At 33.7% G+C, this 57,671-nt stretch carries 60 protein-coding genes (2 of these 60 cut by a window edge); 28 read left to right on the top strand and 32 right to left on the bottom strand.

Features of this window, described 5'->3' with window-relative positions; all coding sequences use genetic code 11:
- The 4 genes from K0R77_RS00575 to K0R77_RS00560 form a co-directional block, all read right to left on the bottom strand.
- A protein-coding gene (locus K0R77_RS00575; protein WP_300346181.1) for a helix-turn-helix transcriptional regulator crosses the window boundary here: on the bottom strand, window positions 1-172 show its 5' portion. 389 nt of this gene lie to the left of the window's left edge; the window shows 172 of its 561 coding nt (coding positions 1-172); its start codon is at window positions 170-172; its stop codon lies off the left edge, out of view.
- Window positions 169-564 carry a hotdog domain-containing protein gene (locus tag K0R77_RS00570; RefSeq protein ID WP_300346180.1) on the bottom strand — a complete coding sequence of 132 codons (396 nt, stop codon included), beginning with the start codon at window positions 562-564 and terminating at the stop codon, window positions 169-171. The genes K0R77_RS00575 and K0R77_RS00570 overlap by 4 nt, the downstream gene beginning before the upstream one ends.
- A 95-nt stretch (window positions 565-659) precedes the next feature.
- Window positions 660-878: a DUF6157 family protein gene (locus K0R77_RS00565; RefSeq protein WP_300348255.1), complete on the bottom strand. Its 219-nt coding sequence runs from the start codon at window positions 876-878 to the stop codon at window positions 660-662.
- A 35-nt stretch (window positions 879-913) separates the two neighbouring features.
- A complete protein-coding gene (locus K0R77_RS00560) occupies window positions 914-1,063 on the bottom strand; it encodes a DUF6157 family protein (protein WP_300346179.1) in 150 nt (49 codons plus the stop codon).
- Window positions 1,064-1,328: 265 nt separating this feature from the next.
- Between K0R77_RS00560 and K0R77_RS00555 the strand changes: the two genes are divergently transcribed.
- On the top strand, window positions 1,329-1,709 hold the full coding sequence (locus tag K0R77_RS00555) for an RNA-binding protein (protein WP_264748445.1): 381 nt from the start codon (window positions 1,329-1,331) through the stop codon (window positions 1,707-1,709).
- Window positions 1,710-1,820: 111 nt separating this feature from the next.
- Here K0R77_RS00555 and K0R77_RS00550 read toward each other — a convergent pair whose 3' ends face one another.
- Together K0R77_RS00550 and K0R77_RS00545 are read right to left on the bottom strand one after the other, a co-directional pair.
- Window positions 1,821-2,285 carry a BlaI/MecI/CopY family transcriptional regulator gene (locus K0R77_RS00550; protein ID WP_300346175.1) on the bottom strand — a complete coding sequence of 155 codons (465 nt, stop codon included), beginning with the start codon at window positions 2,283-2,285 and terminating at the stop codon, window positions 1,821-1,823.
- A gap of 45 nt (window positions 2,286-2,330) precedes the next feature.
- Window positions 2,331-2,978, bottom strand: a complete 648-nt coding sequence (locus K0R77_RS00545; RefSeq protein WP_300346174.1) for a phosphatase PAP2 family protein — start codon at window positions 2,976-2,978, stop codon at window positions 2,331-2,333.
- A 126-nt stretch (window positions 2,979-3,104) separates the two neighbouring features.
- On the opposite strand from K0R77_RS00545, the gene pdhA reads away from it, so the two are divergent.
- The 3 genes from pdhA to K0R77_RS00530 all read left to right on the top strand — a co-directional run bounded on the left by pdhA (window position 3,105) and on the right by K0R77_RS00530 (window position 6,714).
- On the top strand, window positions 3,105-4,106 hold the full coding sequence (gene pdhA / locus K0R77_RS00540) for a pyruvate dehydrogenase (acetyl-transferring) E1 component subunit alpha (RefSeq protein WP_300346173.1): 1,002 nt from the start codon (window positions 3,105-3,107) through the stop codon (window positions 4,104-4,106).
- An 81-nt stretch (window positions 4,107-4,187) separates the two neighbouring features.
- A complete protein-coding gene (locus tag K0R77_RS00535; RefSeq protein ID WP_300346172.1) occupies window positions 4,188-5,804 on the top strand; it encodes a pyruvate dehydrogenase complex dihydrolipoamide acetyltransferase in 1,617 nt (538 codons plus the stop codon).
- A 232-nt stretch (window positions 5,805-6,036) separates the two neighbouring features.
- On the top strand, window positions 6,037-6,714 hold the full coding sequence (locus K0R77_RS00530; RefSeq protein ID WP_300346171.1) for a GLPGLI family protein: 678 nt from the start codon (window positions 6,037-6,039) through the stop codon (window positions 6,712-6,714).
- A 55-nt stretch (window positions 6,715-6,769) separates the two neighbouring features.
- Here K0R77_RS00530 and fsa read toward each other — a convergent pair whose 3' ends face one another.
- A complete protein-coding gene (gene fsa / locus K0R77_RS00525) occupies window positions 6,770-7,423 on the bottom strand; it encodes a fructose-6-phosphate aldolase (protein WP_300346170.1) in 654 nt (217 codons plus the stop codon).
- 129 nt (window positions 7,424-7,552) lie between these two features.
- Here fsa and K0R77_RS00520 point away from each other — a divergent pair, with 129 nt between their 5' ends.
- Complete coding sequence (locus tag K0R77_RS00520; RefSeq protein ID WP_300346169.1) at window positions 7,553-8,041, top strand: YdeI/OmpD-associated family protein; 489 nt, start codon at window positions 7,553-7,555, stop codon at window positions 8,039-8,041.
- A gap of 65 nt (window positions 8,042-8,106) precedes the next feature.
- Here the strand turns inward: K0R77_RS00520 and K0R77_RS00515 are convergent, their stop codons facing one another.
- A complete protein-coding gene (locus tag K0R77_RS00515; RefSeq protein WP_300346168.1) occupies window positions 8,107-8,640 on the bottom strand; it encodes a hypothetical protein in 534 nt (177 codons plus the stop codon).
- Window positions 8,641-8,834: 194 nt separating this feature from the next.
- Between K0R77_RS00515 and pepE the strand changes: the two genes are divergently transcribed.
- From pepE to K0R77_RS00475, 8 genes are all read left to right on the top strand, one after another.
- Window positions 8,835-9,527: a dipeptidase PepE gene (pepE, locus tag K0R77_RS00510; protein ID WP_300346167.1), complete on the top strand. Its 693-nt coding sequence runs from the start codon at window positions 8,835-8,837 to the stop codon at window positions 9,525-9,527.
- Window positions 9,528-9,568: 41 nt separating this feature from the next.
- On the top strand, window positions 9,569-10,942 hold the full coding sequence (gene dacB, locus K0R77_RS00505; RefSeq protein ID WP_300346166.1) for a D-alanyl-D-alanine carboxypeptidase/D-alanyl-D-alanine-endopeptidase: 1,374 nt from the start codon (window positions 9,569-9,571) through the stop codon (window positions 10,940-10,942).
- 7 nt (window positions 10,943-10,949) lie between these two features.
- On the top strand, window positions 10,950-12,107 hold the full coding sequence (locus K0R77_RS00500; RefSeq protein ID WP_300346164.1) for a HAMP domain-containing sensor histidine kinase: 1,158 nt from the start codon (window positions 10,950-10,952) through the stop codon (window positions 12,105-12,107).
- A 75-nt stretch (window positions 12,108-12,182) separates the two neighbouring features.
- A complete protein-coding gene (locus K0R77_RS00495) occupies window positions 12,183-12,851 on the top strand; it encodes an ABC transporter ATP-binding protein (RefSeq protein ID WP_300346162.1) in 669 nt (222 codons plus the stop codon).
- A 14-nt stretch (window positions 12,852-12,865) separates the two neighbouring features.
- A complete protein-coding gene (locus K0R77_RS00490) occupies window positions 12,866-13,441 on the top strand; it encodes a murein L,D-transpeptidase catalytic domain-containing protein (protein WP_300346160.1) in 576 nt (191 codons plus the stop codon).
- Between the two features lie 39 nt (window positions 13,442-13,480).
- Complete coding sequence (gene radC, locus K0R77_RS00485) at window positions 13,481-14,158, top strand: DNA repair protein RadC (RefSeq protein WP_300346158.1); 678 nt, start codon at window positions 13,481-13,483, stop codon at window positions 14,156-14,158.
- Window positions 14,155-15,072, top strand: a complete 918-nt coding sequence (locus K0R77_RS00480) for a hypothetical protein (protein ID WP_300346156.1) — start codon at window positions 14,155-14,157, stop codon at window positions 15,070-15,072. The genes radC and K0R77_RS00480 overlap by 4 nt, the downstream gene beginning before the upstream one ends.
- Window positions 15,073-15,141: 69 nt before the next feature.
- Window positions 15,142-16,074: a phytanoyl-CoA dioxygenase family protein gene (locus tag K0R77_RS00475; RefSeq protein ID WP_300346154.1), complete on the top strand. Its 933-nt coding sequence runs from the start codon at window positions 15,142-15,144 to the stop codon at window positions 16,072-16,074.
- 10 nt (window positions 16,075-16,084) lie between these two features.
- Here the strand turns inward: K0R77_RS00475 and K0R77_RS00470 are convergent, their stop codons facing one another.
- The gene (locus K0R77_RS00470; RefSeq protein WP_300346152.1) at window positions 16,085-16,867 is read right to left on the bottom strand and encodes an FkbM family methyltransferase; all 783 of its coding nucleotides are present in this window, start codon (window positions 16,865-16,867) and stop codon (window positions 16,085-16,087) included.
- Window positions 16,868-17,037: 170 nt separating this feature from the next.
- On the opposite strand from K0R77_RS00470, the gene K0R77_RS00465 reads away from it, so the two are divergent.
- The 3 genes from K0R77_RS00465 (at window position 17,038) to K0R77_RS00455 (ending at window position 21,289) form a co-directional block, all read left to right on the top strand.
- Complete coding sequence (locus K0R77_RS00465; RefSeq protein ID WP_300346151.1) at window positions 17,038-17,550, top strand: hypothetical protein; 513 nt, start codon at window positions 17,038-17,040, stop codon at window positions 17,548-17,550.
- Window positions 17,551-17,573: 23 nt separating this feature from the next.
- A complete protein-coding gene (locus K0R77_RS00460) occupies window positions 17,574-18,185 on the top strand; it encodes an inorganic pyrophosphatase (protein WP_129533703.1) in 612 nt (203 codons plus the stop codon).
- A 368-nt stretch (window positions 18,186-18,553) separates the two neighbouring features.
- A complete protein-coding gene (locus K0R77_RS00455) occupies window positions 18,554-21,289 on the top strand; it encodes a sodium-translocating pyrophosphatase (protein WP_300346147.1) in 2,736 nt (911 codons plus the stop codon).
- Between the two features lie 88 nt (window positions 21,290-21,377).
- On the opposite strand, the gene K0R77_RS00450 is transcribed toward K0R77_RS00455, so the two are convergent.
- Window positions 21,378-22,517 carry an aminotransferase class I/II-fold pyridoxal phosphate-dependent enzyme gene (locus K0R77_RS00450; protein WP_300346145.1) on the bottom strand — a complete coding sequence of 380 codons (1,140 nt, stop codon included), beginning with the start codon at window positions 22,515-22,517 and terminating at the stop codon, window positions 21,378-21,380.
- A gap of 165 nt (window positions 22,518-22,682) precedes the next feature.
- Between K0R77_RS00450 and K0R77_RS00445 the strand changes: the two genes are divergently transcribed.
- The 5 genes from K0R77_RS00445 (at window position 22,683) to K0R77_RS00425 (ending at window position 26,428) form a co-directional block, all read left to right on the top strand.
- The gene (locus tag K0R77_RS00445) at window positions 22,683-23,738 is read left to right on the top strand and encodes a M28 family metallopeptidase (protein ID WP_300346143.1); all 1,056 of its coding nucleotides are present in this window, start codon (window positions 22,683-22,685) and stop codon (window positions 23,736-23,738) included.
- A gap of 61 nt (window positions 23,739-23,799) precedes the next feature.
- Window positions 23,800-24,243, top strand: a complete 444-nt coding sequence (locus K0R77_RS00440; protein WP_300346141.1) for a GNAT family N-acetyltransferase — start codon at window positions 23,800-23,802, stop codon at window positions 24,241-24,243.
- Window positions 24,240-24,608: a glyoxalase gene (locus tag K0R77_RS00435; protein WP_300346139.1), complete on the top strand. Its 369-nt coding sequence runs from the start codon at window positions 24,240-24,242 to the stop codon at window positions 24,606-24,608. The genes K0R77_RS00440 and K0R77_RS00435 overlap by 4 nt, the downstream gene beginning before the upstream one ends.
- Window positions 24,609-24,613: 5 nt before the next feature.
- On the top strand, window positions 24,614-25,114 hold the full coding sequence (locus tag K0R77_RS00430) for an endonuclease V (RefSeq protein WP_300346137.1): 501 nt from the start codon (window positions 24,614-24,616) through the stop codon (window positions 25,112-25,114).
- A gap of 678 nt (window positions 25,115-25,792) precedes the next feature.
- Window positions 25,793-26,428, top strand: coding sequence for an NAD(P)-dependent oxidoreductase (locus tag K0R77_RS00425; RefSeq protein WP_300346135.1), 636 nt, complete (start codon window positions 25,793-25,795; stop codon window positions 26,426-26,428).
- Between the two features lie 73 nt (window positions 26,429-26,501).
- On the opposite strand, the gene uvrA is transcribed toward K0R77_RS00425, so the two are convergent.
- Window positions 26,502-29,294 carry an excinuclease ABC subunit UvrA gene (uvrA, locus tag K0R77_RS00420; protein ID WP_300346133.1) on the bottom strand — a complete coding sequence of 931 codons (2,793 nt, stop codon included), beginning with the start codon at window positions 29,292-29,294 and terminating at the stop codon, window positions 26,502-26,504.
- A 384-nt stretch (window positions 29,295-29,678) separates the two neighbouring features.
- On the opposite strand from uvrA, the gene K0R77_RS00415 reads away from it, so the two are divergent.
- Window positions 29,679-31,490, top strand: a complete 1,812-nt coding sequence (locus tag K0R77_RS00415) for a TonB-dependent siderophore receptor (RefSeq protein WP_300346132.1) — start codon at window positions 29,679-29,681, stop codon at window positions 31,488-31,490.
- Between the two features lie 51 nt (window positions 31,491-31,541).
- Window positions 31,542-32,261: a DUF2490 domain-containing protein gene (locus tag K0R77_RS00410; protein WP_300346131.1), complete on the top strand. Its 720-nt coding sequence runs from the start codon at window positions 31,542-31,544 to the stop codon at window positions 32,259-32,261.
- Here K0R77_RS00410 and K0R77_RS00405 read toward each other — a convergent pair.
- The 10 genes from K0R77_RS00405 to K0R77_RS00360 form a co-directional block, all read right to left on the bottom strand.
- Window positions 32,258-32,704, bottom strand: a complete 447-nt coding sequence (locus tag K0R77_RS00405) for a phosphohydrolase (protein ID WP_300346129.1) — start codon at window positions 32,702-32,704, stop codon at window positions 32,258-32,260. The genes K0R77_RS00410 and K0R77_RS00405 overlap by 4 nt on opposite strands.
- Window positions 32,705-32,805: 101 nt before the next feature.
- Entirely contained in the window at window positions 32,806-33,117 is a 312-nt protein-coding gene (locus tag K0R77_RS00400) for a hypothetical protein (protein ID WP_300346128.1), read from the bottom strand.
- A gap of 516 nt (window positions 33,118-33,633) precedes the next feature.
- Entirely contained in the window at window positions 33,634-35,415 is a 1,782-nt protein-coding gene (locus K0R77_RS00395; protein WP_300346126.1) for an acyl-CoA dehydrogenase family protein, read from the bottom strand.
- 51 nt (window positions 35,416-35,466) lie between these two features.
- Window positions 35,467-35,823, bottom strand: a complete 357-nt coding sequence (locus K0R77_RS00390; protein ID WP_300346125.1) for a four helix bundle protein — start codon at window positions 35,821-35,823, stop codon at window positions 35,467-35,469.
- 36 nt (window positions 35,824-35,859) lie between these two features.
- Window positions 35,860-37,041, bottom strand: a complete 1,182-nt coding sequence (locus K0R77_RS00385; RefSeq protein ID WP_300346124.1) for an acetyl-CoA C-acyltransferase — start codon at window positions 37,039-37,041, stop codon at window positions 35,860-35,862.
- A 103-nt stretch (window positions 37,042-37,144) separates the two neighbouring features.
- Window positions 37,145-39,538, bottom strand: coding sequence for a 3-hydroxyacyl-CoA dehydrogenase/enoyl-CoA hydratase family protein (locus K0R77_RS00380; RefSeq protein ID WP_300346122.1), 2,394 nt, complete (start codon window positions 39,536-39,538; stop codon window positions 37,145-37,147).
- Between the two features lie 94 nt (window positions 39,539-39,632).
- On the bottom strand, window positions 39,633-40,082 hold the full coding sequence (locus K0R77_RS00375) for a MarR family transcriptional regulator (RefSeq protein WP_300346121.1): 450 nt from the start codon (window positions 40,080-40,082) through the stop codon (window positions 39,633-39,635).
- A 168-nt stretch (window positions 40,083-40,250) separates the two neighbouring features.
- On the bottom strand, window positions 40,251-41,174 hold the full coding sequence (locus tag K0R77_RS00370) for an ABC transporter ATP-binding protein (RefSeq protein WP_300346120.1): 924 nt from the start codon (window positions 41,172-41,174) through the stop codon (window positions 40,251-40,253).
- Between the two features lie 239 nt (window positions 41,175-41,413).
- A complete protein-coding gene (locus K0R77_RS00365) occupies window positions 41,414-42,385 on the bottom strand; it encodes an iron ABC transporter permease (RefSeq protein ID WP_300346119.1) in 972 nt (323 codons plus the stop codon).
- A gap of 21 nt (window positions 42,386-42,406) precedes the next feature.
- Window positions 42,407-42,967: a TlpA disulfide reductase family protein gene (locus K0R77_RS00360; RefSeq protein WP_300346118.1), complete on the bottom strand. Its 561-nt coding sequence runs from the start codon at window positions 42,965-42,967 to the stop codon at window positions 42,407-42,409.
- 121 nt (window positions 42,968-43,088) lie between these two features.
- On the opposite strand from K0R77_RS00360, the gene K0R77_RS00355 reads away from it, so the two are divergent.
- Window positions 43,089-44,213, top strand: a complete 1,125-nt coding sequence (locus K0R77_RS00355; RefSeq protein WP_300346117.1) for a ferredoxin--NADP reductase — start codon at window positions 43,089-43,091, stop codon at window positions 44,211-44,213.
- Entirely contained in the window at window positions 44,210-44,827 is a 618-nt protein-coding gene (locus K0R77_RS00350) for an ElyC/SanA/YdcF family protein (protein WP_300346116.1), read from the top strand. Before K0R77_RS00355 ends, K0R77_RS00350 begins: the two co-directional genes overlap by 4 nt.
- On the opposite strand, the gene K0R77_RS00345 is transcribed toward K0R77_RS00350, so the two are convergent.
- Window positions 44,824-47,421: a BamA/TamA family outer membrane protein gene (locus tag K0R77_RS00345; RefSeq protein ID WP_300346115.1), complete on the bottom strand. Its 2,598-nt coding sequence runs from the start codon at window positions 47,419-47,421 to the stop codon at window positions 44,824-44,826. The two genes, K0R77_RS00350 and K0R77_RS00345, sit on opposite strands and share 4 nt — an antisense overlap.
- Here K0R77_RS00345 and K0R77_RS00340 point away from each other — a divergent pair.
- Entirely contained in the window at window positions 47,407-48,132 is a 726-nt protein-coding gene (locus K0R77_RS00340; RefSeq protein ID WP_300346113.1) for an RNA methyltransferase, read from the top strand. The genes K0R77_RS00345 and K0R77_RS00340 overlap by 15 nt on opposite strands.
- Window positions 48,133-48,183: 51 nt before the next feature.
- On the opposite strand, the gene K0R77_RS00335 is transcribed toward K0R77_RS00340, so the two are convergent.
- The 5 genes from K0R77_RS00335 to porQ all read right to left on the bottom strand — a co-directional run bounded on the left by K0R77_RS00335 (window position 48,184) and on the right by porQ (window position 51,376).
- A complete protein-coding gene (locus K0R77_RS00335; RefSeq protein WP_300346112.1) occupies window positions 48,184-48,681 on the bottom strand; it encodes a phosphoribosyl-ATP pyrophosphatase in 498 nt (165 codons plus the stop codon).
- 2 nt (window positions 48,682-48,683) lie between these two features.
- Entirely contained in the window at window positions 48,684-48,992 is a 309-nt protein-coding gene (locus tag K0R77_RS00330; RefSeq protein WP_300346110.1) for a phage holin family protein, read from the bottom strand.
- 75 nt (window positions 48,993-49,067) lie between these two features.
- Window positions 49,068-49,418 (bottom strand): YtxH domain-containing protein, encoded by a 351-nt coding sequence (locus K0R77_RS00325; RefSeq protein ID WP_300346108.1) that lies wholly within the window; start codon window positions 49,416-49,418, stop codon window positions 49,068-49,070.
- A gap of 90 nt (window positions 49,419-49,508) precedes the next feature.
- Window positions 49,509-50,180 carry a (d)CMP kinase gene (gene cmk, locus K0R77_RS00320; protein WP_300346106.1) on the bottom strand — a complete coding sequence of 224 codons (672 nt, stop codon included), beginning with the start codon at window positions 50,178-50,180 and terminating at the stop codon, window positions 49,509-49,511.
- Window positions 50,181-50,383: 203 nt separating this feature from the next.
- Window positions 50,384-51,376, bottom strand: a complete 993-nt coding sequence (gene porQ / locus K0R77_RS00315) for a type IX secretion system protein PorQ (RefSeq protein WP_300346104.1) — start codon at window positions 51,374-51,376, stop codon at window positions 50,384-50,386.
- Between the two features lie 165 nt (window positions 51,377-51,541).
- On the opposite strand from porQ, the gene pyrH reads away from it, so the two are divergent.
- Both pyrH and frr read left to right on the top strand, forming a co-directional pair.
- Window positions 51,542-52,249: a UMP kinase gene (gene pyrH / locus K0R77_RS00310; RefSeq protein ID WP_300346102.1), complete on the top strand. Its 708-nt coding sequence runs from the start codon at window positions 51,542-51,544 to the stop codon at window positions 52,247-52,249.
- Between the two features lie 83 nt (window positions 52,250-52,332).
- Complete coding sequence (gene frr, locus K0R77_RS00305) at window positions 52,333-52,887, top strand: ribosome recycling factor (RefSeq protein WP_300346100.1); 555 nt, start codon at window positions 52,333-52,335, stop codon at window positions 52,885-52,887.
- A 58-nt stretch (window positions 52,888-52,945) separates the two neighbouring features.
- On the opposite strand, the gene K0R77_RS00300 is transcribed toward frr, so the two are convergent.
- The 5 genes from K0R77_RS00300 to K0R77_RS00280 form a co-directional block, all read right to left on the bottom strand.
- Window positions 52,946-53,590 (bottom strand): hypothetical protein, encoded by a 645-nt coding sequence (locus tag K0R77_RS00300; RefSeq protein ID WP_300346098.1) that lies wholly within the window; start codon window positions 53,588-53,590, stop codon window positions 52,946-52,948.
- Between the two features lie 63 nt (window positions 53,591-53,653).
- On the bottom strand, window positions 53,654-53,992 hold the full coding sequence (locus tag K0R77_RS00295) for a hypothetical protein (protein WP_300346096.1): 339 nt from the start codon (window positions 53,990-53,992) through the stop codon (window positions 53,654-53,656).
- Window positions 53,993-54,156: 164 nt separating this feature from the next.
- On the bottom strand, window positions 54,157-55,611 hold the full coding sequence (locus tag K0R77_RS00290; protein ID WP_300346094.1) for an LptF/LptG family permease: 1,455 nt from the start codon (window positions 55,609-55,611) through the stop codon (window positions 54,157-54,159).
- Window positions 55,612-55,678: 67 nt separating this feature from the next.
- On the bottom strand, window positions 55,679-56,326 hold the full coding sequence (locus tag K0R77_RS00285) for an outer membrane lipoprotein carrier protein LolA (RefSeq protein ID WP_300346092.1): 648 nt from the start codon (window positions 56,324-56,326) through the stop codon (window positions 55,679-55,681).
- Between the two features lie 76 nt (window positions 56,327-56,402).
- Window positions 56,403-57,671 carry the 3' portion of a DNA translocase FtsK gene (locus tag K0R77_RS00280; RefSeq protein WP_300346090.1) on the bottom strand. Its footprint extends 1,260 nt past the window's final position, so the window shows 1,269 of its 2,529 coding nt (coding positions 1,261-2,529); its start codon lies beyond the right edge, outside the window; the stop codon is at window positions 56,403-56,405.

Raw genomic sequence — 57,671 nt, 5'->3', positions numbered from 1 at the left:
CTATCTTTTCAAGCTTATTTTCGATAATAAAACGTTCGTTTTCTGAAATTTCAGACTCAGTTTCCACTTCGCCAAGATGAATGGTTTTGACTTTTACTTCGGCCTCGTCAAAAATATTTTGAACCGCAGAAATACATCGGTCACAAACCATATTTTTTATGAGAATTTTCATAGCGGATTGTTGAGTCGGTCTTTTACAAATTCAACTTTTGTTTTTCCGTGCGGTGAAGGATTTCCGTCTTCATCAAGGTTTACCATTACGATTCTTTCGACTGTTATAATCGTTTGATGGGTCATTTTGTTTCTCACGGCACATTTTAAAGTAAGGGAAGTAGAACCAAAAGCCGAAACTTCAATACCAATTTCGATAATATCACCCTGCTTTGCAGAACTTACAAAATTGATCTCCGAAATATATTTGGTTACCACTTTTTTATTTTCAAGCTGAATCACAGCGTACAAAGCAGCTTCCTCATCAATCCACTGCAAAAGTTTTCCTCCGAAAAGTGACTGATTAGGATTTAGATCTTCAGGCTTTACCCATTTTCTGGTGTGATAGTTCATGTATTTGATATTTGCAGCACAAATTTAATATTTAAAACTGAGTTTTCTGAGTGTTTGCTATGTTTTAATCAAAACAAAAGCATTTATAAACTCAATTATTTTCTTTTAGAACGCATTGCTTTTACTTTTTTTACGGAATCGTTTTGAACTAAATTCTGATATTCCTCACTCTCTATTGGAAATATTGCCACTTTACCAGCAGTATTATGATGAAATCCGAAACCGTATCTTTTTGCTAATGCTGAAGAGCGAAAGCATGGTTGACCTTTTGAGAAAAATTTCACTCTTTCATCTGATTTTTCACCCTCAGAAATATCGTTCTTTATGACATAAGATTCAAAGATAATATCTATTGGTAAGGATTTTTAATTAATTGCTCATACTGAAGATTTGCCACTGTTTTTTCTTTCTTTTCAGGCGGAGTCTGACTTACTGAAACCGGACAGTCTTCTGAGACCTCAATAAATGTATTGATATAGTTGGTTGTGTGCTGCTTCATCGGATGTTTTTTAGAGTTTAATTTGGTTAATTATTTTTCATAAATAACATGGATTTTATTTGTTTAAACTTTTGATTATTAGCTAAATTAATGATTTTTAATATTAAATTTTCTTTAATAGATGAAATAATTATAAAAAAGCTTTGATTTATTTATTTTAATTGTATCTTGCAAGCGTTTATATCAGGAATCAATATTATGTTCATTATTATGTTGTTTTTCTTTTATACCAGAATTTATATTAATTTTTTAATTTTTTTTTAAAATGAACATTTTTGTTTCAAACATCAATTACGCAACTAAAGAATATGAGTTGCACGATTTATTCGCAGAATTTGGCGATGTATCATCTGCTAAAATTGTTACAGACAGAGAAACTGGTCGTTCTAGAGGTTTCGGTTTCGTAGAAATGGGTGACGAAGAAGGAGCTCAAGCTATCGAAGCTCTTAATCAAAAAGAACTTAACGGAAAGATCCTTAACGTGTCTGAGGCTAAGCCAAGAGAAGAAAAACCAAGAAGAAGTTTTGATAATAACAGAAGCGGAGGTGGAAGTTATGGTAACAACCGTGGAGGAGGTAACTCTGGAGGTGGTTACGGAAACAATAACAACCGTGGAGGTAACGGCGGCGGCGGAAGTCGTTGGTAAAAAAAATGAAGCGGCTTTTAGCCGCTTTTTTTTATGTATCTATTTTAATTAGTATAATCCAAAGATTAGTTTTAAACTAACAACTGAAAACTAATAGCTATCAACTCACTATCAATCTTTTTTCTTCTTCTTTTTATCCTTTCCTTTTTTGTCTTTCTTCGGATTTAAAATTTCTTCTGCATATTCCAGTGTCGGAGTTTTCACTTTTACAGGTTTCATTTCAATTTTAAGATCAAAATAATCTTTCAGATCATTCTGTGAGATCAGATTTTCTTTAAATAAGAATTCTAAAATTTCTTTCCCGGAATCATTAAAGAATTGATGAGTAAGATCTCTCAACAAAAACTTTTTATACTCTTCAAAAGGAACTTGAACGCTGTATTTGAAAATTCTACCTTCTTTTTCCGTAGATAAATAACCCTTCTCAACCAATATTTTCAAATAAGTAGAAACTGTATTCTGGTGCGGTTTGGGTTCCTGATGTTTTTCCATGACATCCTTTAAATAAAAAGAATCAAGATCCCAAAAAAGTTTCATTAAATTTTCTTCTGCTGACGTAAGATGATTTATTTTCATATTTGAATTTAATTTTAATAAATAAGAATAGGTAATTTTAAAAGCTTATTTAATGGTAGTTTCCACAGGAATTACTTCAGTTGGTAGATCATTGCGCTGATACTTATTGTTGCAATAAAGATAAATAAAAGAAACTAAAAAAGCGATTCCTGCACCCGTAAAAACTTCTTTTACTGTATGCCTTTTTAAAATAACTCTGGTAATTCCTACCAAAATTGCAATCGCAAGCCATACAAAACCAATTTTCACATCAAATGCAAAAAATAAAGCTGCCACAAAAACATTGAATGCCGTATGCATCGAACTTTTTATATATAGATTACTGAATTGCAAAGCGAATAAAAGAATTAAAATAAACAACATTACAAAGTCGATAAATCCGTTTTTGATATAATTAAATGTTAAATAAGAAATTATACAGACCGCAATGAAGATATACAGGGTTTTCCGTTGAACTCTGTTTGATACATCCATATTAGTGTAGCGACCTGTTTTTACATTCCAGATAATCCAGATAATTACCGGAAGAATGGTGATTAAAAGAATTGGTAAAAAGTGAGTAGCAGCTTCTTTAAATGTATAATTCTGAATGCTGAAATACACGAAATAAATAACCAGAGAAACTAAAGGATTAAAAAAATCTGAGATAATTCTTGAAACAATTTGTAATAATGTGGTCTTCTTTTCTTCCATATTGAAGTTTGTGATGTAAATATAACATTATAACTAAAAAAACAATTGCTCTATATATAATAAAAACAAAGTTTTTTTTATATTTTTGCTCAACTATTTCATAATAAATAAGCAAGAAGCTAGCACATGAAAGAATTTTCTAAAGAGGTATACCTGAAGTGGTATGAAGATATGACAATGTGGAGAAGGTTTGAAGACAAATGCCGTTCTCTTTATTTAAAACAAAAAATCAGAGGTTTTTTACATTTGTACAACGGTCAGGAAGCTATTCCTGCAGGTTTTACTCATGCAATGGATTTAACTAAAGACAGCATGATCACTGCTTACAGATGCCACATTCATCCGATGGCAATGGGAGTAGACCCGAAAAGAATTATGGCAGAACTTTGTGGTAAAGCTACAGGTACTTCCGGAGGTATGGGTGGATCTATGCACATTTTCAGTAAAGAACACCGTTTCTATGGAGGTCACGGTATTGTAGGAGGTCAGATTCCTTTAGGTGCAGGTATTGCTTTTGCAGATAAATTCTTCGACAGAAAAGCAGTAAACATCTGTTTCTTTGGTGACGGTGCTGCAAGACAAGGTTCTCTTCACGAAACTTTCAACATGGCAATGAACTGGAAACTTCCCGTAGTATTTGTGGTTGAAAACAATCAGTATGCGATGGGAACTTCTGTAAAAAGAACTGCAAACCACGAAGATATTTACAAATTGGGTCTTGGTTACGAAATGCCTTGTCTTGCTGTAGATGCAATGGATCCTGAGAAAGTAGCTGAAGCTGCTTATGAAGCTATTGAAAGAGCAAGAAGAGGAGACGGGCCAACTTTCATCGAAGCAAGAACTTACCGTTACAGAGGACATTCTATGTCTGATGCAGAACCATATAGATCTAAGGATGAAGTTGCTATTCACAAAAAAGATGATCCAATTGAATTGATCAAGGCAAGAATCTTAGAAAACAACTGGGCAACAGAAGAAGAATTGGAAGCTACAGACAACAAATCGAGAGATTTCGTAGAAGAATGCATCGAGTTTATGGAAAATTCTCCATACCCGACTGCAGAGAAAATCTATGAGTATGTTTACGCTCAGGAAGATTACCCATTCTTAGATAAATTAGAAAATTAAAAATAATAATTAATTTGTTGTTTGAATTTGAGATGCCTGAATCTCAAATCTCGAATCTCAAATCTCAAATCAATATAGATTATGGCAGAAGTTATTACAATGCCACGTCTTTCCGACACTATGACGGAAGGTAAGGTGGCGAAATGGCATAAAAAAGTAGGAGATAAAGTAAAGGAAGGAGATATTTTAGCTGAAATTGAAACAGATAAAGCTGTTCAGGATTTTGAGTCTGAAATTGAAGGAACACTTTTATTTGTAGGCGTTGAAGAGGGTTCTGCAGCAGCAGTAGATTCTGTTTTGGCAATTATCGGTAGCGAAGGAGAAGATATTTCTGCACTAAAAGGAGGAAATGCTCCAGCGGCTGAAGGAGGTTCTGAAGAGAAAAAATCTGAAGAAGAATCTAAAACAGAAAATGAATCTACAAGTGTAGAGCAAACTTCAGCAGAAGTTCCTGCAGGAGTAGAAGTGATTACTATGCCAAGGCTTTCTGATACAATGACAGAAGGTAAAGTAGCTAAATGGCACAAAAATGTTGGAGATACAGTAAAAGAAGGTGACTTACTTGCTGAGATCGAAACAGATAAAGCAGTTCAGGATTTTGAATCTGAATTTAATGGAATTCTTTTGAAGCAAGGTGTTGAAGAAGGAAGTGCTGCACCTGTAGATTCGGTTCTTGCGATGATAGGACCTGCAGGAACAGATGTTTCGGGAGTTGGTGCTCCAAAGCAGGCATCAAAATCAGAAGATAAACCAGCCGCACAAAAATCTGAAACAAAAACTGAAGAGAAATCGGTTGCACAAACTGTAAGTGCATCATCATCAGACAGGGTGGCAATTTCACCTTTAGCTAAAAAAATGGCTCAGGAGAAAGGCGTTGATATCAACAGTCTTCAGGGCTCTGGTGAGAATGGAAGAATTGTGAAAAAAGATGTTGAAAATTATCAGCCTTCACAAAAAACTGAAGCTGCTCCATCACAAAGCAATGCTGCAGCTCAGGTTGCATTAAGCTTCGTACAGGGAGAAGACACAGAAACACCAAACTCTCAGGTAAGAAATATTATTGCAAAACGTCTTTCTGAAAGTAAATTTACTGCGCCTCATTATTATCTAATGGTTGAAATCAACATGGATAAGGCGATTGAAGCGAGAAAAGAAATTAACTCGTTGCCGGATACGAAAATTTCATTCAACGATATGGTGATTAAGGCGACAGCTGTAGCTTTAAGAAAACATCCGCAGGTGAACTCAAGCTGGGCAGGAGATAAAGTAATTCACAGAGGAAACATCAACGTTGGAGTAGCAGTTGCGATTCCTGACGGATTAGTTGTTCCGGTTCTGAAGAATACAGATCAGATGAATTACACTCAGATTTCTGCTGCTGTAAAAGATATGGCAGGAAGAGCAAAATCTAAAGGTCTTAAAGCAAACGAAATGGAAGGTTCTACATTCTCTATTTCAAACTTAGGAATGTTCGGAATCGAAACTTTTACAAGTATCATCAACCAGCCGAATGCCGCAATTCTTTCAGTAGGTGCAATTATTGAAAAGCCAATCGTAAAAGATGGGCAAATCGTTGTAGGAAACATTATGAAACTTTCATTAGCTTGTGATCACAGAGTGGTTGATGGTGCTACTGGAGCTCAGTTCTTACAAACTTTAAAAACATATTTAGAAAGTCCTTTAACTTTGTTACTGTAATTTTTCTTTCTATATCATATTGAAACCTCTCAAGATGAGAGGTTTTTTTGTTTTAAATGCTTTAGTTTAGTTTTTAAATATTCTGTCTTCTGAAATATTGCCCATAAAAAATAAAATCCCATTTTAGTGAAAAAAATATCAATGAAGAAAATCATTATCGTAATGCTTTTATTTTTATGCATAGGAGCTTACGCACAAAATCAAAGATTCAGCTATGATTACAAATTTGTAAGTGATTCTACTGCAAAAAGATAAATCTGAGGCAGAACTGATGTATCTTGATGTTTCAAAAAAAGGTTCCAAATTTTATAGCCCTGATAAAGTTCAGTATGTTGTCGAAAAATCTTATCCCGATTATAAAATTTATTTCTTTAATCGTTTAGATATGGATGAGTATAAAATATCTGATGACAGAAAATTAGATTGGAAAATTCTTTCTGACAAAGAAAAAATTGGGGAGTTTAATGCTCAGAAAGCAACCGTAAAATTTGCAGGAAGACAATGGACCGCTTGGTTTACAACTGATATTCCATTTCAGGATGGGCCTTACAAATTCAATGGTTTGCCCGGATTGATTGTGAAAATTGAAGATAAAACAAATTCTCATTCATTTATTTTGAAAGAAGTAAAAAATCTGAAACCGGATGAAGTTTGGATTAGTGAAAATGATAAAAAGAGATTTGATCCATTAATTATTCTGAATCAGGACAAATACAAAAAACAGTTTATTGATTCAAGAAACAACCCGACAAAAGGGATGAGACAGTTGATGTCAAGAGGTGGAAGCGTAACTTTCACAGTCAATGGGAAAGAGGTTGATGCAAATAAAATGCTGCATGATCAAGAAAAAAGAGCAAAGGAAAATAATCTAAAAGATAACAATATCTTAGAACTCGATTTATTGCAATAAAAAAATACCCTAAACTTTAGCTTCGGGTATTTATTATTTTAAACTTAAAAAAAAATTAAGCTAATTTCTGAGAATCTGTGATAAATTGAGCTAAACCGCTGTCTGTTAAAGGGTGTTTCAACAAACTCAAGATCGGAGGAAGTGGGGAAGTGATGACATCTGCACCAATTTTAGCACAGTCGATAATGTGCATTGAGTGACGGATAGAAGCTGCTAAAATTTCAGTTTCATACATATAGTTATCAAAAATCAATCTGATTTCCTGAATCAAATTTAATCCGTCAGTAGAAATGTCGTCTAATCTTCCTAAGAAAGGAGAAACGTAAGATGCACCGGCTTTAGCAGCTAAAAGAGCCTGTCCAACAGAGAAAATCAACGTACAGTTGGTTCTGATACCTTTATCAGAAAAATATTTCAAAGCTTTGATACCGTCTTTGATCATTGGAATTTTTACAACGATATTTGGGTGAATAGCAGCCAGTTCATCCCCTTCTTTGATCATTTCTTCGTAAGTTGTAGAAAGCACTTCTGCAGAAATATCTCCGTCTACAATCTCACAAATTGCTTTGTAATGATTTTTAATCGCTTCAGCTCCCTGAATACCTTCTTTTGCCATCAATGACGGATTAGTGGTTACACCATCCAGAATTCCAAGGTCTTTAGCTTCTTTAATTTGCTCTAAATTAGCAGTGTCAATAAAAAATTTCATTTCGTATAATAGATTTATTCCGGCAAAGATAATGAATACTTTGTAATTGAACTGTGAGTTGCAAACCTGAATTTAATTTCATAGAAAGTTTTAAATTTACTTCTTAAAGCTAGAAAAATTTTATTCCTCATGAAAAAAAGTCATTTCAAAGCACATCTCAAGATCATCGGAATCAACCCTTTTATTTTTTTACCTGAAGAAATTTTGACTGAAATATTTGAAAAATCAGGAAAGAACAAAAGCCCTATTCCGGTAAAGGGATTTGTAAATGATGTTGAATTCAGACAGAATTTAATGAAATACCTCGGTGAATGGAGATTATATATTAATTTAAAGATGTTAAAAAATTCACCTAAAAGAATCGGTGAAATTCTTGATATTTCAATAGAATATGATCATGTAGCAAAAATAGATCATATTCATCCGGATTTGGAAAAAGCAATTAATAAAAATCCTGTGGCGTTAAAAAATTTTGAAAATCTGATTCCATCAAGAAAAAATGAACTCATTAAATATATAAACAATCTTAAAACAGAAACAGCTATTCAGAAAAACATAGAAAAAATTATCCGCCATTTGAAAGGTGAAACCGATTTCTTCGGTAAGTATCTTAACTGAGAATAAATTTTGATATCATTTATAAAACCAAAATCCGGGAAATTTTCTCCGGATTTTGGTTTTTACTATGAATTTAAAGTCTGGTTGAGCTTTATTGCATCCTGATTTGTGGGATCATACTCTATAGATTTAGCAATATGTTCCTTTGCTTTTGTGGGATTACTTTTTTGTTCTGCAAATGCGAGATAAAAGTATGCGTAAGCAAGATTTTTCTTGCTTTGTTCAATCTCTTCAGGTTTTACAGTTGCAATATATTTTTCATAAGCAAGTTTTGCATTGGCATCATCTTTAGCCGATTGATAGGCATATGCCTGACTGTAATAAGAAGGCGACCAATCCGGTAACAAAACTGATATTTTTTTCCATGTATCTACGGCATTGGTCCAATCTGAAGCATCCTGATATGCAGTAGCCAATTTTGCTAAGGCTTCCGTATCTTTTGGATTCGCCTCAATTTGTTTTTTTAAACCTTCAATAATCGGATTTGCTTGTTTGGTAACAACAGGACTGCTTTCACTTTGTGGTTGAGTTGTTTGAGCATTCATCAAACTTGCACCGCCTGCAATTAGTAAACCTAAAAACAGATTTTTACTATTCATTTTAATCATTTTCATAATCTTTATTTTTAATATTGAAGTTTAAAATTCAATAATAATTCCATAAAAACAGAAATTTCAGAACCTTTAAGTTTTTTTAGATAATATTAACGAAACAATGTTTTTTTTAGCTTAATTTTTGATTCCTTAATGTTTCATTTATCTTTGTAAGCAACTGTAAATTTTAAATTGTCTGTATGAACATCATATTAGCTTCAACTTCCACACTATTCGGTGGAGAATATTTAGCCTATTTAAAAGAAGAATTACGAGAATTATATCAAGGAATTGACGAAATTATTTTTATTCCTTTTGCAAGACCCGGCGGAATTTCTCATAATGATTATACTCAAAAAGCCAATTCATTTTTTGAAACCATCAACATAAAAGTAAAAGGTTTGCATGAGTTTGAGAATAAAATCGATGCGTTAAACAATGCAAAAGGTTTTTTTACAGGCGGCGGAAACACTTTTTTGTTAGTTAAAACGTTGCATGAAGAAAATTTGATGAAGATTTTAAAGAAAAATATTGAAAATGGAAAGCCCTATTTAGGATGCAGCGCAGGAAGTAATATTGGCGGACAAAACATGAAAACTACGAACGATATGCCGATTGTTTATCCTCCAAGTTTTGAGTGTATGGGATTGGTTCCTTTTAATATTAATCCGCATTATCTTGATCCTAATCCGGATTTGAAGCATAATGGAGAAACCCGTGAAACCAGAATTAAAGAGTTTCTGACTCAAAATGATACTAAAGTTGTTGGTTTAAGAGAAGGAAACTGGATCAGAAGAATTGGCGACACAATTACTGTTGAAGGAACTGAATTAACGAGGATTTTTGAGAAAGAAAAGGAACCTTATGAAATAGAAGCAGGAAGCCAACTATAATTTCAATTCTTAATTTTATATTTGAATAAATATCTTTTTCCATGAAGAAAACAATTTCTGTTTTAATTTTTTCGACACAAATCATCTTTGCTCAAAATATCAGTCAAAAACTGGAAGATGCTACGAAAAATCTGATGAATTCCTCAAAGGCAATTTCATCAAATTTATCATTTTATGTTGCTGATGAAAGCGGAAATTTAATCTATGAATTTCAGGGAAATAAAGGTTTGTCTACAGCTTCTACCCAAAAAATATTTACTGCAGCAGCAGCTTTGGAAACTCTAGGCAAAAATTACACTTATAAAACTACTTCATCATATTCCGGAACAATTTCTAATGGAAATTTAAACGGAAATCTTTTCATTACTTCAAATGGCGATCCTACTTTGGGAAGTTGGAGATATGAAGGTTACAAGCCTGAAAATTTTAAACAAAAATTATTAGAAGCTATCAAAAAATCAGGAATTACAAAAATTTCAGGTGAGCTGATTATTGATGACACTTATTTTGACCATCAGACAATTCCCGGAGGTTGGCCGTTTGATGATTTTGGAAATTATTATGGAGCAGGAGTTTGGGGGGTAAACTGGCGTGAAAATCAATTTGATATTAATATTAACGGAACAGATTTTAAAAGTTTTTCCTATCCTTTAGTGGGAATTAAATGGTTAAATGATTTGAAAGCAGCCGGAAGTTCAGATCAAAGTCTCATTTTCACTTCACCATATTCTGATATTGCTTTGATTAACGGAAGTTTACCTGCCGGAAAAGTAACGACCGTTTCAGGTTCTGTTCCCAATCCGCCTTTGCAGTTGGGTGTTGAAGTTGAAAAATGGCTGAAAGATTCCGGAATTGATTTCTCAGGGAAAGTAATGACCAATTCTAAGCTTGAAATTGATGGAAAGAAACCTTTAGAATATCCAAAAAGCAATATTATTCTTACTTATGAATCACCTACTTTAGACAAAATCGTCTATTGGTTTTTGAGAAAAAGTGTGAATATGTACGGAGAAAATTTAGTGAAAACTTTAGGAAAAGAAAAAAAAGGAAATGCCGGTTTCAAAAGTGGAGTAGCATATCTTAAAGAATTTTGGAAGTCGAAAGGAATCAATCCAAATATGATCAATTTTGCTGACGGAAGCGGACTTTCACCACAAAATTATGTTTCGGCAAAAGCAGAAGTTCAGGCTTTGATTTATGCTAAAAAACAAGCTTGGTTTGAAACGTATTACGACGGATTTCCAACTCAGGATAATGGCATGAAAATGAAAAGCGGAACGATGAGAGATACAAAATCTTACGCAGGCTATCATACTTCGAAAGACGGCAAAAAATATGTCTATGCAATCATCATCAACAATTATGAAGGAAGCGGAAGTACAGAATTGCAGAAGATTTTAAATGTTTTAAAATAAAATTCAATTGAAAAAAAGATCCATATTCTCCAGATTCAACAACTGGTTTATTTTTTCTCTGATGACTTTGGTTGTTGTAGTTATCGTGATTGCTTCAACTTTGGTAATTAATTATTTGAAAAAGGAAGAAGTACGAAGAGTTGATATTTTGGTAAGTGCCATAAAGTTCCAGCAGGAAGCTACTTCTCCGAGTTTAGAAGTTCAGTCATTGCTGCTTACCATTTACAGTTCCAATACTACGATTCCCGTGATTATTTTAGATAAAAATGATCAGATTATTGAGCATAAAAATATTTCAAAAGAGTACGAAAATAATAATCAGGAAATCATTGATTTGGCAAAACGGATGGCAAAAAAATATCCACCTATTGAACTTGAATTTTCTAATGGCAATAATCAGTTTCTTTATTATGATAACTCTAAGATTCTGAACAATTTACAATATTCTCCTTTTCTTTTAGGATTTTTTGTTCTTTGTTATTTCCTGTTTTCATTTTGGTTTTTACGAACAGTTAAGAAAACCGACGAAGGTTATCTTTGGGCAGGTCTGGCTAAAGAAACCGCGCATCAAATTGGGACACCTTTATCATCAATGATGGGTTGGATGGAAATCATGAAGCTTGAAAATCCCGATTCTGACGGAGTACATGAAATTGAAAAAGATATTGAAAGACTAAGAACAATATCAGAAAGATTTTCTAAAATCGGTTCTGTTCCGGAGTTGAACGATACCAATTTTAATGAAACCATTCAGGAGAATTATGATTATCTAAAAACAAGAATCTCAAAGAAAATTGACTTCACGCTTTTGCTTCCAACGTACAATATTTTGGTTCCTCACAACAAAATTTTGATGAGCTGGGTGATCGAAAATTTGGTAAAAAATGCCGTTGATGCCATGAAAGGACAGGGTTTTTTGCAAATGTCTGTTTTTGAACGCAACAAAAATATTCTGGTCGAAGTAAAAGACAATGGTAGCGGAATGACAAAATATCAGGCTCAAAATGCTTTCAAACCAGGATATTCTACAAAAAAACGAGGTTGGGGATTAGGTTTATCATTGGCGAAAAGAGTAGTTCAGGAATACCACAATGGAGATATACGGATTTCGCAAACTGAAGTCGGAAAAGGAACTACTTTCAGAATTCTTATTAAAAAAGGATAATTTTATATAAAATCATTGATACTAAAAGCTGTCGGCAAGAAGCCAAAAGCAAAAAAAAATCACTATTTTTGAAGCATGATTAGAGCAAGTAATATCCATAAATCTTATGGAAATCTGGAAGTTTTAAAAGGTGTTGATCTTCACATCAAAGCGGGCGAAGTTGTTTCAATTGTCGGTGAATCTGGCGCAGGAAAATCTACGCTATTGCAGATTTTAGGAACTTTAGACAGTCCTACAAATCCTAAAAATTATCAGACAGAAATTACTTTGAACGGCGAATCATTCATTAATATGACTGATAAGCAGATCTCAAGATTCAGAAATCAGAATATTGGTTTTGTATTTCAGTTTCATCAGCTTCTTCCGGAATTTACGGCATTGGAAAATGTTTTAATTCCTACAAAAATTGCCGGAGCGAATGAAAAAGAAGCAACAGAAAAAGCTTATGATTTGTTTGAAGATCTTAAAATTGCACATAGATTACATCATAAACCGAATCAGCTTTCCGGTGGTGAAGCACAGAGGGTGGCTGTTGCAAGAGCATTGATCAATTCTCCGAAAATCATTTATGCTGACGAACCGACGGGTAACTTAGACTCAAAAAATGCAGATGATCTTCACAGATTGTTTTTTGATTTAAGAGATAAGTACAACCAAACTTTCGTTATCGTAACACATAACCCGAATTTAGCTGAAATCACAGATCGCAAACTCGTGATGAAAGACGGTATGATCATAGAATAAAAACACAATTTTTGATGATGAAACATTTTTTTTTCCTGTTTATTTTTATTATTTCGTGCTCCAAAACACAATCTCAGCAAAATCAATTGACTTTGCCGGCAGCTAAAATTTTAGAAATCAAAGATTTTTTGAAAGGAAAAAATTACAATCAGGATATTGCCGTTTTTATTAATTTTAAAACACACTCAGGAAAATTTCGCTATTTTGTTTATGACCTGAAAAATGATAAAATTTTACAAAAAGCCATCGTTTCTCATGGTTCAGGATCTGTCGTTTCGAGATCAAATTCTTTGAAATTTTCAAATGTGGAAGGCTCTTACCAATCTTCTTTGGGAAAATACGAGATCAGAGAAAATTATGTCGGTAAATTTGGAAAAGCTTACAGATTACAGGGTTTGGATTCTTCCAATAGCAATGCAATGCAGCGTGCAATCGTTCTTCATTCTTACGATTGTATTTCGGATAAGGAATCAGAAGATCTCGCCTGTTTAAGTTTGGGCTGCCCGATGCTTTCAAAAATCGCTTTTAATCAAACTGCAAAATATATTGACCAATCTAAGAAGCCAATCATTTTGTACGCATTTTACTAGACTTTTACCTAAACCAAATAATTTATTACTAAAAAATCGATGTCCATAAAATTTCTTGCCGAAGATGACAGACCCAGAGAAAAATTTTTGCTGAAAGGCAGAAATTCACTTTCAGATTCCGAACTTTTAGCAATCATTATGGGAAGCGGAAGCCGGGATGAAACTGCCGTGGAACTGGCAAGAAAAATTTTGGCTTCGGTCAATAATAATTGGCATCAGCTGAGTTTACTGACCATAAAAGATTTAACTAAATTTAAAGGCATTGGTGAAGTAAAAGCAATTTCAATTGCAACAGCTTTGGAAATCGGAAAGCGAAGAGCGTCTCAGGAAATTCCTGAAAAACCGCAGATTTCGAGTAGTAATGATGCGTATCAGATTTTAAAACTTCATCTCGCAGACCTCAGAACAGAAGAATTTTGGGCAATTTTTCTGAATCAAAGCAACAAAGTTATTCATATTTCACGGCTCACCCAAGGCGGAATTAATCAGTCAATTGTCGATATTCGTATTGTTTTCAAAACAGCTTTGGATCATTTTGCGACCGGAATTATCATTTCGCACAATCATCCTTCCGGAAATTTAAAACCAAGTGATGAAGATATTCAAATCACAAAAAAAATTAAAGAAGCGGGAAATCTGATGAATGTCCAGCTTTTAGATCATCTCATCATTACCCAAAAATCCTATTTAAGTTTTGCAGACGAAGGCCTATTATGATTAAAAGACTGAAATATAACGAAATAGATTTTGAGAAATACACAAAATGTTTAGAAAATTCTGCACAGCGGAAATATTCTGCAGCAAAAGATTTTCTGGATATTACTTCAGGTAAACAATGGGAGCTATTAATTTACAATGATTACGAGGCAATAATGCCGGTTCCTTTTGTGTTTAAATTGGGTTTGAAAATTGTGCATAATCCAATGCTTTGCCAACAATTAGGAATATTTTCGCCTATCGATTCTGTGGAAATTAATACAGAATTCCTTTCATATTTAGAGAAAAATTACCTGATAAGAGTTTATTCTTTCAATGATATGAATCGTTTTAATTCAGATTTAAGAAAGAAAAAAAACTACATCATTTATCCTGATTCTTATCAAAATGTTTATTCGAAATATTCACCAAAAAGAAAACGAAAACTACGTTCCGATCCTGAAATTCTGAATGATTCTGAAGTAAAACTAATCGGTTTTGATGATGCAAAAGAATTTATTCAATCTCATTTATTAGGTGCAGAAAAACAAAGCGATACAGTTCGTTTTACTAATATTTTTCAAAATTTTTCACTTTGCGAGTTAGTCTTTTTTTATGCATATTATTATAAAAACAGGATTACCAATGTGATTGCGGTTTATTCGGATGAAAAAACCAATGCCTTGCTGGGTAGTTTTAATGATAAAAATTATGTGAAAATTTCCGGAGCTTCTATCCTTATAGATCATATCATAAAAGAAAATATAGGAAAAAAGATTTTTGATTTTGAAGGAAGCGAATTGCCCAATGTTGAAGAGTTTTTCAGAGGTTTTCGTCCCGAATTGAAACCATTTCCGGTAATTGAGTCCTCAAAAAAGAATTTATTTTTAAAATTTTTAAGCCCAAAATATCTTTTCAGATTTTTAAAGAAATAAATATTGTAGTTTAGATTAGTTCTAAATATTATTCTTAAATTTATACGGTAATTATCAACGCAAACAGGAATGCTCAATAAAATCCGAAACTACAAATTTCCTTATATCATTTACAATTTTTTCAATAAGAAAAAACTGAAACATAATATTCCGCTTTATAAAAAATTTGGACTGGATAAAAGTTATTTTTCAAGTATTTCCAGCAAAGATTTTTCAAGTTTACCTTCGGATGAAAGAAAAGTTGATTATCCAAAACTCCTGCAAACTGATTTTTACAGAAATCTCACTTCAGAAAATCAAAATTCTGTTCTTGAATTTGACGATAAAGGATTTTTAGTATTAAGAAATTTTCTGACTGAAAAGATTGCCGATCAGATCAATAATGAAATAGATAAACTGATGTCTGATGGAACTGTGAAATTCCGTTATGGTGGCAAACTCATGTTTGTGATTCATCATTCCGAAATCGTTAAAAATATTGGTAACGACAAAAAATTATTAGAATTTCTTTCTGTTTTGATGGATGGTCAGGCAAAACTTTTTCAAAGCATCAATTTCATCAACGGAAGTCAGCAGAAAACCCATTCAGACAGCATTCATATGACAACTTATCCGCTTGGTGGGCTTTTAGGAGTCTGGATTGCTCTGGAAGATGTTGATGAAACTAACGGAGCTTTACATTATATTCCGGGAAGCCATAAATTGCCTTATTTTTTAAATTCGGATTACGACAATGAAGGTTCGGCTTTCAAAATAGGGAAGAAGAGTTACAAAGCGTACGAAGAATTTCTTGAAGAAAAAGTGAAAGAACTGGGTCTTAAGAAAGAGATTTTCAGAGCTAAAAAAGGTGATCTCTTAATTTGGCATGCCAATATTTTACATGGTGGCGAACCGCATTTAGACAAATCAAAAACCAGAAAAAGCTTAGTGTATCATTACTTCGACGAAAATAGTGTTTGTTATCATGAAGTTACGCAAAGACCTGCGCTGTTTGAATTGTAAATTTAAAAGACTAATCTTTCGTCAACGTCAAAACAGAATCTTCTTTTCGCTTAATGTTAAATCCGAAAGATTTTAAATCTTCATTTAAACCTTGCGAAGTATAAGGATGATGGATCTCTATGATAATATTGTCAACGCTTGAAAGCCACAAATTTTGTTTGCTTAATAAATCAATTTCTCCGCCTTCAATATCTATTTTCATAAGATCGATATGAGGAATTTTAAAATTCTTTTTTAAAGTTTCTATTGAGATTGCCTTTGTGAAAATTCCTGTCTCTGAAATTTTCTGATTATAGGAAAGTTCATCATTGCTGAAATTGACAAATCCATCTTCAAAATATGCAGCAGCATTCATACAAACAATATTTTTGAATGAATTTGTATTTGCTTTAAGCAGTTCAAAATTCTCTGCAGAAGCTTCAACTGCATAGATTTTTGCATCAGGATATTTCAGCGATAAATAAATGGAGGTAATCCCAATATGAGCTCCTAAATCAACAATGGTTTTAGGTTCTTTTTTTAATAAAGAAAGGTGTTTTGCATATGTTTTTTTCCAGAATACTTCATAGAAAACACCAATATCTCCTTTAAATGTCCGAAGATAAAAGTCAATTCTTTTACCTTTAATTTTTAAATGATATATAAATGTTTCGTTATCTTTAAGATCTAAATTATTTTTCTCAAATCTTGAGCTATACCTTTTTGAATTCACAATCAATGAAACCCATGATTTTAAACTGTGGCTGATTTTAGTACTAAAAACTAATTTCGAAAGGTAATTTTTGAATGACATGAATGATTTTTGGGGTTTCTAATGTGTAAAATTAGTTTAAATTTCAAAGAAAATAAACTCATTTTGATGATTTCTCACTTGCGCTAAATACTTGTGGGCAAAGCTTTTATTAAAACTTATTAAAATAACGATTAAATAACAAATATTTAGTAATTTTGCTTCCTCAAATTATGACAGATTTTTCAGACTATTTACCGTATGCTTTTGCGCTGATTGTAGCGATTCCTTTTTTGGTTTTGCTGAGACAGTTTGTATATACTTACATCAATTTAAAAAATCAGGAAATCAAGTTACTTTCAGTAAAATCGAATTCTGAAAACAAAACCCATTCTTACGAGAGAATGACTCTGTTTTTAGAAAGAATGAAGCCTTCCAATCTTATTCAGAAATTTGATAAAGATCTTGCTGCTCACGAATTTTTATTTTTGACGGAAAGAACGATCAATGAAGAGTTTGAATATAATTCTTCACAACAGTTATATTTAACGAAAAACTCATGGCAAAATATCGTAGATTCTAAAATTGCTATCATCGATTTGCTTCACAAAACTTACGAAAGCCTTAATAACAGTCCGAACCTTGATGAATTTAAAACTGTTTTCATCATGAATTACATGAATGGTGACGATTATATCGGGACAACCATCGAAGATCTACGAAGAGAGATTTTAATAATTGCTTAAACTATAAAAATAAAGATAAATAAATGATTCCAAATTTTAAAGCACATCCGTGGCATGGGATTTCTGCAGGAGAAGATGCGCCAAACGTTGTCAACGTGTTTGTGGAAATTGTTCCTTCAGATACTATTAAATACGAAATTGATAAAGCTACAGGATATTTGAAGGTTGACAGACCTCAGAAATTCTCAAACATTATTCCTGCATTATATGGTTTTGTTCCCAGAACATACTGTAACGAAGAAGTAATGAAACTGGCTGTAGAAAGTGGAGCAGACGACGTTACAATGGGAGATCATGATCCTTTGGACATCTGTGTTTTAAGTTCTCACAACATTCATTCTGGTGGATTATTGATGGAAGCTATTCCAATTGGTGGTTTCAAAATGATCGACGGTGGTGAAGCTGATGATAAAATTGTTGCAGTAATGGTAAGCGACCATGCTTTCGGACATTTCAGAGATATTGCTGAGCTTCCTGAAGCTGAAGTTAAGCGATTGATGCACTACTTTTTAACATACAAAAACCTTCCGGATGAACCTGCAAAATGCAGAATCCAGGAAGTTTACGGAGCTGAACATGCCAGAAAAGTAATTATCGCTTCTCAAAATGATTACGCAAGCAAATTCGGAGGATAAGATTCTCTTAATTATAAATAAAAAAGAGTAAATGGTTTTCATTTGCTCTTTTTTATTTATACCAATATTCCATACTTACAACGTTCAACCCTTCCAGCGTTTAAAACGCTGGAAGGGTTTACGGAAGGATTTACCAACTACAGCAAAACTCTTCTCGCAATTCCACGTTTCAAAATAAATAATTCCAAAAAAACGTATCTGTAATTTAATTTGATAAAATCTGGCTGTTCTGTAAGATATTTTAAATTCATTATTCTTATTTCATATTCCTATTAATCTTTAAAATTTAGATACTTTTTAATATTTTAATTTATGAATAGAAATATTTGGTATATTTAATAATCTATTACCAAAAAAAATATTAAACTATGGACTTATTTTATCTAGTACCCATTTTTGGTGTTATCGCATTACTCTACACATTTCTTCAAAGCAATTGGGTAACCAAACAAAATGCAGGAAATGAACGAATGAAAGTAATCAGCGGACACATTGCTGACGGAGCTATGGCTTTTCTGAAAGCAGAATACAAAATCTTAACCTATTTTGTTGTCATTGTCGCCATTCTATTGGCTGTGATGGGAACGACAAATTCAAATTCTCACTGGAGCATCAGTGTTGCTTTTGTGATTGGTGCCGTATTTTCTGCATTAGCAGGATTTATCGGGATGAAAATTGCTACCAAAGCTAATGTCCGAACTGCAGAAGCTGCAAAAACTTCTTTAGCGAAAGCATTAAAAGTTTCTTTTGCAGGAGGTTCTGTGATGGGGATGGGGGTTGCAGGACTGGCTGTTTTAGGATTGGGAGCTTTGTATTTAATTATTAAACAAATCTTCGCTCCGGATTCACCGGTAGACTCTCACGAAATGGAAAGAACGATTGAAATTCTTACCGGATTTTCTTTAGGTGCTGAATCAATCGCTTTATTCGCAAGAGTTGGAGGGGGTATTTATACAAAAGCAGCCGATGTCGGAGCCGATTTAGTAGGAAAAGTAGAAGCGGGAATTCCCGAAGATGATCCTAGAAATCCGGCAACAATCGCCGATAATGTTGGCGATAATGTAGGAGATGTTGCAGGAATGGGTGCCGATCTATTCGGTTCTTATGTTGCAACGGTTTTGGCAACGATGGTTTTGGGAAGAGAAACAATGTCAGATGATGCATTTGGTGGTTTTGCGCCGATTCTTTTACCAATGCTGATTGCCGGAACAGGAATTATCTTTTCAATGATCGGAACTTTATTTGTGAAAATCAATGATAATGAAGATTCTTCCACATCAAGTGTTCAGAATGCTTTGAATCTTGGCAATTGGGGAAGTATTGTCATCACGGCAATATCATCTTATTTCCTGGTTAATTATTTATTACCGGAAACCATGGTCTTACGTGGATTGGAATTTACCAAAATGGGAGTTTTCGGAGCAATCATGGTGGGTTTAGTTGTAGGAACTTTAATGAGTATCATTACAGAATATTATACTGCGATGGGTAAAAGACCTGTTCAAAGTATTGTAAAACAATCTTCTACAGGTCATGCAACCAATATTATTGGCGGACTTTCGGTAGGAATGGAATCCACATTTTTACCAATCATTGTTTTGGCAGGTGGAATTTACGGTTCTTATCTGTGTGCAGGATTGTACGGTGTTGCCATCGCAGCGGCCGGTATGATGGCAACAACGGCAATGCAGTTAGCAATTGATGCATTCGGACCGATTGCGGATAACGCAGGAGGAATTGCCGAAATGAGTGAATTACCAAAAGAAGTTCGTGAAAAAACAGATATTTTGGATGCCGTAGGAAATACAACCGCAGCAACTGGAAAAGGTTTTGCAATCGCTTCAGCAGCTTTAACTGCCTTGGCATTATTTGCAGCATTTGTCGGAATTGCAGGAATCGATGGAATTGATATTTACAGAGCAGATGTTTTGGCAGGATTATTTGTGGGCGGAATGATTCCGTTTATCTTTTCTTCATTAGCAATTACAGCAGTGGGACAAGCTGCGATGGCAATGGTTGAAGAAGTAAGAAGACAATTCAGAGAAATACCGGGAATTTTAGAAGGAAAGGCAGAGCCGGAATACGAAAAATGTGTTGCCATTTCCACAGATGCATCTATCAAAAAAATGATGCTTCCGGGTGCAATTGCAATCATTTCTCCGCTTTTGGTAGGATTTATTTTCGGACCTGAAGTTTTAGGCGGATTTTTAGCAGGAGCAACAGTCTGCGGTGTTTTAATGGGAATGTTCCAGAATAATGCAGGCGGAGCTTGGGATAATGCTAAAAAATCGTTTGAAAAAGGAGCAAAAATTAACGGAGAAACGTATTATAAAGGTTCGGAACCGCACAAAGCTTCGGTAACAGGAGATACAGTCGGAGATCCATTTAAAGACACTTCTGGACCATCAATGAATATTTTAATTAAACTGATGTCTATTGTTTCATTAGTAATTGCACCGACTTTAGCAGTAATGCATAAAGATAAAATTGATGCGAACAGACAAGCTAAAATCGCAAGTCTTACAGGAATGACAGGAGTTCATTCAGCTAATCAAAATATTGCAGGAACAAGTGCTGCAGTTATTCCGGTTGAAGTTGTTGGTCAGTTGAACGAAAATGGAGATTTCGTATACAATATCGGAAATATTCAGGAAATTAAATTGAAAGGTGGCAAAACTATTTCATTAGGAGATCAAAGTCAGCTTTATGTAATGTACGATCAGATTAAAAATAATAAGCAGACAGTTTTAGATCCGAATGCATGGTTTACTATCGAAAATCTTTATTTTGAAACAGGCTCAAGTGATTTGAAGGCAGGTTCAGAAACTCAATTGATGAATTTAGCTGAAATCTTAAATGCATATCCTAATCTTAAAATAAAACTGGGAGGCTACACAGATAATTTAGGAAGTGAAGAAAGTAATATGAAGCTTTCCAATCTTAGAGCACAAACTGCAAAACTTAAGTTATTGGAATTGGGAATTGCAGCCGACAGAGTAGAAGCAGAAGGTTACGGTTCACAATATCCCGTTTGTCCTGCGAATGATACTGATGAATGCATGGCTAAGAACAGAAGAATTGATGTAAGAGTTCTTTCTTTATAAAATTTTTATGTACATAGATTAAAGCACTACATTTTGTAGTGCTTTTTTAGTTATGATTAAGCAAAATAACAAATTATTTAAAAAGAAATTATAAATTCTTCTTCAAATACTCCAAAGCCTGAATAATCACACCATCTTTTTTCGCAAAACTAAATCTGATATAATCTGAATCTTGTTTTGAATGATAAAAAGCAGAAAGCGGCAAACAGGAAACTTTTTTCTCCACGGTCAACCATTTTGAAAACTCAACATCGGTCATGCTTTTAGAAATATTTCTGAAATTGACCAGCTGGAAAAACCCACCTTCAGCTTTTTGCTCGATTTCCAATGGAGTATTTTTTGTCAGTTCATTGAAGATATTTCTTTTATTCTGCATGATTTTCTGATTATCTAAAGGATCAAAAACTTCCAAATACTTGGCAATTGCATATTGGCAAGGTGCGTTTGAACTATAAGAAATGTATTGTTGATGGCATCTGAAATTTTCTAATAATTCTTCTGAAGCCAAAAGATAACTCACTTTCCAGCCTGTAGCATGAAACATTTTGCCGAAAGAAAATATAGAAAACGTTCTTTTCTTTAGTTCGGGATGGAGAAACGGACTGTAATGCTCAATTTCGTCATAACAGTAAATGTCATAAATTTCTTCTGATATAAGATAAATCTCTTGATTTTTAATAATCTGATACAGTTGTTCCCAATCATAAGCCGTCCACATTTTCCCTGTCGGATTTTGTGGAGAGTTGATGATAATCGCTTTTGTTTTATCTGAAACACAGTTTTGAAGCTTCTCCCAGTTAATAGCAAAATCATTATCAAGATCATAATACACCGGAACACCTCCATTCAAAACAATCGACGGAGCATAGGTATAGTAAGAAGGCTGAATGACAATCACTTCATCACCAAATTCCAAAATAGATTTTAATGAAGTATAAAGCGCAAAAGTAGAACATGGAACAATATTGACTTCTTCTTTTTTTAATTTTAAACTGTTGACTCGTTGAGAATTGAATTTCACAATATTATCAATCAAAAGAGGATTTCCTGAAAGCGATTCATAGCTGTGACTAATGATGTCTGCAGACTCTTTGAGGTAATGGCGAAGTCTCGGATCTATTTCAAAATCAGGCAGTCCCAATGAAAGATCGAAGCTTTGATGTCTGAAGGCGAGCTCAGACATTTCAGTGAAAAACTTAAAATCATTAAAACCGTAATTTTTTTTCATAGTGCTTATCAAATATATAAAAAAAACGATACCGTAACACAGTTAAATTATTTTTGTTATTTTTAAACAAATAATTTACGAATGAAATCGCCTTGCTTGGTTTTTATTTACAAACACCGTAAAGATAAGGCGATAACATATGACCTTTAAAAATAAAATCTACACATGAAAAAATTTCTGATTCCTATATTCTCAGCTGTTATTGTGGCAAGTTGCGGAAGTTCAAAAGTAGCAGCAGACAATCAAACTACGGCCGCAGCATCAAGCTCAAGCTCATCTAAAAGTGATAAGGCTTTTCGATCTGCATATCAAATGATTAAATTGGAAGATTTAAAGAAAAATCTTTACGTCATTGCTGCAGATGATATGGAAGGACGTGACACGGGAAGCCCTGGTCAGAAAAAAGCAGGAGAATACATGATTAATTATTATAAAACATTAGGTGTTTCTTATCCGAAAAGTTTAGGTTCATATTACCAAAAAGTTCCGGCTGATTATATGAAACAAAGAGGTGGCGGAAATTTACCTGATTCTGAAAATATTTTAGCATTTATCGAAGGAAGTGAAAAACCTGAAGAAATCGTTGTAATTTCTGCTCATTACGATCATGTAGGAACAAGAAACGGTCTGGTTTATAACGGAGCCGATGATGACGGAAGCGGAACGGTTGCCGTAATGGAAATCGCAAAAGCCTTTCAAAGTGCCAAAAAAGTAGGAAACGGACCAAAGAGATCAATATTATTCCTCCATGTGACCGGTGAAGAGCATGGATTATTTGGCTCTGAATATTATTCTGACAATCCTGTTTTTCCTTTAGCCAACACAGTTGTAGATTTAAATATAGACATGATCGGTCGTGATGATCCAGAAAACAGAGGCAAGAAATATGTATATGTAATAGGATCAGAAATGCTGAGTTCTGAATTGAAAGTAATCAATGAAGCCGCCAATAAAAAAACGGTAAACTTAGAATTAAACTATAAATACGACGATCCGAAAGATCCTCAGAGATTATACTACAGATCAGATCATTATAATTTTGCTAAAAACAATATTCCGGTAGCATTTTATTTTGACGGAATTCACGAAGATTATCATAAACCAACCGATGACGTTGAAAAAATAGATTACGCTATGTTGCAGAAAAGAACTCAATTGGTTTTTGCAACCGCATGGGAAATTGCAAACAGAGAAGCAAGAATTATTGTTGATAAAAAATAACAGCCTAAATATTAAACTAAACCTATGAGAAATTCTTATAGGTTTTTTAAACAAATATCTAATGACAATACGTGAAGCAAAAAGTGAAGATATTCCGCAGATCCAATATGTAAGAAATTCTGTGAAGGAGAATACTTTATCTGATCCAAACCTTGTTACCGATGAAGATTGCGCAGATTTTATAATGAATAGAGGAAAAGGATGGGTTTGCGAAATTGATGAAAAGATTGTAGGATTTTCTATTGTTGATCTAAAAGAAAATAATATCTGGGCTTTGTTTCTACATCCTGATTATGAAAATCAGGGGATTGGCAGAAAACTACACAATGTGATGCTCGAGTGGTATTTTGACCAAACTGATCAAACGGTCTGGTTGGGAACTTCGCCAAACACAAGAGCAGAAACGTTTTACAGAAAATCCGGCTGGAAGGAAACAGGAAAACACGGAAAAAATGAAACCAAATTTGAAATGACTTCCGAACATTGGAAAAACTTAAGTAAATGAAACAGAAAATAAAATCGATAAGACCATTCATTGGCGCAAAAAACTTTGAATTGAGCAGAGCATTTTACAGGGATTTAGGATTTGAAGAAGTAATGCTTGAAAGTAAATTATCTGTGTTTAAAAACCAGGAAATTGCTTTTTACCTCCAGGATTACTACGCCAAAGAATGGATAGAAAATACCATGATTTTTGTAGAAGTGGAAAGTGCAGATAAATATTGGGAAGAATTAACAGCTTTAAATCTTAAAGAGAAATATAAAGAAACGAACTTCACACCTGTACGCACAATGGATTGGGGGAAAGAGTGCTTTGTGCATGATCCTTCCGGAATTTTGTGGCATTTCGGAGAGTTTTTTAATAAATAACGAAGATGATTTACGCTTTTGACACTTACTATTACGAAGATTTTGCCAAAACAGTCTGTATAGCTTTTGAAGACTGGTCTTCTGAAAAAGAAAATGAGATTTTCACCGAAAAAACCAAAATCATTTCAGATTATGAAAGCGGAGTATTTTACAAAAGAGAATTGCCCTGTATTTTGAGTTTGCTTTCTAAAATTGAGTTAAAAGAAAATGATATCATCATTGTTGATGGTTTTGTGACTTTAAATGATGAAGGTAAAATTGGTTTAGGAGGTTATCTTTTTGAAGCTTTAGATCAGAAATTTGCGGTTATCGGTATTGCTAAAAATGAATTTTCGTCACTAGATGAAAAGAGAAGAAACATACTTCGAGGAGAAAGTAAAACACCTTTGTTCTTAACTGCAATGGGAATTGATGTTGATGAAATTAAAAGCAAAATTGAAACGATGCACGGATCATTCAGAATTCCGACACTTTTAAAAAAGCTTGATCAGCTTACAAGAGTATAATTATTGCTTAAAAAAGAGAAATGATAAAAGTCAGTACATTATTATTTGTATTGATTCTAAATAATCATATATTTGAAATGAATTTATAAATAAAATAATTCATATTCATATTAATTTTTCAGGAACCGATAAGTTTACTTGTCGGTTTTTAATTATAAAAAAGAATCCGCTCTTTAGAAGCGGATCCAGTAGATAAATACATCTCATTTTTTTAATTAGACAACAACAAAAAGCACAGCCGACGATGCTGTGCTTAAATTTTTATTTCAAATTTAATTGCAATTTCAAAGCTGAAAAAAGCAAATAATGAATTCATTTCAGTTTTATTACATAGTAAAAGTAGGAATAAATTTCTTATCTGCAATGAATTAAATGTTAAAATTCACAAGTTACTAACAATTTTTTGTGAATAACTTCAGTGTGTTTTTAATCTGATTATTAACCTGAAAAATGATTCAAAGATTTCTGCAAAAGATAAAACTGTATCAACAATTTTTTTTACCTTTAAGTCATTAAAATCTCTTTATAAATATCACCCAATTCAGGCTGATTTCTATTGCTTGAAAATCTAAGGTTCACACTCACGAACCTCAATAACCTATTATTTAAATTAAAAAATCAAAAAAGGCAAGTTTGTCATTTTTGAAAATCTCGCAATCCATTATAAAGAGAAACATTATGAAAACAAATAAAATAGCCGTAATCGGCGGAACCGGAAAATCCGGAAAATATCTTGTTCAAAATCTTTCAGATAAAAATTATTCAATCAAATTATTATTAAGACATCCTGAGAATTTTACGATCGAAAATCCTTTAATTGAAATAGTGAAAGGAGATGTAAGGGATTTTGAATCTGTCGATCATCTGATTAAAGACTGTACTATTGTCATAAGTACTTTGGGACAGCCAAAAGGAGAAGATTCGATCTTTTCTGATGCCTCAAAAAACATCATTAAAGCAATGAAATTTTATGGAACTAAAAGATATATCGTGACAACGGGTTTAAATGTAGATACGCCATTTGATCACAAAAATGTGAAAGTAAAAATGGCAACCGACTGGATGTATCAAAACTATCCTAAAACTACCGCAGACAAGCAAAAAGAATATGAACTTCTTGTGGATAGTCATCTAAATTGGACTTTGGTAAGGTTGCCTGTAATCAATCAAACGTCGGAAATTTTTACAATAGAAGCAAATCTGGAAGATTGTAAGGGCGAAAATATCAGTGCAACAGATCTTGCGGAATTTTTGGTTTCTCAAATTGATGATGAAACTTTTATTCAGCAGAGTCCATTCTTGTATAATACTTAATTTATTCATAGAAATTGATGCAATTTGTGCTTAAACAAGAAAGAGAGTCATTTTTGACTCTCTTTCTCTTATTTTAATTCTCCAGCTTTTCTTTAATATACTTTGCTGTATGCGATTTTTTATTTTTAGCTAAATCTTCCGGAGTACCGGCGAAAACTACTTCTCCACCATATTTCCCAGCTTCCGGACCAATGTCAATAATATGATCGGCTGATTTCATAATATCGGGTTGATGTTCAATGACAATCACAGAATGCCCGAGATCGATCAAAGCCTGAAGTGATTTTAATAATTTCTGAATATCATGGAAATGCAATCCTGTAGAAGGCTCATCAAAAATAAATAATGTTTTGTCTGTTGTCACCCCTTTCACAAGGAAAGAAGCCAGTTTCACACGCTGCGCCTCACCACCGGAAAGGGTAGAAGAGCTTTGTCCTAGCTGCAGATATCCCAAACCTACTTCCTGCAAAGGAGTTAGTTTTGTGACGATTTTATCTTCTTTATTTTCTTTGAAAAATGCCAAAGCTTCATCTACCGTCATATGAAGAATATCTGAAATGTTTTTTTCGTCAAATCTTACTTCAAGAATTTCACTTTTAAAACGGGTCCCTTTGCAAACTTCACATTCCAGCTCAATATCTGCCATAAACTGCATCGAAACATTGATCACACCCTCACCTTTACATTCATCACATCTTCCGCCATCAACGTTGAAGGAGAAATGTTTAGGTTTATAACCCATCATTTTAGAAACCTTTTGTTTGGAAAAAAGATCTCTGATGTCATCGTATGCTTTCAGATAGGTTACAGGATTTGATCTTGAAGATTTTCCAATAGGGTTTTGATCGATTAACTCAATATGCTTAACCAGTTTTTTCGGAAATTCCACAGAATCATAATCACCTTTTTTACCACCCATTCCCAACTGAATCTGAATATCATTTGTCAGAATTTCCTTCATCAAAGTAGATTTGCCACTTCCCGAAACGCCGGAAATTACAACCAGGCTTTCCAAAGGAACATCAACATCTATATTTTTAAGGTTATTTGATCTTGCCCCTTTGATATGAATAAATTCTTTGGCTTTTCTGCGTTTTTCAGGAACTTTTATTTCAAGTCTTCCTGTCAGATATTTTGAAGTCAGCGTATCAGCATCTTTCAATTCCTTATAATCTCCTGCAAAAACCAATTCTCCACCCAAATATCCTGCTTCAGGACCAATGTCGATAATGTAATCTGCCGCTCTCATCACGTCTTCATCGTGCTCAACAACGATTACGGTATTTCCTAAATCTCTAAGGTTTTTTAGAACTCCAATCAAGTTTTCGGTATCTCTTGAGTGTAAACCGATCGACGGCTCATCCAAGATATAAATGGAACCCACTAAAGAACTTCCCAAACTTGTCGCCAGATTAATTCTCTGACTTTCACCACCGGAAAGTGTATTTGATGTTCTGTTTAAAGTTAAATATCCCAAACCGACTTTCAGTAAAAATTCAAGTCGGGTAGTGATTTCGTACAAGAGTCTTTTGGCAACTTCTTTATCATGATCAGACAATTTTAAGCTGCTGATCAATGGTGACAATTCATCCAAAGGAAGTTCAATCATCGACTGAATATTGTGACCATCAATTTTCACCCAGGTCGTTTCTTCACGCAAACGTAAGCCTTCACAAGTCGGGCAAAGCGTTTTTCCTCGATAACGGGAAAGCATGACACGGTATTGAATTTTATATAAATTCTCTTCAAGCATTCTGAAGAAATTATTTAACGATGGAAATGTGCTTTTTCCGTCACCTTTCCACAAATAATTTTTCTGCTCTTTGGTTAATTGATGGTAAGGCTTATGAATTGGAAAATCTTTTGCTTTTTTAATAAAATCTTTCTTCCATTCGCTCATCGTTTCACCTTTCCATGATGCGATTGCATCTTCAAAAACCGATAATGCTTTATTTGGAATAACCAGATCTTCATCGATACCGATCACTTTTCCGTAGCCTTCACAAGTCGGGCAAGCTCCGTAAGGATTATTAAAACTGAAAAAATGAACATTCGGTTCAAGAAATTCTATCCCGTCAAGTTCAAACTTATTGGAAAAATCTTTCTTTTCCCCGGTTTCAATATTTTTTAACGAGCAATACCCGCGACCTTCATAGAAAGCCATCTGAATAGAATCTGCCAAACGCTGAAGAAAGCTTTCATCATCTTCATATGAAAAACGGTCGATCACCAAATTGATGATCATTCCTTTTTCCGGAATAAAACCAAAACTTTCCAAATCTTCAATTCCGGCAACATTTCCGTTAACTTCAAGCCTTGTGAAACCTGCAAGTTTTAAAATATTTAAATTTTCAGTAAAATTTTCAATATCGTATTCCAAAGGTGCGGTTAAAAGAAATGAAGTATCGCTTTTCGCTGATTTAATGTAATCAATCACATCAGAAACCGAATCTTTTTTCACTTCCTCGCCAGAAACCGGAGAAAATGTCTTCCCGATTCTTGCAAATAAAAGCTTCATGTAATCGTAAATCTCCGTAGAAGTTCCTACCGTCGAACGTGGGTTTGATGAAATTACTTTCTGCTGAATCGCAATAGAAGGTGCTAAACCTTTGATATCATCAACTTTAGGTTTTTCAAGCTTGCCTAAAAACTGACGTGCATACGAACTCAAACTTTCCACATAACGTCTTTGCCCTTCTGCATAAATGGTGTCAAAAGCTAAAGAAGATTTTCCGCTTCCGGAAACTCCCGTAATGACGATCAGTTTATTTTTAGGAATTAATACATCGATGTGTTTCAGGTTGTTAAGATGTGCATTCTTAACGAAAACCTGTTTTTTTATATCTATTTCTGTAATTGGAGCCATAGTAAAATTAAGACCAACAAAAATACGAAATTCTGACGGATTTTAATTAAAATAAATCGACTGTAAAAGAAGGATATTTTATGATCGAAATTTGAATTTTTGCTTAAAAAAATAATATTTTCCCAATATGATATTTTTAGAACTGATTGTACTTTGCTGTTGTTTTGTATTAATTTTTATTGTAAAATTGTAATATTAAATTAGTGTTAAAATGAGAGATTTTTTCAGACATTTGTATACACATTTAATGAGAAAAAGATAATTTACATTTTAGAATTCCCTTTAAAGATGCACGTTTCGGCATCTTTTTTTATGACATCTATCATTTGCTGGTGTGGGAAAGTCTCCTAATTTTGGAGGCTTCAAAAATAAACTAAAAGTAAAATGAATAAACAACTACTCGCAGCTTTTTTTCTAGCTGGAATATGCAGTATGAACGCACAGGAAAAAACTGCCGACATTGATTCCATAGAAATTCAGGGGAAATTTATTTCAACTCCGTATAAAAATGCCAATCAAAACATTTCTGTTATAACGAGAGCAGATATTTTAAATTCACCTGCTACAAGCATCGACGAAATTCTACAGCAAATTCCCGGAATGGACATCAGAAGGAGAGGAGCAAATGGCGTTCAAAGTGATATTGGCTTTCGTGGAAGCTCTTTTGAACAAGTTCTTTTGTTGTTAAACGGTATCAGAATGAATGATTCTCAAACCGGTCACAATTCTCTGAATGTTCCTATTGATCTGGATGGCGTTGAAAGAATTGAAATCATCAAAGGTCCTGCAGCAAGACGTTTCGGACAAAATGCATATGCCGGAGCAATCAATATTATTACAAAAGCCAATCCCGGAAAACGTGTAAAGATAAGCGGTGAAATAGGAGACTACGAAAGTTTTGGAATGGGTTTGAATGCCAATTTTGGAAATAAAAAATTTTCAAATTTATTACAGGCCAACTCAAATTCTTCGCAAGGTTACAGACACAATACTGATTTTGAGATGAGAAACGTTTTCTATCAGAATCAGTTAAAAATAAAAGATGGAAGCATAAGATTACAAGCCGGGATTTCCGAGAAAAAATTTGGAGCCAACGGTTTTTATTCTTCACCTGCTGCAACTGAACAGTATGAAGAACTTCAGGCTTCAATCGTAAGTTTAGCTTACCAACAAGACTTCGGAAAATTAAAATTGAACTCAAATGTATATTGGCGAAGAGGGCAGGATATGTATCTTTTTAACAGAGAAAAACCTGAAATCTACAGAAATATGCACATCGGAAATAATGTCGGAGGTGAAGTTAATTCCAGTTATACTTCCAATTTAGGGACGACCGGATTGGGTGTAGAATTAAGAAAAGAATTTTTGGCAAGTAACAATTTGGGAAACAGAGAACGGTTTGTTTCTCAGGTTTTCTTTGAGCATCATTTGTCTCTTTTAGATAAAAAATTAAATATCACACCAGGAATTTCGTGGGCAAATTATTCTAATGAAGGAAATTTCTTTTATCCGGGATTGGATATTGGATATACTTTCTACGAGAACAATAAAATCTACGGAAATATCTCAAAAGTTCATCGTGTACCGACTTTTACCGACTTATATTATTCAAGCAAAACTGAAAAAGGAAACGAAAACCTGCTTCCTGAAAGCGCAGTATATGCAGAAGTTGGGTATCAATATCAAACGAAAAATATCCTGGCAAAAGCAAGTGGTTTTTACAGAAGTTCAAGTGATGCAATTGATTGGGTGAAAAATTCGCTTCAAGATCCTGTTTGGTATGCTAAAAATATTGGCGACACAGAAGTAAAAGGTATTGAAGTAGAATTGGGACATCAGGTTTTTGACTGGATGAAATATACTCTTGGCTATACTTATCTGGATAATAGATTTAAAGAATTTAATGATGGATATTCAAGATATGTGCTTGATAATCTTAAACATCAGTTTGTAGCAAAATTGAATAATAAATTCTTAAAATATTTCACCAACGAATTGGTCTACAGATATAATGATCGTATGAATCTAGGAAGTTATAATCTTTTGGATGAAAAATTAAGCTTTACAAAAAATGATCTTTCAGTTTATATCTTGATTAATAATGTTACAGATTCTGACTACACTGAAACATTTGGAGTTCCGATGCCTCAGAGATGGTTTCATTTAGGTTTCACTTACAATATTAATATTAAGTAAACTTAATATTACCGAATTGTTAAATCATTTACTTTTGCAAAAATTTTTTGGATGAAACTTATTACAAGTCTTGGTTTTGTTTTGATGGTGAGTCTTTTTAGCGCTCAGGAACATATTTCAGCTTTTAATGCACTGACTGTGACTTATAAATTTCATCCAAAATTTTTCCTGTATGCAGAAGGTCAGATGAGAGGTATTGAAGAATACACTTATCCGGATTATTACGAAATAAAAGGTGGTCTAGGATACAATCTGACCAAAAATCACAAACCGTTCGTTGGTTTGGGAAGATATGCTACCTATAAAGATCACGCAATTGATAAAGAAGAATTCAGGGTTTGGTTACAGGATATTATTGATTTCAAAAAGGGAAGCGTGAAATTTGAAAACCGTTTCAGAGCAGAAAAATCTTGGTTTTATGAGCCTAAAACCGATAAAAATTCTGAAAGAATGCGTTACCGTTACCGTTTGAATGTTTCGGTTCCTCTAAATGCGAAAAAAATAGAGCCCGGAACTGTATTTGCAAACGTTTACGACGAAGTATTCTTCGTAACACCTATGAAACCAACATTTGCAAGAAACAGATTATATGGAGGTTTCGGATATCAGGCTGATGAAAATTTTGGTATCGTAAGCGGTTATCTTTGGCAAAGAGAATTTGATGCAAAAGGAAACAAAAATGTACATTTCGTATATTTAGCTTTAAACATCAACATCGACGGAACAAAAGACCAGGAAACAAAAACATATCATTTCCCGGGAGCAGATTAATATTTGTCAGATAAATACCGGTACGCTTTCAGATATTTGTTAAATCTCGTAATATCTTTCGGAGTAAGCTCTCGGTTTACTCTTCTCAAATCCATATTATCGCGCAGATCATTCAGTTTTACGGCAACTGCCAAAGGTGATCTTTCAGTTCTTTTTACAAAATCATCGTAAACTTCATCGGGATCATATTTGGTCAGACAGCTGATTGCGTAAAGAATATATTCCGGAAACCCTTCGTTTCTTAAATATTCAATGCTGAAATCCTGTGGATTGTCTTCAACTACATCGTGGAGAACTCCCACAATTTTCTCGTCCATGGTTTTACCGTATTCCATTACACGCATTACGTGGGCGATGTATGGAGCATGGTATTTGTCTTTTTGACCTTTGTGCGCTTTATCAGCTATTTTTATGGCTTTATATAGAAGTTCTTCTTTTGTCATTGCTAAATAATAGACTACAAAAATATAAAACGGTTCAAAAAAACAAATGTTTTTTAAAGTTTTTTATCAACAATTTTAAAATTAATAATTTCTGAAAACAATTATTTTTTAATTTCTTTTTTAGGGAGTTCAGGGGTAATAGAATTTAAAATCTTATGTTTGGAATAATCTTTATCTCCTTCTTTCAGACTTAAATATACAGAAGTGTCTTTCGGTTTTGCAACCTGCATTTTATAGATATTGCTTGGTTGTTTTGACGCATTTGTCTTTAAAATATCCGGATTTTTTGCTATTAAATCTTTCATTAACATTTCGGACCTTAATGTATCTGATTTCCTGAATGTTTTAGCCCTTTTCTCCTGTGCTGAAAAACTTGCAGATATTAAAATAAATATTCCGAGAATAACTTTCATGTTTTTTTATCTAAAATACGAATAATCTTTAAATATCAAAACACCAACAGCAATATCTGTTAGGAAATGATAATCCTGATAAAACAATTAACCTTTTTTACGGATTAAATATTCAATCGGATTTAGATAATTTAGATGCCATATTTGAAAACATAGGAGATTTTTTCGGTGAAGAAGATGCTCTTTTGATATTTTTTTACGGAAGCTATGCTGAAAAATTTGCGCCTCAAACTTTGGCTTATCTCAAAACTGATAATTCAGGAAAAATTAAAGATGAAATTTTTCTGGATTTTAAAAATAAAAAACAGTGAAAAGAATAAATATAACGTTTATAAAAACGGGAAGATCATTAAATCAGGAGCCGCAAATTTAAATTATTTTCAAAAGATTTTCGTGGATTATCGCGAGAAATCGGAAGATAATTAATTATGAAATTTAAATAAAAAACCTGACTGGTTTTAAGCCAATCAGGTTTTATGAAACATTTTTATTTAAGATTTATTCTTTAAAATGTTTTTAATAATGCCCTTTTGCAATAAAATGTGCAGCCACTTTCTCAGTTAAAGCTACCACATTCGGGTTGTTGGTATATTTTGTAAACCGTCTCAATCCGGAAAGCATCATTCTTTGTTCGTCGCCTTCTGCGAAAGAAATAATTCCTTCTTTGGCTGCAACAATGATTTTTTCAACGGCTTTGTAAAGATTTAGTTGAGCCATCGCAACTTCCACAGAATCGGCGGAGAAGTGTTTTTCAGCTCTTAAAACTGCAGATTCAGCTAAATAGATTTGATTTAAAATTTCAGAAGCATTCAACAATAAATGTTGCTGTTTCTCAATATCCATTATGAATTTTTGAAGTGCAGCTCCGGAAACCATTAAGAAAACTTTTTTCAGATTTGCTAAAATCGCTTTTTCCTCGCTCATCAATTCAGAATAATCCGGCACATCAAAACTTGGAATTCCCATTAATTCTTTAGAAATCGCCATTGCAGGAGAAAGCAGATCCAGTTCGCCTTTCATTGCTTTTTTAATCAACATTCCGACCGCTAAAAGACGGTTGATTTCGTTGGTTCCTTCGTAGATTCTTGCAATTCTTGAATCTCTCCAAGCTGCTTCCATCGGCATATCTTCCGAGAATCCCATTCCACCATAAATCTGAATTCCTTCATCCGCAGTGTGTTGTGTTAAATCGGAAACGAAAACTTTTAAGATTGAAGCTTCCACAGCAAATTCCTCAACACCTTTTAATTCAGCCTGTTGATGGTTCATTCCGCCAGCAACCAATTCGTTGATTTTATCTTCAACATCTTTTGCAGCTCTGTAAGAACCTGCTTCTGCAACGAAAATTCCTGTTGCCATTTCAGCTAGTTTCTTTCTGATCGCTCCGAAAGTTGAGATAGAAACACCAAACTGCTTTCTTTCGTTAGAATATTGAAGAGAATGATTTAAAATCCTTCTCTGTCCGTCAAGGTTTGCTGCAGCTAATTTAATTCTACCAACATTCAAAGCATTCAAAGCGATTTTGAAACCATTGTTTCTTTCACCTAAAAGATTCTCAGCCGGAACTTTCATATCATTAAAGAAAACCTGTCTTGTAGAGGACGAACGGATTCCCAATTTATGTTCTTCTTCACCGAAAGTAAGACCTTCAGTTCCTGTTTTTTCAACGATGAAACCGGTAATATTTTTATCGTCATCAATTTTCGCAAAAACAATGAAAATTTCAGCAAAACCTGCATTGGAAATCCACATTTTTTGTCCGTTGATGATGTAATGTTTTCCGTCTTCAGAAAGTTTGGCTCTTGTTTTTCCTGAATTTGCATCAGATCCTGCATCTGGTTCAGTAAGACAATACGCTCCAAACTTCGTCCCAGTCGCTAAATCCGGAAGATATTTTTGTTTTTGTTCTTCCGTTCCATAGAGTAGGATAGGAAGCGTTCCGATTCCAGTATGAGCGCCGTAAGCAGTTGCTAATGAGCCATTTGCTCCTGAACAATAGTCGCAAGCTAACATTGTGTTGACAAAACCCATTCCAAGACCGCCGTATTCTTCGGGAACGGCAACTCCAAGAAGTCCCATTTCTCCCAACTGACGCATTTTTTCTTCAGTTAAAGCATAATCTTTATGCTCAAATCTTTCTTTTTGAGGAATGACTTCTCTGTCGATAAATTCTTTCGCCGAATCGCGAAGCATTTTTTGTTCTTCTGAAAGTTCTTCTAAAGTGAAGATTTCGTTTGCAGGAATTTCTTTGATTAAGAATTCTCCGCCTTTTAGTGTTTTATTAAGTGTATCACTCATGATTTTGTTATTTTAAATTTTAGATTATAAATTTTAAATTATGATTCGCTGTTATAAATTTTCAGATGAAGTCTTTATGATTTTAGTCAAAATGTTAATGATACTTTCAATTTCTTTCAGATAGGATTCAGTTTCTACTTGAACTAAATTTGATGATTGATAGAGTTTTAACCAATATTTTGTTTCTCTTGCTTCCTTATTTGCAATGGATAGTTTTGATATAAAATCTTTTCTAGATTGAGCCGCAATTGCTTCTTCTACATTTGCTCCAATCGAAGTTCCACAACGAAGAATTTGTTTTGATACAATAAATTCATTTTGAGATTTACACTGAGTATAAAATTTAATTATTCTTAAAGCAAAGTCAAATGTTTTTATCTGAATCAAATTATCTTCTTTGAAACTCATTACATCTAAAATTTATAATTTAAAATCTATAATTAATTAAAGAAGTTCGAAAATTGAAGCCGCTCCTTGTCCGGTTCCCACACACATAGAAACCATTCCGTATTTGTTTCCGCGTTTTCTCATTTCGTCGAGAAGTTGAACGGTTAGTTTTGTTCCGGTACAACCAAGAGGGTGACCAAGAGCAATTGCGCCTCCGTTCACATTCAGAATATCAGGATCTAAACCTAATTCTTTTTTAATAGCAACCGATTGAGATGCGAAAGCTTCATTTAATTCAATCAGTTCTATATCTTTTAATTCTAAACCAGCCTGTTTCAAAGCTTTTGGAATTGCGTAAATTGGTCCCATTCCCATAATTCTAGGTTCTAAACCTGCTGCTGCGTAAGCAACTAATCTTGCTTCCGGTTCCAACCCTAATTCTTTTACCATTTCTTCTGACATTACGATCACGAAAGCAGCACCGTCACTCATTTGCGAAGAATTTCCTGCCGTAACTGAACCGCCGTTTGCGAATACAGGTTTTAGTTTGGCTAAACCTTCCAAAGAAGTATCTAATCTCGGGCCTTCATCAACAGAAAAATCAAACTTTTTAGTCTGCATTTTCTGGTTTTCATCCAAAAAATTATATTCGACAGGAATTGGAACAATTTGATTGGCAAACTTCCCTTCTTTATTGGCTTTCAAAGCTTTTTGATGAGATTCAAAAGCAAATTGGTCTTGCTCTTCACGAGAAATATTAAACTGTTTCGCAACTTCTTCCGCAGTGTAGCCCATTCCCCAATAATAGTCGGGATTGGTTTTTGCAATTTCAGTTTCCGGAACAGGCTTGTAACCACCCATCGGAATATAAGACATTGATTCTGTACCACCTGCAATGATACAATCTGCCATTCCTGCCTGAATTTTTGCCGAAGCAATCGCAATTGCTTCACTTCCAGAAGCGCAATATCTGTTCACAGTAACTCCGGGAACTTTGTCAGTGTTTAGTCCCATTAATGAAATTAAACGCGCAACATTTAAGCCTTGTTCAGCTTCGGGCATTGCATTTCCGACGATTAAATCGTCGACTCTGTCTTTATCTAATTGTGGAACGGCTGCCATCAGTTTTTCAATAACTGTTGCTGCCATTACGTCGGGACGTGTGAAGCGGAGTGAGCCTTTTGGTGCTTTTCCGACTGCTGTACGAAATCCCTTGATTATATATGCTTGTCTTGACATTTTCTTATTTTATTTTAATTTTAAACCTGCACTTTGTCATGCTGGAAGCATCTAAGCTCAGATTCCTACGGAATGACAAATGCTTTGTTAATTTTAGGAGTTATTAATTTCTCAAAGGTTTTCCTTTCTGCAGCATAAACTGAATTCTCTCCAAGGTTTTTCTTTCACCACATAACTGAAGGAAAGTTTCTCTCTCAAGATTCAACAGATATTGCTCGGTTACAATGGTCGGTTCAGAAAGATTTCCTCCCACCAAAACGTTGGCTAATTTATCAGCTATTAACTTATCGTGTTGCGAAATGAAATTCCCTGTTAACATTTGGTCGGTTCCAACATAAAACATTCCGAGAGCGTCTTTTCCAAGAACTTTTACGGTTTGTTCGATTGGTTGAGTGTAGCCATGTTCTGCTAAGCTTTTCGCCATCATTTTTGCAGTCATTATCTGACGTTTTTTATCGACTACAACTACATCTTTTCCTTTTTCAAGAATTCCCATATCATAAGCTTCGTAAGCAGAAGTGGCGACTTTTCCCATTGCGATATTCATGAAAGCTTCACGGAGACGGTTATTTTTCACATCATCACTGTGGAACTCTCTTGAAGTTCTCAAAGCAAATTCTTTTGTTCCGCCACCACCTGGAATGACGCCGACTCCGGTTTCAACCAATCCTATGTAAGTTTCCGCTGCTGCAACAACTCTGTCTGCGTGCATTGTCATTTCACAACCGCCACCAAGAGTCATTCCGTGAGGAGCAACCACGACAGGAATTGAGGAATAACGAACTCTCATCATCGATTTCTGGAAATAAGCAATGGCCATATTTAAATCATCCCAATCCTGTTCGATCGCCATCATTAAAATCATTGCTAAATTGGCTCCTACAGAGAAATTTGCACCTTGATTTCCAATCACTAAACCGTCGTATTCTTTTTCAGCTAAATCAATCGCTCTGTTTAATCCATCCAAAACTTCGCCACCCAAAGAATTCATTTTAGAACGGATTTCAAAATTGATAATTCCGTCTCCCAAATCTTCAATCGACGAACCTGAATTGCTCCAAAGTGTCTTATTTTTTCTGATATTATCTAAAATAATAAATGATTCCTGACCCGGAATATTATTGTAATTTCCTGAGTTTTTATCGAAGAAAATGCTTTGTCCGTCGTCATTTACTTTGTAAAATGATTCAACGTTTTTAACCCAATCTGATACTTCATAACCGGCTTCTTTCGCTAGTTCAATTCCTTTTTGAACTCCAACAGCATCCCAAATTTCGAAAGGTCCGTTTTCCCAACCGAAACCTGCTCTCATAGCGTCGTCAATTTTGTAAACTTCATCAGAAATTTCAGGAACTTTGTGAGAAACGTAGGCGAATAATGCGCCTAAAGATTTTCTGTATAGCTCTCCTGCTTTATCTTTTCCATCAATTAGAACTTTAAATCTGTCAATCGGTTTGTCGATGTTTTTCGTTAATTCTAAAGTCGGGAAAGAAGATTTACCTTGAAGCTCGTATTCTAAAGTATCGAGATTTAATCCGTGAATTTCAGATTTTCCGTCAGCACCTTTTACTTTTTTGTAGAAACCTTGCTCGGTTTTTGAACCCAACCATTTGTTATCTACCATTTTCTGAATGTATTCAGGAAGGGCAAAAACATCATTAAAATCATTCGCTTCAGCGCCACTTTGACGGACTCCGTTTGCAACCATTACCAAAGTATCCAAACCGACAACATCGGCAGTTCTGAATGTTGCAGACTTCGGTCGACCGATGATCGGACCTGTTAATTTATCAACATCAGAAACATTTAAACCTAATTTCTGAACATTGTGAAGCAAATCCATCATCGAGAAAACTCCGATTCTGTTGGCGATAAACGCCGGAGTATCTTTTGCTAAAACCGTTGTCTTACCTAAGAATTTCGCTCCATACTCCATATAGAACTTGATAACTTCGGTATCGGTTTCAGGAGTCGGGATTACTTCTAAAAGTGGCAAATATCTTACCGGATTAAAGAAGTGAGTTCCTGCAAAATATTTTTTGAAATCATCGCTTCTCCCCTCAATCAAGAAGTGAATCGGAATTCCAGAAGTGTTAGAAGAAACCAAAGTGCCAGGTTTTCTGAATTGTTCGATTTTTTCGTACACTGATTTTTTGATGTCGAGTTTTTCAACCACAACCTCAATAATCCAGTCTGTATCTTTTATTTTCTTTAAATCATCATCAAAATTTCCGACTTTAATGCGCTCCGCAAATTTCGGAGAATAGAGTAGTGCGGGACTTGCTTTCTTCAGTTTTTCAAAGTTTTCGGAAGCAATTCTGTTACGAACGGCTTTGTCTTCTTTGGTCAAACCTTTTTTCTGTTCGGCTTCATTCAACTCAAACGGAACAATATCGAGCAGAGAAACCTGCACTCCGATATTGGCAAAGTGTGCAGCGATACCGCTTCCCATAATTCCTGAACCTAAAACCGTAACGTGTTTGATTCGTCTTTTCATTAATATTTTATTTTAGTTATTATCGTTTAGATTAACTTTTAAGTTATTATTTTAAATAATTTGCTTTAACTATACCATCCAAATGATGGAAATTCTATTTTCTATTATTTAAATCAGATGCAATTTTCATAATTTCAGTCATGACTTCTTTGAAAGTCTCAAGCTTATCCGGAGCAATTTTCTCCATCACTTTTTTGTTGAAATTCACAACAACTTCCTTAGACATATTTCTTGAGCTCAAACCTTTGTCAGTAAGCTTTATGATTACTTCACGCTTATCTGTGGTAGTTTTTTCTTTATAAATATATCCGTTGTCCTCAAGTAATTTGATAATTCTTGTAAGAGAAGTCGGTTCAATTGCCATTTTGGGTCCCAAATTGGTACTTCTTGTACCTTCTTTAGGATCAATTTTCAATAAAGTAAGTGCTTGAACTGCGGTAGAATCATGCTCCTGAGCAAGCTCAGTATACATTTTCGAAACTGCCAACCAGGTCTGCTTTAGAATGAGATCAACATTTTCTGTTTTTTCTTTATTATTATCCATCATAATTTTTTTGCTAATCGGTTTTATCAAATGTAGCAAATATTATGCATGCATAGTATTATTGATTGTTAAAATTTATTAAAATCCTGATTTATAGATGATTAAAATGTATGACTAGCATAATACTATGCATGCATAGTATGTGAAATAAATAATTAAAATGCTGATTTAATGAAGCCTTAAGATTAATTTAACTATTTCTTCAAAAGATTCACATTTGTATAGTTTATTATCATATGAAATCTCCCAAATTGATTCGTTGAAGCTAAAATCAAAAGATGATAAATTTTTTTGGAAGTTTTTTTGAAGTAAAGAGTACAACATTTCTTTCTGAATCTGTGGCGATTTTATAGAAGGAGCCACAAAATTTTCGTTCACTTGGAACAGTGAAGCGTTAGTCAGTTCGTCATGTTGCAACAAAATATCTTCCACAATTCCTGAATATAAATGATGATCTTTAATGTACCACATTTTATCGGCAAATTCTTTTGCCAGTCTCCAGTCGTGAGAGGAAAACAAGATGAGTTTATTTTGTTGTTTAGCTAATTTCCGAAGCGTTTTAAGGATGATCAATTTATTCTTTTCATCCAAATGAGTGGTGGGTTCATCAAGAATAATTATCGGAGAATTCTGTGTCAAAGCTCTACCGATAAATGCTTTTTGCAGGTTTCCGTCTGATAGATTTCTAAGAAGTGTATTTTTATATTGAGTTAAATCTAATTCGTGAATAATCTCTTTAACTTCCTCTCTGTCTTTTCTTTTCAGCTCAAAATAGAAAGGATAGTAAATATATTTTCCTAGTGAAATAAGATCTTCAACCGTATGATTCTGCGGAATGACAGATTTTGAAAAAACAACTGCAATATTCTCTGCAATCTCTTTTACAGAAAGTTCTTTTACATTTCTATTATTAATTAAAATTTCTCCCGCTAATAAAGAATTCTGATGAAGGATAGATTTGATTAGAGTGGTTTTTCCGACACCATTGTTACCAATCAAGAGGCATACTTCTCCTAAATTCAAATTTGCATTGGCATTTGAAATTAGGGTTTTGTCGTAGCCAATGTTGGCTTGATTGATTTTTAGGTGCATTTGTTGGTTTGTTTAAAACATTATTTGCCAAATCCTTTTAACTTTGATATTCATTTTTGTCTTATTGATTTTACATTTAGTTTGTCATGCTGGAAGCATCTCTACAAAGTTAATTTAGATTCCTCCGGAATGACAAACGGAGTGCTTATTTTAGAATAAAATATTTTCAAATATTTGCATTATATACAAAATCTTAGAGAAAATTTAAAATTAATAATTATCTCATTCACAATTCACTTTTATACCTTATTCTGTTTCAAAAGCATCATCAAAATTACAGGAATTCCAAACAGCGAACTGATTACATTCAACGGGATTTGAGTTTTTTCAGCAGCAATTGAAAATAACAACATAATAAGCATTCCCAAAAACATATTCAAAATCCATTGTTGCCAAAGTTTTGAAGGGTTATAAATCAATCTGCAGAAATGGGGAACGATGATTCCGATGAATAAAATAGGTCCTAAAAAAGCAGTAATAGAAGCAGATAGAAGTGAAGAAGTTACAATGATCAGTATTTTTAAATAACTTAAATTAACACCTAAACTTTGTGCATAAGAACTTCCCAAAGAATTTCCAATTAAGGGTTTTATCGTTTTAAAACAGATAAATAATCCGATAAAAACTAAAATTGACAATACAATAATCTGATTTCTAGAAACCATATTATTAGCTCCGAAAGACCACAAAATATAATTTTTAAGGCTTTGATTTTCTGCGTAAAATTGCAAAAGAGAAACTATTGCTCCTGCAAAAGCAGAAACCAGAAATCCAAAAATAATCAGATAAGATTTATCCTGAAATTTGTTTGACATTGAAAGTAAGACCAACATTAACAGTAAACTTCCAACGATGGCTGATAAACTTAAAAAGCTGTTCTGCAAAAATTCGGGAAGTAAAATGCTGTGTGAAAAGAAAATGTAAAAAGCAACGGATAAACTCGCAACAGAAGTAATTCCTAAAATGTCGGGTCCTGCAAGTGGATTCTGAAAATATTCCTGCATCAAAAAACCTGATGTTGGAATCGAAATTCCTGCCAAAAGCATGACCAAAACACGATTGACTCTAATCTCAGCAATTTGCCCGTTTTCGGAATTTTGAATAAAATCTTGAAAATTTAAATCTAAAAATCCTGTATTCAGATTAACAATCGCCACGCAAATTATTGCGATGACTAAAACGGAACACAGAATTTTAAATTTATTTGACATTAAAAAAAAGTTTCCGGGAAATTATTTTATAAAAGAATTGATTTTTGAATCCAGCAATTCTGAAGTCATCATTCCTAAATATTCATCCGTCTTGTAACCTTTCCTCATGTACGTAAACGGAATTGCTCCACCGTCCCATTTTTCAAAATTATTTTTAAAGAAATTTTCGTCAAGTTGCCCACCATCCAATAAAATGGTATTGTTTCTGATTCCTTGTTTATCAACAAATTTTGGAACTTCAGAGTTCCAGACTTCTTTTGTATCTAAACTGATAAACGTGATTTTTACAGGCTGATCTTTCAACGCTACAATTTTATCTTTGAAATGAGGAATTTCTCTCACACACGGTCCGCACCAGGTTGCAAAGAAATTGGTTACATATAAAGTATCGTTTTTCTTCTGAAGAAAATCTGTTGTCTGTTGAGAATTCAATACTTTTAGCGATACTGTTGAAGGTGCAGTTTCAGGAATTGTTGTTGAAATTGAATCATTTGCAGCGGTGCTGTCTTCCGTTTTTTCAGCCTCTTTTTTACAGCTAAAAAGTGTGGCTGCTAAAATTGTTGATAAAAGTATTTTTTTCATAGGTAAATATTCTTTTGTTATCATGGAATATACGATGGGTATTTCTCACCGGTTTTATTGGTAAGAAAATTACATTGCAGACAGTTTCATATTTATTTTTTCTCTATTTTTGAATTGAAGTATGGAACAACAAATCTATAAAGGGAAACTGACACAGTTTCATCGGTTAAAAATAGCTAAAAAGGCAGACCTGACCAAAAATACTTTTTCGCTGGAGCTTGAAGTTCCTGAGAATCTTAAAGAAAATTTTAAGTTTGAAGCAGGTCAGTTTGTGAGTATAAAATTCTCTTCTCACGGCAAAGAAATAATCAATGATTACTCAATGACTTCTGCACCTTATGAGGGAAAAATCTGTCTGGGAATAAAGGTAAATTCTCCTGACGGAGCTACTTCAGATTTATATAAAAATTACCATATCGGTGATGAATTGTCTGTAAGTGAACCCAACGGAAGGTTTACTTTGGTATCAAAACCCAGTGAATTTCGAACGATTGTGGGTTTTGCTGCAGGTATAGGAATTACTCCTATTTTAAGTCATTTTAAAAATATTCTTCATAACGAGCCAAGAACCAGACTTTTTCTTTTTTTTGGAAATAAAAATTCTCAGGATCTGATTTACAGAGAACTTCTGGATAATCTTGCCAGAACTTACAATGACCGACTACAAATCCATTATTTTTATTCACAGGAAAAGACTTCACATCAGCTATTTTATGGAAGACTCGATGCTAAAAGACTAAATCTAATTATCAACCAAATTCTTCATCTGGATGATACAGATGAAGAATCTACAATCTGGGATGCGGTAGATGAAGTTTTGATTTGTGGAAAAGGGGAAATGATCAAAACTTTGGCAAATGCCTGCTATCACCACGGAATTCCAAAGAAAAATATTCATTTTGAACTTTTTGAGGAGTTTAATGATGACATTTATCCTATAGAAAAAGAATTTCCGTTAATTGAAAATGTGCAGGTCAATTTTAAAATGTTTGGAAAAAATTATCAGACTGAGCTTCCGGACAACAGAGAAAAAATTCTTCAGCAATTACTGATTCAAAACTTTCCGGTACCTTATTCATGCAAATCCGGAATCTGCGGAAGCTGCGAATGTACCCTTGAAGAGGGTGAAGTAGAGCTTCTGGAAAACGAATATCTGACCGAAAGAGAAGAAGCTCAGGGAAAAATTCTGGCATGTATGTCAATAGCAAAAACTAAAAAAATAAAGCTTAACTTTGATTTCAATTGAGAATCGTCAAAAACATATTTAAATTTATTATTGCATCATTAGAATTGATTTTTCTTTTGATATGCCTTTCTAATATCTGGGTTTTTGGGTTGACGAATGGTAGAACTTACAATAAAATCTCAAAAATTCCGCCACGTGAAATTGCTTTGGTTTTAGGAACTTCTCCGAGAATGAGGTCGGGAGTTTCCAACCCCTATTTTACAAAAAGAATGGATGCAACTGCATTGCTTTATCATCACGGGAAAATCAAAAAAATCATTGTAAGCGGTGAGAAAAGCAAAGGTTATAATGAGCCGGCTGCAATGAAAAATTATCTGATTTATCAGGAAGGTGTTCCTGAAGACATCATCATTGAAGATCCGAAAGGTTTTAATACATACAAAAGTATTCTACGCTGCAAAGATGTTTATAAAAAGGAAAATGTGATCATTGTTTCACAAGGTTTCCATAATCTTCGTGCATTATTTTTTGCCAGAAATAACAGCATGAATGCGCTGGGTTTTGATGCACAGGATGTCAACAAACCTGAAAGTTTCTACAGAAACCAATCGAGAGAGATTATCGCAAGAGTGGTTGCTGTAGTTTATTTTGTACTCGGAATTTCTCCGGATTAGAAAGGATATCCGAAAGCAAGATTTAAAGTAGGTTTGAAAGGCTGAAATTTATTAAATCTCCATCTCTCGCCATCCGGTTTATTAGGATCGTAAATTTTATATGCCAAATCTAGTCTTAAAGTTATATAAGCAACATTTACCCTTAATCCTAATCCGCTTCCAACCCCCATTTCTCTGATAAATTTGTTAAATTTAAACTGATCATCAAATCCGTTGTTATCTGTATTCCAGACATTTCCTATATCTGTGAAGATAGCTCCTTCATACATATCATTAAAAGGAATTCTGTACTCCAGATTGGTCGTTAACTTGACATTTCCCATCAGATAAGTTCGTACTCTTTCGTCAACCTGAGAACCTCCCGGACCCAAACCTCCAAAAGCCACCCAGGCACGGATGTCATTAGCACCTCCATTAAAATATGACCTCACAAAAGGCATCGATGAAGAATTTCCATAAGGAATGCCTAAACCTATATACTGACGAAGAACCAACGTCTGATTTCCATTAAATTTAAAATACTTCCTCACATCAAAATCGAATTTAACAAACTGTGCGTAAGGAATTCCGAAAATAGTTCGTTCAGGGCTTCTTAAAACACCACCGTTGTCTTCTCTCTTTTGATTGAATAAACTTGGAATATTTCCGGCAACTTCCATTTTTCCATTAAAATAGAATGCATTTGGGTAATCTTTTTTTCCGATTTCGTTATAAATAAAATTATATATAAATGATGAGATAATTACATCTTGTGTCTGTCTGTCTTTATTGACTAGCGTTCCTAAAAACTCAACCATTCTGTCGGCTTTCTCCTGATCAAGAGTTGAAATATAACTATCATCTGCAATAATCTGTTCAGAAACCTGATCTCTGGTTATCGCACCGGATTGAAACTGCTGCTGTAATTGAGGATTATAGAGAAAATAATCATCGAAAACCACTCTTCTTACAGCATCGTCATTAACGAAGAAATCGTAATAGCTGTCTTTATTTTTGGTTAAACTGAATAACGTATTAAACAAAGTCAATCTGTGAGATGACTGATCATTTACGTTTGCAAAATAATTTAAACCCGTATTAAAATTAACTCTTCCCAAACCGATATTATTCTGTACTGATGCTCCCAAAACTATTGATGAAGTAGGAGTATACCTTTTAGGAATGAGTTTGTAATAATTAAACGGAAGCAGTAATCTTGGGAAACTTAGCGATGCCTGTGCCGAATATTCATAAGCCAGGATTCTTTTATCTAAATTTTTCGGATTACGGATTGATCCAAAAGTCCCTGAAACACTAGTTGTCAGGTTTTCTGCACCTCTGAAAACGTTTCTCGTAGTCAAATCTAAAGACGGCGATATACCCCAATTTAAAAACTGGGAATAATTTAAATCTGTACCTGCTTTAATTTCATATTTAGGAAGGGGTTTTAATAAATACAAAACATCAACGATACTATCATTAGGTTTTATAGCCCCACCTTGCCTTAAAGAATCTTTAGCTTTAAGAATACTAAAATTATTCATGGCCAAAAGATTTCTCTTTGTTAAATCAAGTTGATTTTGATTATAAACAGATTTATTATCAACGATAATTGCTCTCCAGATAGAATTGGTTTTATAATTATCATTCATTTTGTGAAATCTGATTCGTCGAAGACTGTCTTTTACAGTTTTCTTTCCAAAATCACTTGGCTCATCGACTATTGCAACATCGATATTTCCAAATGTAGAACGCTTATAAGGTGAATCTGCTGAATCTTTGTGAATCTCAAGTGTTAATGGTACATTTTTTCTGTCTTTTAACGAGTCAGCTACAAAATATACTTCGTCATTCCCGTTATTGAACTTGTAATAACCGCTTCTTCGCATGAGATCATTGATTCTTGTTACTTCTTTCTCAAGAACGGTCTGGTCAAGCACTCTTCCTGATTTTACGAGTGTCTCATTAATATTTTGCTGATAGAGACTTTTGACACCTGCATCAGGAATATTGTAATAATATTCTTTAATATTGGTAGGACTGTTGTGTGTAAGAAAATAAGTTACAGCTGCTTTCTTGGAGGTAGAATCAAGCTCATGTTTAAATTTAACTTCAGAATCCCAATAACCACGGTAAGTCATCCTTTTTTCGATCGATTCTGCACTCTTATCTGTTCTTGTCTGGTCTAAAATTACAGGTGGTGTCCCAAAATTGTGTAAAATTCTGTCCCACAACAAACTCTTTCCAACACTGCTCTGCATATTATATTTAACAAATAAGGAATCCCGGAGCTTTTGGTTTCTCATTTCACTGGGATAGGTCAGATATTCACTGAATAACGTATCATACTTTGGATTTGCAGCGTTATGCAGCAGAAGCCCTAATGGTACGAAAAGGAGCTGTTTTTTATTAGGTTTTTGCTGAACGTAATCTTTCAGTTCTTCATCAAAGAATTCTTTCTTATCTTCAAATTCAAATTTGTTTTTGGTAAGCAGATATTCTCCATCCGGTACTTTTTTTGTCGTACTGCAAGCGTAAAGTAAACCAACAACTGTTGCGAATGATATAATTTTATAATATTTTTGAGGAGAATTCTTATAATGCTTACAGCTCATACAATAAAAGTTTTACAGTCTTTAGATAAAAAGAAGTTCAGGCAAAAATACAATTTGTTTTTGGTTGAAGGGAATAAAATAATTTCTGAACTTCCTGATTCTAACTTTAAAATTAAAGAAATATTTTCTACAAATCCTCAAAAATTAAATTTTAAGGATGCAACTGTACATCAAATCACTGAAAATGAACTAAAAAAAATCAGTTTCCTGCAAAATCCTAAAGATTCTGTGGCAGTTTGCGAATTGAATCAAGAATTAAAATTAGAAAATCAAAATATTCAATTGGTTTTAGATGGAATTCAGGATCCTGGAAATTTGGGAACAATCATCCGTTTGGCAGATTGGTTTGGGATTGAGCAGATCATTTGTAGTGAAGATACTGTAGATTTTTATAATCCGAAAGTAATTCAGGCAAGTATGGGATCTTTTACAAGGGTAAATTTAATGTATTGCAATTTAGTTGAATATTTATCTGAAACTCAAAACACCAACATCGGAACCGATATGGAAGGAGAAAATATTTATTCTTTTCAAAAACCTGAAAAACTGAATTTAATTTTAGGAAACGAAGGAAACGGAATGCGTGAAGAAACGGAAAAATTACTTCACAAGAAAATATCAATTCCAAGATTCGGAAAATCTCAATCCACAGAAAGTCTGAACGTTTCTATGGCTGCAGGAATTATTTTAGGACAATTGTTTTCGAAATAGAAATTAGAAACTAGCAAAATTTAATTTAAACTAATTTCTAATTTCTTAAAATCATATAAGTTGTTCCATACTGGATACACTTTTTGTTTTCTGATACGCCTCCAGTTTTGTTCTGACAAATTTGAGAGCCATTGGTGCTACATAAATTAATACTGCTCCTAACACTTTCTTTTTCCAGTTTGAACTGCGCATATTTTTCTTTGCATAATTGGCAACCAAAGCAGTAACGGCAAGTTTTACGACAGTATCCATTGCATCGCCTTTAAATGCGCTTCCTGCAATTCCCATCGCGGTATTTCTGCTCAAAAAAAGATCTTTCACTTCGGAAGTCAGTTGTTTGGCAATAACATCTTTTCTTAAAACTGTTTTCTCTTCACCGTCTTCATCTATTTTCTCTTTCAGATACTGATCAGTAAGACCGTTGGTAAATGCGCTCAGGCTTTCTTTGGTGTTTTTAAAAGTCAATAAACCTTCCAAATCTTCAATTTCACCCTTTAAAAGCTTTTTCTTTCTTCTTAGTTCTTCCAAACTATTGTAATTTCTGCTCATAATTAGTGGTTTAAAAATTCGATTACTTTATTTGCGATAATATTGACAATACGTTTTTTAAAGCTAACAACTATTAATGTTATTAACAAATAAAATGCTGCAACAATTAAAAATCCGTATGAAGTATTGTTCAATAGCTTACCGATAAAAAATGCCAGTCCAAAATTAAAGAGGATAATGAAAAAAGCAAAAGCAACTAATAAAATAACCAGATAGGCGATTACTCCGGCAGAAATTGATGATTTTTCTGTTGCCTGAATTTTCAGCAAATCTATTCGCTTTGATGCATATTCTTTTATAGTTTCTATCATTGTTTTTCTTTAAAGTTACAAAAAAAGGAACTTTAATTTGGTCAAAGTTCCTTTTATCATTTAATTAAAATGAATTTATCTTTTCAGATCATTCAATCCTGTTTCAACATCTTTTACAATGTCAGTCGTTTTAGAAACGATTTGATCTTTGTATTTATCATAACCGTCTTTCACAGTATGAGCTACATTACTTGCTGTTTCTTTGAAAGTAGAAGAGATGTTTCCGTACTGATCTTTTACTTTTTCAGAAACTTCTCCGTATTTGTTTTTAGCTTCCTCCTTTAAGTCGTTAGCTTTATTTTTAATTTTTTTTCTGGTTTCTTTTCCTTCTTCAGGAGCGTATAACATTCCTAAGATTACACCTGCCGCAGCACCTGCTAAAAGTCCTGCCAAAATACCTGCTGTATTATTTTCTTTTCTAGACATTTCTTGTTTTTTAATTATTGTTAATAAATATTCTATACTTCAAATCTTACAATTAATATACCAAATAAGGATTCTGGCAGATAAAAAATGTTATTTTTTTAAATATGACAGTATGCTTTCTATTGTCTCTTTTTTAGTAAGCATCGTATTATCAATGACAATTGCATCATCTGCTTTCTTTAAAGGTGCAATTTCTCTTTCACTGTCGATACGATCCCTTTCTATCAGGTTTTCTCTCACCTGAATTTCGTCAGCTTCAAGTCCTAAGCTTAATAATTCCTGATACCTTCTTTTGGTTCTCTCATCAATACTTGCTGTCAGGAAAAATTTAAAATCGGCATTTGGCAGTACAATTGTGCCAATATCTCTGCCATCCATAATGATTCCGCCTTTTTCTGCCAAATTGCGTTGAGACTGCAAAAGAAAATCTCTTACTTCCTTTTGTTTTGCAATTAAACTTACATTATTTGAAACTTCGTTAGAACGAATTTCTTTAGAAATATTGATATGATTTAGGAAAAGAACCAGTTCGCCATTATCATTTTTAAATTCAAGTTCGATGAGTGAGAAAGATGAAAAAAGCTGCTTTAGATTGATTGTTTGATCGTCATTTAAACAGTTTTGTAATGCAAACCAAGTAATGCCTCTGTATAAAGCTCCTGTATCTAAGTGTACAATTCCTAATTTTTCGGCAATAATTTTTGAAATAGAACTTTTCCCCGTAGATGAGAATCCGTCAACTGCTATTACTGGTTTTTTCATCTTACAAATTTCAAAAAAAAATCTCAAAATCCAAAGAATTTGCTGATTTAAACTTGAGAAATTATGATTATTCTAATGATTATTTTAACGCAAAGTTCGCAAAGATTTATTTAACTAAATACTGTTTTTAAGTTCGCAAAGGCGTTCCACTTAGCAGAGAACACAATGTTTAATTTAGTTAAAATAAAAATGTGATTATTAAATTATTCTCCTCTGTGGCTGCTAAGATCTACAGAAATTCCTATCTGATTGACATTGGAAGAATTATGATATCTCACATGCGCATAATCGATACGGAATTTTGAAACTTTAAGTCCGAAACCTGCTGAAAGCCCGGAAAAATTTCTTTGATCAGCTACAGCTAATTCATTTCCTCTTCTTACATTATATCCCAATCTTACGTTGAAACTTTTTTCAGGAAACAATTCTGCACCCAAAGAGAAGTGATCGGCAATCTTTCTGCCAACATTTACTTCCTGTCCGTTTACATTTAATTCTGAAGAAATATCAAACTGTTGTAGATCATGTGCTGTAACCGTAATTGCTAAAGGAAAAGCTTTTAAAATTTTAGTATAACCTAAATCAATCCTGAATGGTAGATTTTCTCTAACACCATTGAATGATTTAAACTGATAACCAAAGTTTCTTAACACCACAGAAACTACTTCTTTACTCTGTTTTGGATGATACGTAACTCCCAAAGTTCCTGCTAAAGCAGAAGACGTATAGGTGTCAATTTTTGAAGTGATAAAATTTAATCCACCCCCGATTGTCCAGTCTTCTTCAAACTGATAAGCGTATCCACCACCTACGGCAACATCAGAAGCAGAGAATTCTCCCATTTCGAACCCGCTTTCATCGGTTCTCGGAATGTTTCCATAGCTCATGTAACGAGCATTTACAGTAACCATGTGACCATTGTCGAGATCTTTGGCAAAGGCAATGGTTCCGTATTTTGAATCTGCAAGATAAGCAGTCGCATTCACGGAAAGCTGTTTGTCTGACTCTTTATTTAGCAAAGCAGGATTGGCAATTGCAAAAGACACATCGTGATCTCTCATGGTAATCGCATCACCGCCCAAAGCAGCCTGTCGTGCCGAAACCGGAATGTTCAGAAATGGGTAAACGTTTGTTCCAGTTTGTGCAAATGAAACAATTCCCGAAAGAAATAGTGAAAAAATTAGAACTTTCTTCAAATCAGTAATTAATTAATGCAAAAATAATCCTTTTTCGTACTTATCAAAATATTTAGAACATTATTTACTATTAAATATTTTTCTTTTTTCAATATTTTTAATGATTATATTTGCAAAGTTAATTTCTGAGGAAATTAATTCTCAAAAACTATTATAAATTTAAAGATGAAATATAAAAGAATCCTTCTAAAACTGAGTGGTGAAGCATTGATGGGGAACAGACAGTATGGTATCGATACCGAAAGACTGATGGAGTATGCTCAGGAAATTAAAAAAGTAGTTGACTTAGGCTGCGAAATTGCGATCGTAATTGGAGGAGGAAATATTTTCCGTGGTGTGGCAGGAGCTGCAAAGGGAATGGACAGAGTACAGGGCGATTACATGGGAATGCTTGCAACTGTAATCAACGGTATGGCATTACAAGGCGCTTTGGAAGATGCAGGAATCAAAACAAGATTACAATCTGCCATCGAAATGGATAAAGTAGCTGAACCTTTCATCAAAAGAAGAGCTGTGAGACACCTTGAAAAGGGTAGAGTGGTAATCTTCGGAGCAGGAACAGGAAATCCTTATTTCACAACCGATACGGCAGCAACTTTAAGAGCAATAGAAATTGATGCAGAAGTTATCTTAAAAGGAACAAGAGTAGACGGAATCTACGACAGCGATCCTGAGAAAAACGAAAATGCTGTAAAATACAATTCATTATCTTTCGACGAAGTTTTCGAAAAAAATCTTAAAGTGATGGATATGACTGCTTTTACATTAAGCCACGAAAATAAATTACCAATCATTGTTTTTGATATGAATAAAGATGGTAATTTAGTGAAGATTGTTGAAGGAGAATCTGTTGGAACTTTAGTGAATATTTAAAAAAGTAAAAGTATTATTTATTAAAAAAATTACTTATTACTCATCTTAACCAAATGTGTAACTTATCAAATTTTTATTATATAATGGAAGAATTAGATCTTATCGTAGAATCTGTAAAACATGATATGGAAGCAGCTATAAAGCACTTGGATCATGCATTTCAAAGAATCAGAGCGGGACGTGCGTCTACGAATATGGTTCAGGATGTGATGGTAGAATATTATGGTGCTCCAACTCCTCTTAATCAGGTTGCCAACGTTTCTGTACCCGATGCGATGACAATTTCTATTCAACCTTGGGATAGAACCGCAATCAACGCTATTGAAAAAGCTATTATTAATTCTAACTTAGGCTTTGCACCTTCTAATAACGGGGAAAATATCATCCTTAATGTTCCGCCTTTGACAGAGGACAGAAGAAGAGAATTGGCAAAACAGGCTAAAGGAGAAACTGAAGATACTAAAATCGTTGTAAGAAACGCAAGACAAAACGGGATCAAAGAACTAAAGAAATTGGAAGGAGTTTCTGAAGATGCAATCAAAGGTACTGAAGAAGAAATTCAGATACTTACAGATAAGCACGTAAAACTTTGTGACGATCATCTTAAGGCGAAAGAAGCCGAAATTATGAAAGTATAATTTTCAGTTTTAAATTATAAAAAAGTGGTTTCGATAAATTCAAAACCACTTTTTATTTTTAAAGACAATTCATTTTGCCTTTTTTATCTTTATTTTTCATAAGCAGATTAAAGGTTTTCTGCAATTCATTAATCGAGCAATTTTTCATTTCTTTATTCTGAATATTCTCAGATTGAGGATTGTTTTTTGAGCTTGATTTTAAAGTATATTTCTTCTCTAAACATTGAATTGATTTACCTTCAACAATATAAAACCTCTGCTCAGTAATATCATCTTTTGTTTCGGGTTTCTCGGGAGTTCCGCCGTCAAAACTCCACACTGTATCATCTTTGAAAACAAAATAAGGTTTTCCTTCATTCACAAAATAATTTTCAGTTGAAGAAAAATGACTGTCTGCGTTGAAATGCTTTATGACTTTTAAAACTCCCTTTTCTGAATAATAAATAACGTTACCTGATCTTTCTTCACATTCATATGCAAAGCTTACAGAATCAAGTTTCTTTGCTGTCAGTTTTGAATTTACCAGGTTGTATTCTTTTTTTATTCCGTCAACTGAATTTAGATCATTTTTCAACTTCAAAGAATCTTTAGGTGTTTTTGAAGTTAAACTATCTGAGTTAACAGACTCTTCAATAGCTTTATGATTCTCTTTTTTACAAGAAATTATGAAGAATATACTAGAAATTAGAAATAGTTTTTTCATTATAGCAGTTTTGAGATCCGATGTTTACAAAAACAAAAAATGTGCGACAAAATGATTTCAGCATTAAAATTTTGCTTCAAATCCTGTTTTCAAAGCTTTCTTTTCGGGTTCGGTGAGAGATTTTTTATAAATTTCTTCCCACAATTTTGCTGTCTGATCAAATGATTCTATTCCTAAATTTCTGACATTTGCTCCCCAAAGTAAAATAGCAAAATCTTTTTTATTGTAAATAGTATTACCGAAAGCTATCATTGGGCTGTCTGTGTATTTTTCATCCACTTTTTTTGTAAAATCAAACTTTCCGCCGATGCTTTCTTTTTTGATGTAATTTTCTGTATCGGTTTGTTGAGCTGAAGCAGAAATACCAATGAAGATCAAGAATATAAAGAGTGTTTTTTTCATTGTTGAAATTTTCAGATTGTTGAATATAAAGATAAAATTATTTACAACATAACCAATTTTTAAAGTTTACTCATATTTAAACTTCATAATAACTCAATTTAACGTTGAGAAATATCTTTCATTTAAAGCAAAAAAAATCAGGAGAAAGACTCCTGATTAAATGCTTATTGATATCGTTTATGTTCTTTATCCTTTACGAAAAGTTTTGTAAGCGGTTTAAAGAATGATTTGTATTTTTCAGAATCGAATAACTGAGAATCTGTCAATGCCTTGTAGGTCATTAAAACTCCAAAAGGAAACAAAATCATATTCGGAAGCCATGCTGCAAGATAAGGACTCATTTTTCCGGACCATGCAACGTTTTCAAACCCAACATTGATTACGTAAAATATAATAAAGATCACAATTGCAACAATTACAGGGACACCCATTCCTCCTTTTCGGATGATAGATCCCAAACTCGCTCCGATCATAAAGAAAATAATACAGGTAAATGAATATGAGATAATTCTCTGCTGATAAATTACCACCTTATTAAAATATTTTATGCTTGGCGTAAGTTCCTGCTCTTTTGAATCTAATGTTGTTTTCAGATTATCTAATCTGCTGTGCGCATTATAAATCATCTCCAACTTTTTGTCAGTCTTGATGGTATCAAATTTATATTGTGATTTCACAGGTGCTTTAGACTTGTTTTTATCCATATAACTGACGACCGAACTGGTTTGAGAAATGACTTCGGAACTGATATTGCTTACCAATTTAGCATTGTCTTTTCTGGCTTTATCAATCGTGGTAAACAATTCATTAAAAGTCTGAAAACGGTAATCTTCAGTGATTTTTTCTTCTTCAATGGCTTTATTGATGATTTCACTTACATCAAAATGAGAAACCAACGTATCAAATTTTATAGCCTGATCAGGTTGTTTTAATCGTACGTTTTCTGCTTTTCCGGCATAGCTGTCTTCAAAAACATAACCATTAAATAAAACTAACTGTAGATAATTTTTATTGGGAGGCGTTACAAATTTTCCTTTTTCTGCTACGATCGATTGTTGATTTTCGAATGTACTTGCTTTTTTATGAATGAAAATCCCTTCCAGATCACGACCGTCTTCACCCTCAATCTTGTCAAATTTCACCATATATCCGGGAATTTGATCTATAAACTGACCCGGTGTAAAATTCAGTGCAGGTTTTGTCTGAGCAATATTGAAAAGCATATTTTTTGCCTTTCTCTGGAAGTCGGGAATAATATTATTCGAAAAAAAGTAGAGTAGAATCGCCATTAAAGTCACAACTCCCAAAAGCGGCATCATCACTCTGGTCAGTGAGATTCCTGCAGCTTTCATTGCTGCAAGTTCGTAGCGTTCACCAAATTCACCAAAAGACATGATACTCGCCAAAAGTATTGTTAAAGGTAAAACCATACTTACCACACTCACTCCCAGATAAAAAAGAAGTTTCATGATCTGAAATGTAGTAAGACCCTTTCCCATAAACTGCCCAAGCTGAATCCAGATAATGTTTACAATAAAAATGAAAAACAATACGCTGAATATAAATAAAAACGGACCAAAAAAGGTTTTAATGATATATCGGTCTAATATTTTAAACATTCGTCAAAATTAATGAAAAAGCCACAAAGTTTCCTTTGTGACTTTAAATTTTAATATTTATTTAGAATTATAATTCTGTAACAAGATAATTTTTGAATTTATTTTTATCAAAAACAAACATATTAGAATCCAGTTGCTGATTTTCTTTGTATTCTTTAATAGAAATTACCGCAATATCTTTGTTGTTTCCATGCTGTTCCAATTTCAGCATTTGTTTTTTTGCTCCATCGATATAAATGTAAATGTATTTTAATCCGTTTGCTTTTACAGGTGTCAATTTAATAAAATCTGCACTTACACCATCAACCGTTTTTTTACCATTATAGGTAACATTGTAATCATTTCTGTACGAGGTAAGATAATTAATAGGAGAGAACATCGTCGAACTTTCATTAGGCTTTGCTACCGTCACTTCCTTATCTTCTGTGTTGATATTGTAAATTTTGCTGCCATCGAAAATCTGCTCTGTCTCCATGATCTTCAATTTATATTTATCGCCGGCTGTGTAATATATTCCGGGTTCGTTTTTGCTCACCACACCGTTTACACCGCTTCCAAAAGCAAATTTGAAATAAGAATTCTTTTTAGATTTGTAATTTGCCGTTACATCATCCAAGATTTTTTTTGCTTTAGCATCAATTTTTTGAGCCTGTACAAAAGCAATACTTCCTACCACAAAACTACCCAATACTATTTTTGAAATTATTTTTTTCATGTTTCTTTTTCTAAATTTTCTATTCTTTAGACAAATTGAATTGTCAAAAGTTAAAATGTAAATCTGACTTGTTTTTTTAACTTCGCAGATCTTCCAAAAACTGTTCCAAAGAATTCAGATCACTAATAAGAACCTCTCTCGCTTTAGCACCGTTGAATCCACCAACAATACCGCTTGCTTCAAGCTGATCCATTATTCTTCCGGCTCTGTTGTATCCTAATTTCAATTGTCTCTGAAGCATAGAGGTTGAACCTTGCTGAGTTGAAACAATAATTCTCGCTGCTTCATCAAATAATTGATCTTTTTCATTAGGATCAAAAGCTCCGACAGAACTTGTTGCCTCTTCATTTACATATTCTGGAAGCATAAATGCAGAAGCATAACCTTTTTGTTCACCGATAAATTCTGCCAGTCTTTCAACTTCAGGCGTATCAACAAATGCACACTGAAGTCTTAAAATTTCATTTCCGTTAAAATAAAGCATGTCACCTTTTCCAATTAACTGATCTGCTCCCGGAGAATCCAGAATAGTTCTTGAATCTACACTTGAAATTACTCTAAATGCAGCTCTTGCAGGGAAATTGGCTTTAATCATACCGGTAATTACATTCACCGAAGGTCTTTGCGTTGCAACAATAAGGTGAATTCCGACCGCTCTTGCCAACTGCGCCAATCTTGCGATAGGAAGTTCAACTTCTTTTCCGGCAGTCATAATCAAATCTGCAAATTCATCGACTACCAAAACGATGTATGGCAAATATCTGTGTCCATTTTCAGGATTTAATTTTCTTTCGCTGAATTTTTTATTGTATTCTTTTAAATTTTTACAGAAAGCGTTTTTAAGCAAATCATATCGCTGATCCATCTCTACACAAAGAGAATTCAAAGTGTTGATCACTTTATGAGTATCCGTGATAATTGCATCATCAGAATCGGGAAGTTTTGCTAAATAATGTCTTTCAATTTTTGAATATAGTGAAAGCTCCACTTTTTTAGGGTCAACCATTACGAATTTCAATTCACTCGGATGCTTCTTATAAAGTAGGGAAGTCAAGATTGCATTAATACCAACCGACTTTCCCTGTCCTGTAGAACCAGCCATTAAAAGGTGAGGCATTTTTGATAAATCTGCCATGAAAACTTCATTAGAAATCGTTTTTCCAAACACAACCGGAAGATCCATATCTGTATTCTGGAATTTCTGTGAAGCAATTACCGAGCGCATAGAAACCATCGTGGGGTTTTTTCTCGGAACTTCAATTCCTATCGTTCCTTTTCCTGGCATTGGTGCAATGATTCTGATTCCTAAAGCTGAAAGATTCAAAGCAATATCATCCTGAAGTTT

The sequence above is a fragment of the Chryseobacterium sp. genome (assembly GCF_029240215.1).
Taxonomy (GTDB): Bacteria; Bacteroidota; Bacteroidia; order Flavobacteriales; family Weeksellaceae; genus Chryseobacterium.
This window is presented reverse-complemented; position numbering and strand designations above follow the sequence as displayed.

What these genes read in the sequence shown, in the direction of transcription:
- K0R77_RS00560 (WP_300346179.1), bottom strand. Translation starts at nt 1,063, where the DNA reads ATGAAGCAGCACACAACCAACTATATCAATACATTTATTGAGGTCTCA.
- cmk (WP_300346106.1), bottom strand. Translation starts at nt 50,180, where the DNA reads ATGAAAAAACCAGTAATAGCAGTTGACGGATTCTCATCTACGGGGAAA.
- K0R77_RS00440 (WP_300346141.1), top strand. Translation starts at nt 23,800, where the DNA reads ATGACAATACGTGAAGCAAAAAGTGAAGATATTCCGCAGATCCAATAT.
- K0R77_RS00455 (WP_300346147.1), top strand. Translation starts at nt 18,554, where the DNA reads ATGGACTTATTTTATCTAGTACCCATTTTTGGTGTTATCGCATTACTC.
- pdhA (WP_300346173.1), top strand. Translation starts at nt 3,105, where the DNA reads ATGAAAGAATTTTCTAAAGAGGTATACCTGAAGTGGTATGAAGATATG.
- K0R77_RS00535 (WP_300346172.1), top strand. Translation starts at nt 4,188, where the DNA reads ATGGCAGAAGTTATTACAATGCCACGTCTTTCCGACACTATGACGGAA.
- K0R77_RS00370 (WP_300346120.1), bottom strand. Translation starts at nt 41,174, where the DNA reads ATGCACCTAAAAATCAATCAAGCCAACATTGGCTACGACAAAACCCTA.
- K0R77_RS00450 (WP_300346145.1), bottom strand. Translation starts at nt 22,517, where the DNA reads ATGAAAAAAAATTACGGTTTTAATGATTTTAAGTTTTTCACTGAAATG.
- K0R77_RS00325 (WP_300346108.1), bottom strand. Translation starts at nt 49,418, where the DNA reads ATGTCTAGAAAAGAAAATAATACAGCAGGTATTTTGGCAGGACTTTTA.
- frr (WP_300346100.1), top strand. Translation starts at nt 52,333, where the DNA reads ATGGAAGAATTAGATCTTATCGTAGAATCTGTAAAACATGATATGGAA.
- K0R77_RS00390 (WP_300346125.1), bottom strand. Translation starts at nt 35,823, where the DNA reads ATGAGTTTCAAAGAAGATAATTTGATTCAGATAAAAACATTTGACTTT.
- K0R77_RS00415 (WP_300346132.1), top strand. Translation starts at nt 29,679, where the DNA reads ATGAATAAACAACTACTCGCAGCTTTTTTTCTAGCTGGAATATGCAGT.
- dacB (WP_300346166.1), top strand. Translation starts at nt 9,569, where the DNA reads ATGAAGAAAACAATTTCTGTTTTAATTTTTTCGACACAAATCATCTTT.
- K0R77_RS00330 (WP_300346110.1), bottom strand. Translation starts at nt 48,992, where the DNA reads ATGATAGAAACTATAAAAGAATATGCATCAAAGCGAATAGATTTGCTG.
- K0R77_RS00545 (WP_300346174.1), bottom strand. Translation starts at nt 2,978, where the DNA reads ATGGAAGAAAAGAAGACCACATTATTACAAATTGTTTCAAGAATTATC.
- K0R77_RS00395 (WP_300346126.1), bottom strand. Translation starts at nt 35,415, where the DNA reads ATGAGTGATACACTTAATAAAACACTAAAAGGCGGAGAATTCTTAATC.
- radC (WP_300346158.1), top strand. Translation starts at nt 13,481, where the DNA reads ATGTCCATAAAATTTCTTGCCGAAGATGACAGACCCAGAGAAAAATTT.
- K0R77_RS00475 (WP_300346154.1), top strand. Translation starts at nt 15,142, where the DNA reads ATGCTCAATAAAATCCGAAACTACAAATTTCCTTATATCATTTACAAT.
- K0R77_RS00340 (WP_300346113.1), top strand. Translation starts at nt 47,407, where the DNA reads ATGCTTACAGCTCATACAATAAAAGTTTTACAGTCTTTAGATAAAAAG.
- K0R77_RS00410 (WP_300346131.1), top strand. Translation starts at nt 31,542, where the DNA reads ATGAAACTTATTACAAGTCTTGGTTTTGTTTTGATGGTGAGTCTTTTT.
- K0R77_RS00555 (WP_264748445.1), top strand. Translation starts at nt 1,329, where the DNA reads ATGAACATTTTTGTTTCAAACATCAATTACGCAACTAAAGAATATGAG.
- K0R77_RS00430 (WP_300346137.1), top strand. Translation starts at nt 24,614, where the DNA reads ATGATTTACGCTTTTGACACTTACTATTACGAAGATTTTGCCAAAACA.
- K0R77_RS00355 (WP_300346117.1), top strand. Translation starts at nt 43,089, where the DNA reads ATGGAACAACAAATCTATAAAGGGAAACTGACACAGTTTCATCGGTTA.
- K0R77_RS00375 (WP_300346121.1), bottom strand. Translation starts at nt 40,082, where the DNA reads ATGGATAATAATAAAGAAAAAACAGAAAATGTTGATCTCATTCTAAAG.
- fsa (WP_300346170.1), bottom strand. Translation starts at nt 7,423, where the DNA reads ATGAAATTTTTTATTGACACTGCTAATTTAGAGCAAATTAAAGAAGCT.
- K0R77_RS00550 (WP_300346175.1), bottom strand. Translation starts at nt 2,285, where the DNA reads ATGAAAATAAATCATCTTACGTCAGCAGAAGAAAATTTAATGAAACTT.
- K0R77_RS00360 (WP_300346118.1), bottom strand. Translation starts at nt 42,967, where the DNA reads ATGAAAAAAATACTTTTATCAACAATTTTAGCAGCCACACTTTTTAGC.
- K0R77_RS00295 (WP_300346096.1), bottom strand. Translation starts at nt 53,992, where the DNA reads ATGAAAAAAACACTCTTTATATTCTTGATCTTCATTGGTATTTCTGCT.
- K0R77_RS00435 (WP_300346139.1), top strand. Translation starts at nt 24,240, where the DNA reads ATGAAACAGAAAATAAAATCGATAAGACCATTCATTGGCGCAAAAAAC.
- K0R77_RS00465 (WP_300346151.1), top strand. Translation starts at nt 17,038, where the DNA reads ATGACAGATTTTTCAGACTATTTACCGTATGCTTTTGCGCTGATTGTA.
- K0R77_RS00425 (WP_300346135.1), top strand. Translation starts at nt 25,793, where the DNA reads ATGAAAACAAATAAAATAGCCGTAATCGGCGGAACCGGAAAATCCGGA.
- K0R77_RS00520 (WP_300346169.1), top strand. Translation starts at nt 7,553, where the DNA reads ATGAAAAAAAGTCATTTCAAAGCACATCTCAAGATCATCGGAATCAAC.
- K0R77_RS00400 (WP_300346128.1), bottom strand. Translation starts at nt 33,117, where the DNA reads ATGAAAGTTATTCTCGGAATATTTATTTTAATATCTGCAAGTTTTTCA.
- K0R77_RS00460 (WP_129533703.1), top strand. Translation starts at nt 17,574, where the DNA reads ATGATTCCAAATTTTAAAGCACATCCGTGGCATGGGATTTCTGCAGGA.
- K0R77_RS00285 (WP_300346092.1), bottom strand. Translation starts at nt 56,326, where the DNA reads ATGAAAAAAATAATTTCAAAAATAGTATTGGGTAGTTTTGTGGTAGGA.
- K0R77_RS00445 (WP_300346143.1), top strand. Translation starts at nt 22,683, where the DNA reads ATGAAAAAATTTCTGATTCCTATATTCTCAGCTGTTATTGTGGCAAGT.
- K0R77_RS00490 (WP_300346160.1), top strand. Translation starts at nt 12,866, where the DNA reads ATGATGAAACATTTTTTTTTCCTGTTTATTTTTATTATTTCGTGCTCC.
- K0R77_RS00380 (WP_300346122.1), bottom strand. Translation starts at nt 39,538, where the DNA reads ATGAAAAGACGAATCAAACACGTTACGGTTTTAGGTTCAGGAATTATG.
- K0R77_RS00365 (WP_300346119.1), bottom strand. Translation starts at nt 42,385, where the DNA reads ATGTCAAATAAATTTAAAATTCTGTGTTCCGTTTTAGTCATCGCAATA.
- K0R77_RS00385 (WP_300346124.1), bottom strand. Translation starts at nt 37,041, where the DNA reads ATGTCAAGACAAGCATATATAATCAAGGGATTTCGTACAGCAGTCGGA.
- K0R77_RS00570 (WP_300346180.1), bottom strand. Translation starts at nt 564, where the DNA reads ATGAACTATCACACCAGAAAATGGGTAAAGCCTGAAGATCTAAATCCT.
- K0R77_RS00480 (WP_300346156.1), top strand. Translation starts at nt 14,155, where the DNA reads ATGATTAAAAGACTGAAATATAACGAAATAGATTTTGAGAAATACACA.
- uvrA (WP_300346133.1), bottom strand. Translation starts at nt 29,294, where the DNA reads ATGGCTCCAATTACAGAAATAGATATAAAAAAACAGGTTTTCGTTAAG.
- K0R77_RS00470 (WP_300346152.1), bottom strand. Translation starts at nt 16,867, where the DNA reads ATGTCATTCAAAAATTACCTTTCGAAATTAGTTTTTAGTACTAAAATC.
- K0R77_RS00335 (WP_300346112.1), bottom strand. Translation starts at nt 48,681, where the DNA reads ATGAGCAGAAATTACAATAGTTTGGAAGAACTAAGAAGAAAGAAAAAG.
- K0R77_RS00300 (WP_300346098.1), bottom strand. Translation starts at nt 53,590, where the DNA reads ATGAAAAAACTATTTCTAATTTCTAGTATATTCTTCATAATTTCTTGT.
- K0R77_RS00345 (WP_300346115.1), bottom strand. Translation starts at nt 47,421, where the DNA reads ATGAGCTGTAAGCATTATAAGAATTCTCCTCAAAAATATTATAAAATT.
- pyrH (WP_300346102.1), top strand. Translation starts at nt 51,542, where the DNA reads ATGAAATATAAAAGAATCCTTCTAAAACTGAGTGGTGAAGCATTGATG.
- K0R77_RS00405 (WP_300346129.1), bottom strand. Translation starts at nt 32,704, where the DNA reads ATGACAAAAGAAGAACTTCTATATAAAGCCATAAAAATAGCTGATAAA.
- K0R77_RS00495 (WP_300346162.1), top strand. Translation starts at nt 12,183, where the DNA reads ATGATTAGAGCAAGTAATATCCATAAATCTTATGGAAATCTGGAAGTT.
- K0R77_RS00515 (WP_300346168.1), bottom strand. Translation starts at nt 8,640, where the DNA reads ATGAATAGTAAAAATCTGTTTTTAGGTTTACTAATTGCAGGCGGTGCA.
- K0R77_RS00290 (WP_300346094.1), bottom strand. Translation starts at nt 55,611, where the DNA reads ATGTTTAAAATATTAGACCGATATATCATTAAAACCTTTTTTGGTCCG.
- pepE (WP_300346167.1), top strand. Translation starts at nt 8,835, where the DNA reads ATGAACATCATATTAGCTTCAACTTCCACACTATTCGGTGGAGAATAT.